General features: G+C 60.6%; 46 protein-coding genes and 1 tRNA gene. 22 read left to right on the forward strand and 25 right to left on the reverse strand.

All coding sequences use genetic code 11. The features are described 5' to 3' along the window. Positions 1–49 precede the first annotated feature (49 nt). From ACZM8Y_RS00100 to rpiB, 3 genes are all read right to left on the reverse strand, one after another. The gene (locus ACZM8Y_RS00100; RefSeq protein WP_482333122.1) at positions 50–1,504 is read right to left on the reverse strand and encodes a M48 family metallopeptidase; all 1,455 of its coding nucleotides are present in this window, start codon (positions 1,502–1,504) and stop codon (positions 50–52) included. Next, positions 1,489–2,946 carry a cysteine--tRNA ligase gene (gene cysS / locus ACZM8Y_RS00105; RefSeq protein ID WP_482333120.1) on the reverse strand — a complete coding sequence of 486 codons (1,458 nt, stop codon included), beginning with the start codon at positions 2,944–2,946 and terminating at the stop codon, positions 1,489–1,491. The genes ACZM8Y_RS00100 and cysS overlap by 16 nt, the downstream gene beginning before the upstream one ends. Before the next feature lie 284 nt (positions 2,947–3,230). Beyond that, positions 3,231–3,689: a ribose 5-phosphate isomerase B gene (gene rpiB / locus ACZM8Y_RS00110; RefSeq protein ID WP_482333118.1), complete on the reverse strand. Its 459-nt coding sequence runs from the start codon at positions 3,687–3,689 to the stop codon at positions 3,231–3,233. A gap of 147 nt (positions 3,690–3,836) precedes the next feature. Here rpiB and ACZM8Y_RS00115 point away from each other — a divergent pair, with 147 nt between their 5' ends. Then, positions 3,837–4,157 carry a hypothetical protein gene (locus ACZM8Y_RS00115; protein WP_482333115.1) on the forward strand — a complete coding sequence of 107 codons (321 nt, stop codon included), beginning with the start codon at positions 3,837–3,839 and terminating at the stop codon, positions 4,155–4,157. A gap of 107 nt (positions 4,158–4,264) precedes the next feature. On the opposite strand, the gene ACZM8Y_RS00120 is transcribed toward ACZM8Y_RS00115, so the two are convergent. The 5 genes from ACZM8Y_RS00120 to ACZM8Y_RS00140 form a co-directional block, all read right to left on the reverse strand. Then, positions 4,265–4,432, reverse strand: a complete 168-nt coding sequence (locus ACZM8Y_RS00120) for a hypothetical protein (protein WP_487480113.1) — start codon at positions 4,430–4,432, stop codon at positions 4,265–4,267. 64 nt (positions 4,433–4,496) lie between these two features. Continuing rightward, entirely contained in the window at positions 4,497–4,820 is a 324-nt protein-coding gene (locus ACZM8Y_RS00125) for a hypothetical protein (RefSeq protein WP_482333110.1), read from the reverse strand. Next, positions 4,820–5,626 (reverse strand): hypothetical protein, encoded by an 807-nt coding sequence (locus tag ACZM8Y_RS00130; protein ID WP_482333108.1) that lies wholly within the window; start codon positions 5,624–5,626, stop codon positions 4,820–4,822. Before ACZM8Y_RS00130 ends, ACZM8Y_RS00125 begins: the two co-directional genes overlap by 1 nt. Beyond that, a complete protein-coding gene (locus ACZM8Y_RS00135) occupies positions 5,623–7,392 on the reverse strand; it encodes a tetratricopeptide repeat protein (RefSeq protein WP_482333106.1) in 1,770 nt (589 codons plus the stop codon). The genes ACZM8Y_RS00130 and ACZM8Y_RS00135 overlap by 4 nt, the downstream gene beginning before the upstream one ends. 104 nt (positions 7,393–7,496) lie before the next feature. Then, complete coding sequence (locus ACZM8Y_RS00140; RefSeq protein ID WP_302552450.1) at positions 7,497–8,702, reverse strand: sigma-70 family RNA polymerase sigma factor; 1,206 nt, start codon at positions 8,700–8,702, stop codon at positions 7,497–7,499. 307 nt (positions 8,703–9,009) lie between these two features. Here ACZM8Y_RS00140 and ACZM8Y_RS00145 point away from each other — a divergent pair, with 307 nt between their 5' ends. From ACZM8Y_RS00145 to ACZM8Y_RS00170, 6 genes are all read left to right on the forward strand, one after another. After that, positions 9,010–11,427, forward strand: a complete 2,418-nt coding sequence (locus ACZM8Y_RS00145; protein WP_302552449.1) for a homocysteine S-methyltransferase family protein — start codon at positions 9,010–9,012, stop codon at positions 11,425–11,427. 15 nt (positions 11,428–11,442) lie between these two features. Continuing rightward, a complete protein-coding gene (locus ACZM8Y_RS00150) occupies positions 11,443–11,919 on the forward strand; it encodes a TlpA family protein disulfide reductase (protein ID WP_482333102.1) in 477 nt (158 codons plus the stop codon). Positions 11,920–12,021: 102 nt separating this feature from the next. Further along, positions 12,022–12,480, forward strand: coding sequence for an N-acetyltransferase (locus ACZM8Y_RS00155; RefSeq protein ID WP_302552447.1), 459 nt, complete (start codon positions 12,022–12,024; stop codon positions 12,478–12,480). Positions 12,481–12,519: 39 nt separating this feature from the next. Then, positions 12,520–13,050 carry a hypoxanthine phosphoribosyltransferase gene (gene hpt / locus ACZM8Y_RS00160; RefSeq protein ID WP_308770835.1) on the forward strand — a complete coding sequence of 177 codons (531 nt, stop codon included), beginning with the start codon at positions 12,520–12,522 and terminating at the stop codon, positions 13,048–13,050. Between the two features lie 17 nt (positions 13,051–13,067). Beyond that, positions 13,068–13,808 carry a DUF3426 domain-containing protein gene (locus ACZM8Y_RS00165; RefSeq protein WP_302552445.1) on the forward strand — a complete coding sequence of 247 codons (741 nt, stop codon included), beginning with the start codon at positions 13,068–13,070 and terminating at the stop codon, positions 13,806–13,808. A 553-nt stretch (positions 13,809–14,361) separates the two neighbouring features. Then, positions 14,362–14,691: a CGGC domain-containing protein gene (locus tag ACZM8Y_RS00170; RefSeq protein WP_479860071.1), complete on the forward strand. Its 330-nt coding sequence runs from the start codon at positions 14,362–14,364 to the stop codon at positions 14,689–14,691. A 934-nt stretch (positions 14,692–15,625) separates the two neighbouring features. Here the strand turns inward: ACZM8Y_RS00170 and ACZM8Y_RS00175 are convergent. The 4 genes from ACZM8Y_RS00175 to ACZM8Y_RS00190 all read right to left on the reverse strand — a co-directional run bounded on the left by ACZM8Y_RS00175 (position 15,626) and on the right by ACZM8Y_RS00190 (position 22,780). Then, a complete protein-coding gene (locus ACZM8Y_RS00175; protein WP_482330266.1) occupies positions 15,626–18,853 on the reverse strand; it encodes a UvrD-helicase domain-containing protein in 3,228 nt (1,075 codons plus the stop codon). Between the two features lie 9 nt (positions 18,854–18,862). Next, positions 18,863–19,654, reverse strand: coding sequence for a tRNA1(Val) (adenine(37)-N6)-methyltransferase (locus ACZM8Y_RS00180; protein WP_482330267.1), 792 nt, complete (start codon positions 19,652–19,654; stop codon positions 18,863–18,865). Positions 19,655–19,925: 271 nt separating this feature from the next. Continuing rightward, the gene (locus tag ACZM8Y_RS00185; protein ID WP_308770858.1) at positions 19,926–20,234 is read right to left on the reverse strand and encodes a Dabb family protein; all 309 of its coding nucleotides are present in this window, start codon (positions 20,232–20,234) and stop codon (positions 19,926–19,928) included. A 29-nt stretch (positions 20,235–20,263) separates the two neighbouring features. Beyond that, positions 20,264–22,780 (reverse strand): carbamoyltransferase HypF, encoded by a 2,517-nt coding sequence (locus ACZM8Y_RS00190; protein WP_482330269.1) that lies wholly within the window; start codon positions 22,778–22,780, stop codon positions 20,264–20,266. Between the two features lie 244 nt (positions 22,781–23,024). Here ACZM8Y_RS00190 and ACZM8Y_RS00195 point away from each other — a divergent pair, with 244 nt between their 5' ends. From ACZM8Y_RS00195 to ACZM8Y_RS00230, 8 genes are all read left to right on the forward strand, one after another. Beyond that, the gene (locus ACZM8Y_RS00195; RefSeq protein ID WP_482330270.1) at positions 23,025–24,698 is read left to right on the forward strand and encodes an AMP-binding protein; all 1,674 of its coding nucleotides are present in this window, start codon (positions 23,025–23,027) and stop codon (positions 24,696–24,698) included. 65 nt (positions 24,699–24,763) lie between these two features. Beyond that, positions 24,764–25,480, forward strand: a complete 717-nt coding sequence (locus ACZM8Y_RS00200; RefSeq protein WP_337431759.1) for an aspartate/glutamate racemase family protein — start codon at positions 24,764–24,766, stop codon at positions 25,478–25,480. Then, positions 25,480–26,034: a homoserine kinase gene (gene thrB, locus ACZM8Y_RS00205; RefSeq protein WP_302552437.1), complete on the forward strand. Its 555-nt coding sequence runs from the start codon at positions 25,480–25,482 to the stop codon at positions 26,032–26,034. Before ACZM8Y_RS00200 ends, thrB begins: the two co-directional genes overlap by 1 nt. Further along, a complete protein-coding gene (locus ACZM8Y_RS00210; protein WP_482330272.1) occupies positions 26,031–26,855 on the forward strand; it encodes an amino acid ABC transporter permease in 825 nt (274 codons plus the stop codon). The genes thrB and ACZM8Y_RS00210 overlap by 4 nt, the downstream gene beginning before the upstream one ends. A 144-nt stretch (positions 26,856–26,999) precedes the next feature. Continuing rightward, positions 27,000–27,146 (forward strand): hypothetical protein, encoded by a 147-nt coding sequence (locus ACZM8Y_RS00215; RefSeq protein WP_489501477.1) that lies wholly within the window; start codon positions 27,000–27,002, stop codon positions 27,144–27,146. 343 nt (positions 27,147–27,489) lie between these two features. After that, entirely contained in the window at positions 27,490–28,296 is an 807-nt protein-coding gene (locus ACZM8Y_RS00220; RefSeq protein ID WP_482330273.1) for a transporter substrate-binding domain-containing protein, read from the forward strand. Next, positions 28,293–29,231 carry an amino acid ABC transporter permease gene (locus ACZM8Y_RS00225; protein ID WP_482330274.1) on the forward strand — a complete coding sequence of 313 codons (939 nt, stop codon included), beginning with the start codon at positions 28,293–28,295 and terminating at the stop codon, positions 29,229–29,231. The genes ACZM8Y_RS00220 and ACZM8Y_RS00225 overlap by 4 nt, the downstream gene beginning before the upstream one ends. A gap of 1,621 nt (positions 29,232–30,852) precedes the next feature. Beyond that, positions 30,853–31,404 (forward strand): metal-dependent hydrolase, encoded by a 552-nt coding sequence (locus tag ACZM8Y_RS00230; RefSeq protein WP_337431755.1) that lies wholly within the window; start codon positions 30,853–30,855, stop codon positions 31,402–31,404. Between the two features lie 1,341 nt (positions 31,405–32,745). On the opposite strand, the gene ACZM8Y_RS00235 is transcribed toward ACZM8Y_RS00230, so the two are convergent. The 5 genes from ACZM8Y_RS00235 to ACZM8Y_RS00255 all read right to left on the reverse strand — a co-directional run bounded on the left by ACZM8Y_RS00235 (position 32,746) and on the right by ACZM8Y_RS00255 (position 37,753). Beyond that, the gene (locus tag ACZM8Y_RS00235) at positions 32,746–33,450 is read right to left on the reverse strand and encodes an ABC transporter ATP-binding protein (RefSeq protein ID WP_337431753.1); all 705 of its coding nucleotides are present in this window, start codon (positions 33,448–33,450) and stop codon (positions 32,746–32,748) included. Further along, entirely contained in the window at positions 33,443–34,249 is an 807-nt protein-coding gene (locus ACZM8Y_RS00240; RefSeq protein WP_308771247.1) for an ABC transporter ATP-binding protein, read from the reverse strand. The genes ACZM8Y_RS00235 and ACZM8Y_RS00240 overlap by 8 nt, the downstream gene beginning before the upstream one ends. Then, positions 34,246–35,490 carry an ABC transporter permease subunit gene (locus ACZM8Y_RS00245; RefSeq protein ID WP_337431752.1) on the reverse strand — a complete coding sequence of 415 codons (1,245 nt, stop codon included), beginning with the start codon at positions 35,488–35,490 and terminating at the stop codon, positions 34,246–34,248. The genes ACZM8Y_RS00240 and ACZM8Y_RS00245 overlap by 4 nt, the downstream gene beginning before the upstream one ends. A gap of 11 nt (positions 35,491–35,501) precedes the next feature. Continuing rightward, positions 35,502–36,410, reverse strand: a complete 909-nt coding sequence (locus tag ACZM8Y_RS00250) for an ABC transporter permease subunit (RefSeq protein ID WP_302553885.1) — start codon at positions 36,408–36,410, stop codon at positions 35,502–35,504. Between the two features lie 227 nt (positions 36,411–36,637). Further along, positions 36,638–37,753 carry a branched-chain amino acid ABC transporter substrate-binding protein gene (locus ACZM8Y_RS00255; RefSeq protein ID WP_308771248.1) on the reverse strand — a complete coding sequence of 372 codons (1,116 nt, stop codon included), beginning with the start codon at positions 37,751–37,753 and terminating at the stop codon, positions 36,638–36,640. Between the two features lie 243 nt (positions 37,754–37,996). On the opposite strand from ACZM8Y_RS00255, the gene ispE reads away from it, so the two are divergent. From ispE to pth, 5 genes are all read left to right on the forward strand, one after another. Continuing rightward, a complete protein-coding gene (gene ispE / locus ACZM8Y_RS00260) occupies positions 37,997–38,908 on the forward strand; it encodes a 4-(cytidine 5'-diphospho)-2-C-methyl-D-erythritol kinase (RefSeq protein WP_308771249.1) in 912 nt (303 codons plus the stop codon). Between the two features lie 33 nt (positions 38,909–38,941). Continuing rightward, positions 38,942–39,017: transfer RNA gene (locus ACZM8Y_RS00265), tRNA-Gln, on the forward strand. A gap of 43 nt (positions 39,018–39,060) precedes the next feature. Continuing rightward, a complete protein-coding gene (locus tag ACZM8Y_RS00270) occupies positions 39,061–39,996 on the forward strand; it encodes a ribose-phosphate diphosphokinase (protein ID WP_302553889.1) in 936 nt (311 codons plus the stop codon). Between the two features lie 240 nt (positions 39,997–40,236). Continuing rightward, positions 40,237–40,818 (forward strand): 50S ribosomal protein L25/general stress protein Ctc, encoded by a 582-nt coding sequence (locus tag ACZM8Y_RS00275; protein WP_302553890.1) that lies wholly within the window; start codon positions 40,237–40,239, stop codon positions 40,816–40,818. A gap of 215 nt (positions 40,819–41,033) precedes the next feature. Continuing rightward, positions 41,034–41,630: an aminoacyl-tRNA hydrolase gene (gene pth / locus ACZM8Y_RS00280; RefSeq protein WP_482330275.1), complete on the forward strand. Its 597-nt coding sequence runs from the start codon at positions 41,034–41,036 to the stop codon at positions 41,628–41,630. 186 nt (positions 41,631–41,816) lie between these two features. Here pth and ACZM8Y_RS00285 read toward each other — a convergent pair whose 3' ends face one another. The 7 genes from ACZM8Y_RS00285 to ACZM8Y_RS00315 all read right to left on the reverse strand — a co-directional run bounded on the left by ACZM8Y_RS00285 (position 41,817) and on the right by ACZM8Y_RS00315 (position 50,348). Then, complete coding sequence (locus ACZM8Y_RS00285; protein ID WP_487480007.1) at positions 41,817–42,020, reverse strand: hypothetical protein; 204 nt, start codon at positions 42,018–42,020, stop codon at positions 41,817–41,819. A 937-nt stretch (positions 42,021–42,957) separates the two neighbouring features. Beyond that, positions 42,958–43,968 (reverse strand): bifunctional riboflavin kinase/FAD synthetase, encoded by a 1,011-nt coding sequence (locus tag ACZM8Y_RS00290; RefSeq protein ID WP_302554670.1) that lies wholly within the window; start codon positions 43,966–43,968, stop codon positions 42,958–42,960. Between the two features lie 3 nt (positions 43,969–43,971). Continuing rightward, on the reverse strand, positions 43,972–44,856 hold the full coding sequence (locus tag ACZM8Y_RS00295) for a DsbA family protein (protein ID WP_337431902.1): 885 nt from the start codon (positions 44,854–44,856) through the stop codon (positions 43,972–43,974). Positions 44,857–45,004: 148 nt separating this feature from the next. After that, positions 45,005–46,726, reverse strand: coding sequence for an FAD-dependent oxidoreductase (locus tag ACZM8Y_RS00300; protein ID WP_479859648.1), 1,722 nt, complete (start codon positions 46,724–46,726; stop codon positions 45,005–45,007). Between the two features lie 93 nt (positions 46,727–46,819). Continuing rightward, entirely contained in the window at positions 46,820–47,158 is a 339-nt protein-coding gene (locus ACZM8Y_RS00305) for a hypothetical protein (protein WP_489501480.1), read from the reverse strand. A 152-nt stretch (positions 47,159–47,310) separates the two neighbouring features. After that, positions 47,311–48,744, reverse strand: coding sequence for a carbon starvation CstA family protein (locus tag ACZM8Y_RS00310; protein ID WP_479859022.1), 1,434 nt, complete (start codon positions 48,742–48,744; stop codon positions 47,311–47,313). 230 nt (positions 48,745–48,974) lie between these two features. Then, on the reverse strand, positions 48,975–50,348 hold the full coding sequence (locus ACZM8Y_RS00315; RefSeq protein WP_302553472.1) for a glycerate kinase type-2 family protein: 1,374 nt from the start codon (positions 50,346–50,348) through the stop codon (positions 48,975–48,977). A gap of 727 nt (positions 50,349–51,075) precedes the next feature. Between ACZM8Y_RS00315 and ACZM8Y_RS00320 the strand changes: the two genes are divergently transcribed. Continuing rightward, the gene (locus tag ACZM8Y_RS00320; RefSeq protein ID WP_482330276.1) at positions 51,076–52,071 is read left to right on the forward strand and encodes a D-2-hydroxyacid dehydrogenase; all 996 of its coding nucleotides are present in this window, start codon (positions 51,076–51,078) and stop codon (positions 52,069–52,071) included. 84 nt (positions 52,072–52,155) lie between these two features. Continuing rightward, positions 52,156–52,893 carry a class I SAM-dependent methyltransferase gene (locus ACZM8Y_RS00325; RefSeq protein WP_482330277.1) on the forward strand — a complete coding sequence of 246 codons (738 nt, stop codon included), beginning with the start codon at positions 52,156–52,158 and terminating at the stop codon, positions 52,891–52,893. A gap of 509 nt (positions 52,894–53,402) precedes the next feature. Here the strand turns inward: ACZM8Y_RS00325 and ACZM8Y_RS00330 are convergent. Then, positions 53,403–53,688, reverse strand: a 286-nt coding sequence (locus tag ACZM8Y_RS00330; protein ID WP_489501482.1) for a cupin domain-containing protein, incomplete at its 5' end; no start/stop codon positions are given.

A 53,688-nucleotide genomic window follows, 5' to 3' on the forward strand; every position in this document is an offset into this window, starting at 1 on the left:
GGGGAACCCTTCTCCAGAAGGGTTCCCCTCCCCCTCCCCAAGCATCTTACTACTTCCACACCTCTTGCCGTTCGGCATAGGCGGCTTCAAAGCGCTTGAGCTGATCCTGCTCGGCGGGCGTGCGGGCAAGGGGGCGGGCCTGCTTGAGCCAGCTCTCGGTCTTGCGCTTGTCGTTCTGATACAGGGCGCTGTAGGCGAGATGCAGGTAGGCGTCGAACACCTTCCCGGCCTCGCCGAGAGAACGCCCGTAATAATAATGCACTTCCGCGTCTTGCGGGAGCCTGCGGAGCACTTGCCGGTAATACTTGTGGGCGGAAGCCTTGTCGCCGCTGCCGTCCAGCAGCCGGGCGTAGAAGAACTGGGCCATGATGTCGTTGGGGTCCAGCCCCAGCGCCCGGAGCAGCGTTTTCCCGGCCCGCGCGTCGCCCTTGTTGTAATAGAACCGCCCGGCCTCGCGCGCTACGAGGGCGTCGTTGGGCGCGCAGGAGAGCGCCTTGGAAAAGGCCGCGTCAGCATCTTTGATCTGGTTGCGGCGCTCGGCGAGGATGCCTTGCCCCATGTAGGCGAGGCAGTCGGGCTTTTTGCTTTCAAGCTGCTTGGCAAAGAACCGGGCCGCCGCGTCGGGATCGCCGTAACGGGCCCAGATCAGCGTCTTGACGCGGTTGAAGCGCGCGTCGTCTTCCTTGCGGTTGCGCACGGCGGCGGAAAGCCCCTGGATGCGGGCGTGGATTTCGTTGATGCGGCCCCCTACGTCGGGGTGGGTGGACAGGTATTCGGGGATGTCGATGCCCGACGTCCATTGCTTGCGGCGGATTTTCTCAAACGCGCCTTTCAGCCCCTGCGGGCGGTACCCCGCCGAGGTGAGGTATTGCAGGCCGATCTGGTCGGCTTCGGTTTCGTCCATGCGGCTGTAGTTGAGCATGGCGGCCTGCCCTGCGGCTACGCTGCCCGCGAAGATGGCCCCGCTGCCTTGTCCGCCGCCGAGGAGGGCCGCCGCCAGCGCACCGACGAGGCTGCCGATGGTGACGGCCTGCGCCCGTTCCATACGGGTGGCGATGTGGCGCTGGGTGACGTGGGCCAGCTCGTGGCTGAGCACGCCCGCGAGTTCGGATTCATGGTCAAGCTGCATGATGAGCCCGGTGTGGACGAAGACGGAACCGCCCGGCACGGCGAAGGCGTTCATGCTGTTGTGCAGCAGCACGTTGGCGGTGAAGGGGAAGGGCTGCGGAGGGAAGGCCTTGGAGAGGCGGTCTACGATGGACTGGATGTAGCCCTTGATTTCAGGGTCTTCCACAAGCGGCATGCGGGAGCGGACGAGCACGTCGAACTTGCGTCCGAGCTCCTTTTCGTCCTTGACGCCGAAACTGCCGAAAAGCGCGGCCTGCGCCGGGATCGCACCCTGAAAAAACAGGGCGAATGAAAGGATCACGGCGACGAGGCCGCGCCAGAGGCGGCCGGGGGCGTTCCCGGCCGCACCGTAGCGTGCGTTCAGATGATATCCCATACAGGGCCTTCGGGGGTGTCCCGGACTTCCACGCCGAGGGCCGCGAGCTCGTCGCGGGCCGCGTCGGAACGGGCGAAGTCCTTGGCGGCGCGGGCTTCCTGCCGTTCGCGGAGGAGTTCGACCACCTTGTTCATGTCCAATCCCTTGCGGCGGGCGCGGATTTCACGCAGGGAGGCGAGGAAGTCTTCCGGCTTTTGCGCGAACAGGCCGAGCAGGGTATCCCATTTCGCGGTGGCGTCACGGAATGCCTTGAGGATGTCGCGGCCTCCCTCGTTGTTGCGGAGCTTCTTGTCTTCGAGCACGCGCCCGGCGATGCGGATCATGTTGAAGAGGTGCCCCATGGCGGCGGCGGTGTTCACGTCGTCTTCCAGCGCGTCCATGAAGGCCTGATCCTGCTGTTTCAACTCTTCCACAAGCTCGGCGGGAGCCGCGCCGGGCTTCCAGTTTTCGCGGGCCAGCGCCTTGTCCACTTCGCGCAGGCATTCGTAGACGCGCTTCTGGCTGCGTTCGCTCTCGTCCATGTTGTCGAGCGAGAAGTCGATGGGGCTGCGGTAGTGCTTCCCGGCGAGGAAGTAGCGCAGGGTTTCGGCAAGGTAGGTTTCGAGGATGTCGCGGATGGTCTTGAAGTTGCCGAGCGACTTGGACATCTTTTCGGAATCGACCTGCACGAAGCCGTTGTGCATCCAGATGTTGGCGAGGGGCTTGCCGAGCGCGGCCTCGGTCTGGGCGATTTCGTTCTCGTGGTGGGGGAAGATGAGGTCAAGCCCGCCGCCGTGGATGTCCAGCGGCAGGGGGATGTACTTCTCGCTCATGGCCGAGCATTCGATGTGCCAGCCGGGGCGTCCCTTGCCCCACGGGCTTTCCCAGTAGGGTTCTCCGGGCTTGGCGCTTTTCCAAAGGGCGAAGTCCAGCGGATCTTCCTTTTCGTCGCCGGGCACGACGCGCGCGCCGGAACGCAGGTCGTCGGGCGTGCGGCCCGACAGCTTGCCGTAGCCGGGGAAGGAGCGCACGCGGAAATACACGTCGCCGGAAGGCGTGGCGTAGGCTTTGCCGTCGGCGATGAGGCGCTCGGTGAGGCTGAGCATTTCCTGAATGTGCTCCGTGGCCTTGGGCTCGATGTCGGCGCGGATCACGTTGAGGCGGTCCATGTCTTCATGGTAGGCCTTGATGTAGGTTTCCGCGATTTCGGTGCTGGAAACGCCTTCGTCGTTGGCGCGCTTGATGATCTTGTCGTCCACGTCGGTAAAGTTGCGGACGAAGGTGACTTCATAGCCTTTATAGCGGAGCAGGCGCACGAGGATGTCGAACGCCACCGCGGAACGGGCATGCCCGATGTGCGACAGCGCGTAGGCCGTGATGCCGCAGGCGTAGACGCCCACCAGCCCCTTGCGGATGGGCGTGAAGGTTTCCTTTTTTCGGGACATGGTATTGTAGAACTGCATGGGGGCTCCTTTAGGCGCGGGGAAGGAGGAACCGGGGCGCTTTCGGCAAAAAGCACCTTTCCCGGCCCCACCCGCAAAAACTTTGGCTGATGGGGAGGCGCACGGCGGGAATCCCTTTACGCACGGACCCGGAAGCTGACGCCGTCGGCAGGCCCTTGCTTGGCCTTCGCGTGCCGTTACGTGCGGGCCCGGAAGCAAACAGAAATCCGCCGCCTGCCGTATGGGGCGGGCGTATTGGGGAGGCCGTCCGCGGCCGAGAACCGTTTTAGGGACGGGCCCGGCCCTTATCCTTCGATCTGGTTGATGCGGCGGAGGTGGCGGCCGCCTTCAAAAGCGGTGTTCAGGAACAGCTCCGCGATGTCGAGGGCCACACCCTGCCCGGTTACGCGCTCGCCGAGGCACAGCACGTTGGCGTTGTTGTGCTGGCGGGTGGCGCGGGCCTGAAATTCACAGCCGCACAGCGCCGCGCGGATGCCGGGGATGTGGTTGGCGGCCATGCTCATGCCGATGCCCGTGCCGCATACGAGGATTCCGAAGGAAGCCGGATCGTCGCCGGGCGCGGCGTTGCCCGCGTCGGCGAGGACTTTGCCGCATACGCCCTTGGCATAGACGGGATAGTCGCAGCTTTCCGCAGTGGCGGGGCCGAGGTCGTGGACGTCATGCCCTTTTTCGGAAAGGCGCTTTACCAGCGCGGCCTTGAGTTCCAGTCCGGCGTGATCGGATCCGATATAGACGGTAGCCATCGTTTTCCTGTCTTTTTTTGATGTGAAAAAAGCTCCCCCGCTGGGGACGGTTCCAGTAAAAAAGGCTGTGCCATGGTATATGGTTGTTTTATTCCTACAGCATGTTGAAAAATACAGCTTTTTTTCGTTTTTCTGCCGGTGGGCTCCATGCTTGGGGGCTTTTATGAGTTATTCATTTTGAATTTCAAGAAATCAGGCATCAGCCGCTTCCTATGGCAGAGCCACAAAAAAGGATATGCCTGTCTTTTTCATAAGCGTGCATGGCAAAGTGTCAACAGGCGTGCGGCGGGTGCTTGCCCGCCATTACCGGCTTCTCTGTATCGTTTCCCGGAAAAAAAGGAAATGCCCGCCGGAACGTCCATCCGATGGAGAAAGGCTAAGGGGTGGATGGGATCCGCGCCGGAAGGTTTGGAGGGGAACCTTTTTTCGGAAGGCTGCGCCATGGGAAACGGTCGATGCTTTTTTTGAGGCTCTGTTATGGTTTGTGCTTGTTTCATCTCCACAGTGCGGTGAAAATACGGCCTTTTTCTTCGGTTTTCCCCTTGGCGGGCTCCACTGCCAAGGCATTTTTCCGGTTATCCCTTTGGAACTTCAAGGAAAAAAGCATCAGCCATTTTTATAACACAGCCTTTTTTGAAGTTCCAAAGGAACAAACAATAAAACGCCTCAGCTCTGGTTCCGCCAATGGGAACATTGGATAAAAAGGCTGTTTTTCCTCCCCGCTGAGGAGATGAAATAACCATATGCCATGACACGGCCTTTCAAAATTCCCCCTCAGGGCGCTGGGCCCGTTGGCCGCCCATCGCCCTAAAGCAGCCAGCCGAACCGGGCGCGGAGCGGGGCGAGGTACTCGGCGCGGTGGGCTTCCCGGCCTTTTTCGAGACGGGCGATGTCGCCTTCAAGCAAGGCAAGGTCGCCCGCAAGCTGTGCGCGCCGGGGATCGGCGAGGGTCGCCATGCGCGCCAGTTCCCCCTGAATGGCCTCCTGACGGCGGCGCATGAGCGTCAGGCGGCGCTGGTAGCCGATATCCGGCCCGGCGATCCAGCGCGCTTCGGCCCACAGCACCCACAGGCCCAGATACATGATCCGAAAGAGTTCTTCGATACGGTTCAGAGACGTTTGGACGTCCATCAGTTGTCTCCCCTCTTGATGGGTTCGATGATGGTACCCGCGGGAAGCTCCAGCGCAAGCTGGTCGTCCCGGAATGCCGCATCCGGCGTCTGGCGGTTCTTGACCAGCAGGATGGCCGAATAGCCGTCGGGATGCGTCAGCTTAAACTTGTAGGGCAGGGGCGGGTTGCCGTCGTCATAGGCAATATCCATGATCCAGCCCTTTTCAGCCGACCAGCGGACGGGCAGGCCGTCGGGCCGCAGCTCCAACATCCCCGGCAGGATGCCGCCGGAGAGCGTAAAGGCGATGTCCCCGTTGGGCAGGGCGCGGGGATGGAGCCCCTCGGCCGCGCCGAAGACTTCGTGGAAACGGCCGCGCATGAGCGAGGAGAAGTCGCGCAGGGAGAAGGGCACGGGCCTGCCGAAATTGAGCTGCACCCGCTGCGGGCCCTTATGGACGATGGCCTTGTTTTCGTTGGGGGCGTAGGCCGTAAAGCTGTCCTGCGTTTCCTGGATGCGGGCCACCAGCGAGCCGATCCCGGCCATGACGTCGAGGCGTATGGGCAGGTAGCCGTTGCTCCAGAGCAGGGTTTCCACCCGGCGGGTGTCGCCCTGCGAGCCGTAGCGGAGGCTGCCGCCCAAACGGTACGGCCCGTGATCCGAGGCGCGGGCGGAAGCATAGCTTTGGTAGGCTTGCCATGCGGCGCTGGAGGCGTCCGAAGGCGCGGACGCCCCGATCTCCGGGCCGCGCGTGGCGCAGGCCTGAAGCGACAGGGCGAACAGGGCCGCGAGCATCAGGCGGAAAGGAACGGAAAGGCGGATGTTCATAGTGAATTCAGCTTATTGCGTATGGTTTCAGGGTTGGGGTGATCCAATTCGAGGGCCCGTTCCCATCCTGTGCGCGCTTCGTTTTTGAGGCCTTGTGCCTTGGCGATGTCGCCGTAGTGTTCCCATATGGTGGGATCGCCGCCGTCGGGGAGGCTTGTCGCCCGGCGGACGAGCGCCCATGCCTCGGCGTTTTCGCCCCGGCGGAAGTGCGCCCATGCGAGGGAATCCAAAATGTACGCATGATCAGGGGCCTGTTTGAGCGCCGCTTCGAGCAGCAAGACCGCGCGATCCAGATCCTTGCCTTGTTCGGCCAGCGAATAGCCCACATAATTCAGGGCCTGATAGTCCTCAGGATTGCGGGCGATGATGGATTCCATCACGGCAAAGGCCTCGTGCTTGCGGCCGAGGGAATCCAGCACGCTGCCGTAGACATAGGCGATTTCGTCGTCCGAAGGCCAGATCTGCTGCGCCGCCGTAGCCGCGGCCAAGGCTTCCTTATAGCGATCCTGCAACAGGTACAGATGGATCTCCATGAGCCGGAAATCCCGTTCCGTGGGGAACTGGCTCTGGCCCTGAAGGATGAGCTGCATGGCGTCTTCGTAACGCTGCTGATCGTGCAGCAGTTGGATGCGCAGGCGCAGCGCCCGGTCGTAAAAACGGTTTTCCGGGGGAATGGATTCAAGGTAGTTCAGGGTTTCCTGCACGTCCTTGTGGTATTCGTAGGCGATGGCGGCGAGGTAGAAATGCACCTCGTCCGGCGCGTTGGGATCGTCCTTGAGGCCGTCGAGCAGGGCTTCCGCCTCCGGGTACATCCTCGCATCCAGAAAAAGCGTCGCCGCCGTGAGCTTGTAGCCGTAGGTGGCGGGGCCGTTCAGGGCGTAGTCCAAGGCTTTCTGCCCGTTTCCGGAGCGGATCTGCCCTTCGACCATCCTGATCCAGATGTCCGGGTTGTCCGGGTCCTGCTCGATGAGGCTGTTATAGATTTCGTTCGCCTCGGAGTACTGCTTGTCCGCTTCCAGCAGGCGGGCCAGCTCGAACCATGCGTCAACGAACTCCGGGCTTTCCTGCACGGCGAGCCGGAGCTGCCGGATGGCCCTGAGCGGCTGCTTGAGGCCCACGAGGGCCTGCGCATGGGCATACCGGACGAAAGACGTCCGCAGGCGCTGCGGCAGGGCTGAGAACACCTTGTCGGCTTCCTTGAAATGCCCGGTTTTGACGTAGAGGATGCCGAGCTCCTGCTGCACGAGCTCGGAGTCCGGGCGCTGCCTGCGGTAGTCTTTCAAAACCTTGAGGGCCTGCTCGTTGTCGCCCTGCTCAAGCCACGTCTCGGCAAGCAGGAGGTGCAGGCCGAGATCGCCGGGCACGCGCCTGACGGCCTGTTCGAGCAGGCTGCGGGCCTCGCTGGTTTCCCGGTTGAGCATGAGCCAGGCCGCCGCGTCGATGAAGGGCTGCGGCCTGTTTTCCAGCGTCAGGAGGAGCTTTGCGGCCTCAAGGACGCCTTCCTTGTCGTCATTGCGGATGGACTGGTCGAGCAGGAGGGTCGCGTAGGTGCGCTGGGCCTCAGGCGAGAGATCCCATTGCACGGGCTCCTGCGGCGTGCTGCGGGCGCACCCGGTGAGCATCTGCACGGCCAGCACGGCGCAGGCCATCCCGCGCAGCAGATTGCGGACAAGCCCCGCGCCGCAGCGGGAACTTCCCCGGCGGGCGTGGGATGGCGCAGCCGCAAACGGGGCCGCGGGATGAGTGAGGCGAATGCGGAAGCTCATGAGCAGACTCTGGGGGTTGAAACACGATAACAGGGGATGACGAATACCCTAAACGGGAACGAACAACAACCGGAGATTGCGTATCCGAAACGCCGTTTCCCTTCTTAGTGCGAGATCCAGTCTTCGGAGAAGTCCTGAATATCGGCGGAGAGATGGGTCTTCAGCTTTTGGAGCAGGCGGGCCTCAAGCTGGCGCACCCGTTCGCGGGTGACGTTGTAGCGTTCCCCGATTTCCCGCAGCGTGACCGGATCGTCGGTCAGGAGGCGGTGCTCAAGGATATAGGCTTCCTTTTCGGAAAGCGAGGGCAGGATGTCGCGGATCTTGCTTTGGAGCAATTTGGCGATTTCCATACCCGCGAGGCTTTCCTCAATGCCGGGGCCGAGCGCGGGCAGGAAGTCCATGCGCGTGGCGCTGCCGGAATCGTCGCCGACGGTGGCGTCGAGGGACATGTCGGAGGCGTCCAGCCGCTGCTGCATCTCCACGATCTGATCCTCGCCCACGCCGAGGCGCTCGGCGAGAACCGCCGCGTCGGGGTCGAAGCCTTCGGCAATGAGCTTCTGGCGTTCGCGGTTCAGGTTGTAGAACAGCTTGCGCTGGGCCTGCGTCGTGCCGATCTTGACCATCCTCCAGTTGTCCATGATGAACTTGAGGATGTAGGCGCGGATCCAGAACGCCGCGTAATAGGAGAACTTGATCCCCTTGTCCGGGTCGAACTTGTTGACGGCCCGCATGAGGCCGACGTTGCCCTCCTGGATGAGGTCGAGCACGTTCTGCATCCAGCGGCGCTGGAAGTCCATGGCGATTTTGACCACCAGCCGCAGGTGCGAGGACACCAGGCGGAAGGCCGCGTCGCTGTCGCCGGTCTTCTGCACGCGGCGGGCCAGATCAAATTCCTCATCCGGCTTGAGCATGGGGAAGCGGCTCACTTCGCGCAGGTAGAGGTGCAGCGAGTCCTTGCTGGACGACAGGGAAGGCAGGTGCTGCTGCGACGGCACGGGCAGGGTATCGCCTTCGGGCAGGATGTCGGCGTCGGGGTCGAGCGCGGTCACGTCGTCTTCGGGCAGCTCGTCGCCGATGTCTTCGTCGTCCTCGGCGTCGGCTGCGTCCACGGGCTTGACGGCCTTGAGCGCGGCTGTTTTTCCGGGAACCTGTTTGGGGAGGATCTCCGGTTCGATGATTTCGGGCTCCACAGCGGTATGGTGCTCTTCAGCCGCCACTGCGGAAGGGGCCGGGGGCGCGATCGCGTCGGCGGCGGGCTCCCCGGTCGTTTGGCCGCCCTTGGCGGCCTTGGTGGAAATGCGACGGCTCATATGATTTGTACGTCCTTTTGCCATAAATCTTTATCAGAGTTGAGGGCGGTGGTCCGGGCTCCGGCGCCGGGCGGGACGCTCCGCGCGGACGCGCCTCATGGTGTTACGAAAAAAATCATGTGGAGGAGGGCCCGTACGGGGCGGCTCCTCAATCAGATGCTATAGTTTTGGTTTGTCCTTTTCAACGATTTTCAGTAGACAGAAACCCAAGGGGAGAGCCCGTGCCGTTTGGTGCGGGCTCCTGTTCACGAGCCATTCAAGACCTGCCCGCCTGTGAAAGGGGCAGGAGACCATAAAGGAGAACCGCGTGGCGGATTTTCGTAGCGCACTCGCTTCCGGGCGCACCCTGCTGCTCGACGGGGGCATGGGGACCATGTTGCAGGCAAGGGGCCTGCCCGCCGGGGAACACCCGGAACAGTTCTGCCTTGATCGGCCGGACGTGCTCCGTGGGATCCACGCCGACTACCTTGCCGCGGGTGCGGACATCATCCTGACGTGCACCTTCGGCGGTTCGCGCCTCAAGCTTCCGGCGGGCATCGACGTGACGCCGTTCAACCGCACGATGGCCCGGATCGCCCGCGCCGCCGTGGACGCCGCCGGCCGGGAAGCCTTCGTCGCCGGCGACATGGGGCCGTGCGGGCAGTTCGTGCGCCCGCTTGGGGATCTGCACCCGCTGGAGCTCTACGAAGCCCTGCGCGAACAGGCGCGCGGCCTTGTGGAAGGCGGCGTTGATCTGTTCCTCATCGAAACGCAGTTCGATCTGGCGGAAGTGCGCATCGCCGTGGCCGCCATCCGTGCCGAAAGCGACCTGCCGATCATGGTTTCCATGACCTTCGAGCAGGGGACGAGCCTTACCGGGACGACCCCGGAAATTTTCGCCGAAACCATGCAGAACCTCGGCGTGGACGCGCTCGGCCTGAACTGCGGCCTTGGGCCCGAACAGATGGCCCCGCTCATGGAGCGTTTCCTCGCCTGTTCGTCCGTGCCGGTGCTGGCCGAGCCCAACGCGGGCCTGCCCGAACTGGTGGACGGCAAGACCGTGTTCCGCCTGCCGCCCGAACCCTTTGCCGAAAAGACGGCGGCCTTCGTCGGCATGGGCGCGCGGCTCGTGGGCGGCTGCTGCGGCACGACCCCGGATCACATCGCGGCCCTGCGCCGGGCCGTCGATGCCGTCGGCCCCCGCCCCGCCCCCTCGGTGACGCCTTCCGGCATCGTGCTGACCACCCGCACCCGGCTGGTGCGCATCAGCCCCGCCGAGCCGTTCAAGATCATCGGTGAACGCATCAATCCCACGGGCAAGAAAGATCTGCAAGCGGAATTGCAGGCCGGGGAATACGGCCTCGCCATGCGGTTCGCCTCCGAGCAGGTGGCCCTCGGCGCGCCGATCCTCGACGTGAACGTGGGCGCGCCCATGGTGGACGAGGCGCTGCTCCTGCCCGAACTTGTCCAGCGCCTCACCGGAAAATACGCCGAACCGCTTTCCCTCGACTCCTCGCACGCGGAGGCCATTGCCGCGGCCCTGCCGTTCTGCCCCGGTTCCCCGCTGGTGAACTCCATCAGCGGCGAAGCCGACCGCATGGAACATCTTGGCCCGCTGTGCAGGCAGTGGGGCGCGCCGTTCATCCTGCTGCCCATTCAGGGCCGCAAGCTGCCGGTGAAGGCGGCGGATCGCATCGCCATCATTGAGGACATGCTCGACAAGGCCGCCATGCTCGGCATCCCGCGCCGCCTCGTGCTCGTGGACGTGCTGGCGCTGGCCGTGGCTTCCAAGGCGGAGGCGGCCCGCGAGGGCCTTGAGACGATCCGCTGGTGCGCCGCGCACGGCCTTGCGACCACCATCGGCCTGTCCAACATTTCCTTCGGCCTGCCCGCCCGCGAACTCGTGAACACCACCTTCCTCAGCATGGCGATGGGCGCGGGGCTCAGCTCCTGCATCGCCAACCCCTCAAGCGGCCGCCTGCGTGAAGCCAAGGCCGCCGGGGACGTGCTCATGGGCCATGACCGGGATGCCGCCGCATTCGTGAACGGCTACGCCACATGGACTCCGGGCAACGGCGGGACGGCGGACGCCGCCGCGTTCGCCCGCGCCGCGGCGCAGACCGTGGAGGAGGCCGTGATCCTCGGCGACCGCGAAAGCGTGGTCGGGCTTGTGGAAAAGGAACTGGAAGCCGGGGCCGATCCCTTTGAGCTCGTGCGCGGGCGGCTCATCCCCGCGATCACCGAAGTGGGCTCGAAATACGAGCGCCGCGAATACTTCCTGCCCCAGCTCCTGCGCTCCGCCGAAACCATGCAGACGGCTTTCGCGCGCCTGAAGCCGCTGTTGGAACGCGAAGCCGATGCCGAGGCCCAGAAAACCATCGTCGTCGCCACCGTTGAGGGCGATATCCACGACATCGGCAAGAACATCGTCAGCCTCATGCTCGGCAACCACGGCTTCAAGGTCGTGGATCTGGGCAAGGACGTGAAGGCCGAAGCCATCGTCGAGGCCGCCGTCGCGCACAAGGCCGATCTCATCGGGCTTTCCGCGCTGATGACCACCACGATGGTCCGTATGCGGGACACGGTCGATCTCGTGAAGCAGCGCGGCCTCGGTGTCGACGTGATGGTCGGGGGCGCGGTCGTGACCCCGGCATTCGCGGAAAGCATCGGGGCCAACTATTCGTCCGATGCCGTGGACGCCGTGCGGCTCGCCAAGAGCCTCATCGCGGCCCGCAAGAACCAGTAACCCAAAGGAACAGCCATGCGCCGCCTTTCCTGCCTGATCGCCCTGCTGGCCTGCCTCGTGCTGGCCCTGCCCGCGTTCGCCGACCCTCAGAAGGCCGATGCCGTCCCCGGCATTTCCGGCGAGGGGGTTCTCGATATCGTGAAAGCCAACAAGGGCAAGCTCGTCTTCATCAACTTCTTTGCCACATGGTGCCCGCCCTGCCGGGAGGAGATCCCCGAACTGCTCAGCATACGCAAAGCCTACCCTGCCGACAAGGTGGCCATCGTTGGCATTTCGCTTGACAGCGATCGCGGGAAGTTGGAATCATTCGTCGAGGCTATGGGCTTCAACTATCCGGTTTACCTCGCGGAGCCCGACGTTCCCGCCCTGTTCGGGATCTCGTCCATTCCGTTCAACCTGCTGTACGACAAGGCCGGCAAGTTGGTCGCCGGAGGCCCCGGCATGGTCGGCAAGGAAGACCTTGAGGAAGCGTTCAACGGCCTTCTCAACTGATTTGGCATGCGTCCGGGGAACCCGCCGTTTCCCGGACGCCGTTTTCCCGGCCCGCTTGGAGGGCCGGATCAACCGCGGCTGCCCCACGGGGGGAGGAAGTCGATGAACCTGAGCGTTCGCAAGGCCCGTATGGGCGATATCCGGGCCATCCACGCCCTTTTGATGACGAGTTCCGCCGACGGCCTGTTGTTGCCGCGTTCCCTGACCGATTTGTACGGCCATCTGCGCGACTTTTTCGTTGTGGAGGGCGACGGGGCCACCGTCGGCTGCGGGGCCCTGTCCATCATTTGGGAGAACATGGCCGAAGTGCGCTCGCTGGCCGTGGCCGCCCATGCGCGCCGGAAGGGATGCGGGCGGCTGATCGTGGAGGCCTGCGTCGCCGAAGCCCGCGGGCTGGACATCCATCGCCTGTTTGCCCTGACCTATCAACTGCCTTTCTTCAATGCGCTCGGCTTTTCCGTTGTGGAAAAGGAAGTGCTGCCCCAGAAGGTCTGGGTGGACTGTGTGCATTGCCCCAAATTCCCGGACTGCGACGAAACGGCTGTCCTGCTGGAAATCTAACCCGCCTTGCGGGACGTGGCCGTCCCCGAAGGAGCCTTCATGCGTATTACGAATCTCAAGCCTCTGATCAGCGAAGAAGCCATCCAGACGCGCGTCAAGGAAATGGCCGAAGAGATCAGCGCGCTTTATAAAGATGAGCCTTTGGTCGTCGTGTGCGTGCTCAAGGGTGCGTTCCTGTTTTTTTCCGATCTCGTCCGGCATCTCACCTGCAAGCCGGAAATCGATTTCGTGCGCCTCGCCAGCTACGGCAGCGCGGCGCAGCGTTCCAAGGCGATCACGTTCACCAAGGATGTGGAAATCCCGCTTGAGGGCAAGCATGTGCTCATCGTCGAGGACATCGTGGACACCGGGCACAGCATGGATTTCCTGTTCCGCCAGTTTCAGGCGCGCGGCGCGCGGAGCCTGCGGCTTGCGGTCCTGCTCGACAAGAACGAGCGGCGGGAGGTTCCCGTCACTTCTCACTTCGTCGGGTTTGCCTTGCCTAGCGGGTTCGTCGTGGGGTATGGTCTGGACTACGCTGAGGGTTATCGGGAACTCCCGGCGATCTATGAGGCTGAAATAGAAGAATGACGAATGGCGGAGTCCCTATGATTGTTACATGCCCTAATTGCAGTACCAAATTCAATCTGCCCGAAACGCAGGCCGCGCCTGGGGCCAAATTGCGCTGTTCGGTGTGCAAGCACGTGTTCCAGCTTTCCGACGGCGTGAAGCCCGCGGAAATCCGTATGGAGCCGGACTTGAGCCTTTCTTCCCCGTCCCTTTCCATGCCGCCCAAGAAGAAGGGCGGGGCATGGGGCTGGGTGCTGACGCTGCTGCTCCTCTGCGCGGTTGCCGGAGGCACGTGGTGGGCTTGGACCTACACGCCGCTCTTCGATACCGTGAAGGAGATGATCGCGCCGCCCAAGAAGCAGGACCCGGTGGAGCTGGTCAAGAACATCGCCCTGCGCGGCGTGCGGCAGTACAACATCAGCAACGAAAAGCTCGGCAACATTTCGGTGGTTGAAGGGAAGGTCGTGAACGGCTTCAACCAGCCGCGCGAGCTGATCCGCATCGAAGCGGCGCTGTACGATTCCGCGGGCAACGCGCTGGTTTCCAAACAGCAGCTTGCGGGCACGTCCCTGTCGCTGTTCCAGTTGCAGGTTCTCGGCGAGCAGGACATCGAGCAGGCCCTTGCCAACAAGATCGACATCATGGCGACCAATACCAATGTCCTCCCCGGCGGAGAGGTTCCCTTCATGGTCGTTTTTTACAGCCCGCCGGACAACGCCGCCGAGTTCGGCGTCAAGGTCATCGACGCGCGCATTCCCCCTGAGAAAGAGAAGAAGTAGGGGGATGAAGATTGGGGAGGGGAGAGGGCCCCCTTCTGGAGAAGGGGTCCCTCTCCCCTCCCCAAACCCCACCCCTCTCCCTCCTAAGACTTTTGTAATGGGGGAGTGCTGACACAGGGGAGCGGGGGAAAGACTCTATGGAGCGGGATTCTCGTCATGGATGGGAATCCCGCTCTTTTGTCGGGACGTTCACCTTTTCGATGGTTTTTGAAAAATTCATTTTAAATTTCATATAATTGGATATATGCTTCATTGGAAGCATGCATGTCTTCCTTTGTTCCCGCCGTTGTGTGGGCCGGTTAAAGCCGGTATTGTTTTTTCAGGCTGTGCCATAGAAAATGGTTGATACTTTTTTCCCTGAAGTTTCAAAGGATTAACCGACAAAATGCCTCAGCCTTGGATTCCACCAAGGGGAAAGCTGGAGAAAAAGGCTGTATTTTCACCGTGCTGTGGAGATGAAACAGCCATATGCTATGGCAGGGCCTTCCTTCATCCCCCTTTTTCGGACGGGATGGGTAGACGTGTTTCAGTAAAGAAAATGGGAGGAATCAATATGAAAAAGGTCGGCATTATTCGCTGTCAGCAAACTGAGGATTTATGCCCCGGCACGACGGATTTCGTCACGGCGGCCAAAGGCAAGGGAAGCTTCGAAGGGTTCGGGGAATGTCAGATCGTCGGCTTCGTGAGCTGCGGAGGCTGTCCCGGCAAGCGTGCCGTAGCCCGCGCCAAGATGCTGGTGGAGCGCGGGGCGGAGGCCGTTGCACTCGCCTCCTGCATCGGCAAAGGAACGCCCATCGGCTTCCCCTGTCCCAACCGTGAGCAGATGATGCAGGCTATCCGCGCGAAGATTGGCGACATCCCGCTGCTCGAATATACCCACTAAGGCGTAAAGGCACCACTCAGGAGGGGCCGCCGCCAAGCCCGGACATCCGGCTCTCCTCCAGACAAAAGGGAGAGCCTCTTGCTAGGGTGTGTCATTATTTTAGGCTGTGTTCAATTTTACGGTTGATGATTTTTTCAATGAAAAATCAATAGATAAAAGCTCGTTCCACGTCTGGTGATGTGGGTCTCTCTCATTTTTTGTTCATTACATGAAATCCAGTTTTGAAGAATTGTTGCGAGACCTCCGAATAATTTCCAAAGAACTCTTCCTTTCCAGTTGGAATCTTGTATCAACCACAAACTTAAACACAGCCTTATTTTATATATAATTATTTGAATTTATTAAAAATAATTTTTTTGTGACTTGAAAAATAGTTAAATAATTTCAATAGATTATATCTGATTGACGACATACCCTAGGGCCTGTTCACACAAACAGAGAATAAACATATTTTTTAAATGGTTATCCTCATTTTTGAGCAGTGCTGCATTTTTCTTCAACCCTCTTCAATCATGGGAAAAATTCAGCATAGCGTGAACACGCCCTAGAGCCTGTTCACATAAACAAGGAATGAACATAATCTTTTACAAATGGTTATCTCCGTTTTCGAGCGATGCCGAATGCTTCTTCCAATCTGTTCCAGTCATTGGAAAAAAATTCAGCATAGTGTGAACGCGCCCTAGCAGAAAAACTGGAGAAAAAGGCTGTATTTTCACCATGCTGTGGAGATAAAACAACCACATACTACGGCAGAGCCTTCCTATGGCAGAGCCTTCTCAAAAAAAGACGCTCCGGCAATGGAGCGTTTTTTTATCCGGCACAACTGGCGAAAGGGATTCGATAAGGTCAAAAGTCTTTGGGGAGGATGGGGGAGGTTTGGAGGGGGAAGGAGGGGCTTTCTCCAGAAAGGCCCTCCTTCCCCCTCCAATATTCCCTAAAACAGCTTCATCTGCGTGGCTTTCGTCTGCACATGGCGGACAAGCCGGGTGTGACGGAACAGTTCGGGCAGCGCGGAGAGGAAACGCGAAGGGGGCAGTTCCAGTACTTTGCCGTAGAGACGGCGCTGCGCCGCATGGCTGACGAAAACAGCATCCTGCGCACGGGTCAGGCCGACATAGAACAAGCGCCGCTCTTCCGCGAGCGCGTCCGGATCGACGGCGGCGCCGGGATCGCCGTGGAGCAGCGCATCCGCACCGGGGAAAGGCAGGATGCCCTCTTCTAAGGCGGGCAGGAATACGGCCCGGAACTCAAGGCCCTTGGCGGCGTGCAGGGTCATGATCTGCACCTGCTCCGCCTGCTCGCGCACAAGATCCAAATCCTGCCGCAGGCACACCCAGTCAAGCAGCCCTTCCCATGTCTTGCCCTGCTCGCGGAACGCCCGGAGCAGGGCGTTGTAGGCCGCAGATTCGGTGAACAGCGGGGCAAGGAGCTTGGCGGCGTCCAGATGGGAGGCCAGCGCGGACGGCCCTGCCTGCCAGAGCTGTTCGGGCAGGGACGCGCCCAACTGCGGCACATCCACGTCGAGGCTGCCGGGGCCTTCCGGCGCGGCAAAGGGGCGCTGGAAGCGCTGGCCCGCCAATTCAAGGATGAGGGCGGCGGAAGGATCGGCCCAGAAGGGGGCCGTTTCCGGTGCCGAACAGGGGACGCCCCGGCGCTCCAGAGCGGTTTTCAGGGGCGGAATGAGCGCCTTCATGCGGACAAGCACGGCCACCTCGCCGGGGCTGCACGGCGTGGCAAGCGTGGCATCGCGGCGGCGGGAATCTTCCAGCGTATGGGAGGTTCCGCCAAGAAGAAGCGCAGCCTGATCCGCGACCCATGCGGCTTCCTTGCGGGCGTCCGGGGCGCTGAACAAGTGCAGGCAGGCTTCCGCTTCACGGGTGGGGATAAGTTTTCCACAGGCTGAGGACGGCCCAAGCAGCGCCGAAGCCGAGGTCAGGATTCCGGCGGCGGAACGGTGGCTCGCGGCGAGCGTGACGCTCTCCAGCGAAGGCCACGCTTCACGCAGGGCGGACTGGACATCGGGATGCGCCCCACGGAACCCGTAAATGGCCTGATCGGGGTCTCCGATGCCGAAGAAGCCATGGCCGCCTTCGGGCATCAGCGCCCGCACAAGGGCGACCTGCAACGGCGAAAGGTCTTGTATTTCGTCGACCAGCACGTCGCTCCACTGGCGTTCCGGCTCGGCTTGCAGGCGGGCCAGCCAGTGCTCCAGCAGATCCGTATAGTCCGCAAGGTTCCGTTCGCGCTTGGCGGCATGGTAACGCTCCAGCAGGGCGGACTGCTCTGCTGTCAGGGGGCTGAGGCGTTCGCGGGCGAGGGACAGCTCATCCCATACGTGTCTGGCGTCGGCGGCGGACAGGGCGTTGGCCCTGGCGAACACGCTCCGGGCCGTTTCTTCGGGCAGTACGGCGGGCAGGGCCTCCTCTGCGGCACCCCAATGGGATAAGGCCAGGGCGTGCAGGGTATCGGCCTGAGGCAGCGGGACGCCTTCCCCAAGGGCGCGCTCAAGGCGTTCCCGGAGCTCGGCGGCGGCGCGGCGGGTAAAGGTAACAGCAAGGATGCGCTGCGCGGGGATGCCGTCTTTGAGAAGGCGCTGGACACGGCCCACGAGGGTACGGGTTTTGCCGGAGCCGGGGCCAGCAAGCACCAGCACGGGGTTTGGCCCGGCTTGGATGGCTTTCCGCTGCGCTTCGGAATAGGGGAACGCCTTCGGATCGGGCGGCGTTTGGGGCGGCGGGGGCGTCATTGCCGCGAACAGGGACGCCTGTTTCGGCGCTTCTTCCTTGGAAGGCGCGGCCTTGGGCTTCCTGCCCGGCTTTTTGGCTTCGGGCAGCGCATCCAGCAAAGAGGAAGAACGATACCTTCCCGTCACAAATTGTTTGCGCTCTTCTTCCGAGAATACTTTGACGACCCCGTATTCGCCGTCAAAGCCCGCCTCCTTGATGACGTCGCCCCGGCGCATACGGGCCACGGCCTCACCGAGCGCGTCCCAGTGCTGCCGCAAATCCGATTCGGGCACCGTGTGCAGGATGTCCATTTCCGAACCGAACAAACGAACCAGTTCGGACTGCCTTTCCTGCACTTTCCGGCTCTTGGGGCCGACGGAAAGCAGTTCGCCGAGCATTTCCGGGAGCGGGAACAGCGAGACGAACCCCGGATCGTGCTTGGGCATGACCGGGGCCTTGCGGTCGGCCAGCGCCATGACCCGGTGGAGCACGCCGACCGTGAGCGGCTTGCCGCATACCGGGCAGATGTTGCCGATTTTCATGGATTCTTCCGGCTCAAGGACAACATTGCAGGCGCGGTGCCCGTCGAGGTGGTACTTTCCTTCCTCAGGGAAGAACTCCACCGTCCCCCGGTAGGTGCAGCCTGAGCCTTCCTCGCCCCGTGCGGCCCGGCGCAGCGCGTCGAATATGCCGTCATAGGAAGGCGTGCCTTCAAAGAGATTGGCTTCGCGGCCGAGGTTCTCCCCGGAATGCGCGTCGGAGTTGGACACGAGCACATAACGGTCGAGCGCAGACCAGAGCCGGTTCATGTCAGGATCGGAGGAAAGGCCGGTTTCCAAGGCGAAAATATGTGAGGAGAGCGATCCGAAGCAGTCTTCCAGCGCGTCGAAGCCGGATTTGGAGCCAAACAGCGAAAACCACGGCGTCCAGATGTGCGCGGGAATGAGCACGCCGCGCTCGTCGGTTTCAAGCACCATTTCAAGGAGATGCTCGCAATCGAGGCCAAGGATCGGCCGCCCGTCGGAAGTGATGTTTCCGATGGCGGCGAGCTTGTTGGACAGCTTGTCCGCACTCTCCAGGCTGGGCATGATCACGACGTTGTGTACTTTGCGTACGGAACCGCCTTTCTTGTAGATGGAGCTGATTTCCGCTTGGATGAGGAATTGCGGCTCGCTGACGCCGTCCGGGCGAGAAAAGCCGGGGATTTCCGTTTCCAGCGGCGTCTTTTCGCGGACGCGGTAGAGGCCGCTGTTGTCGTCATAGACGAGGTCACGCCGCAGCTCGTCCCTCCATGCCGGATGGGTGAAGTCGCCCGTGGACATGACGGAGAGCCCTTTGATCATGCTCCATGCCGCAAGATTGCGGATATTGAGCCTGCCGCTGGTGGCGCGGGAAAAGCGCGAATGGACATGCAGATCTGCGCGAAAGTATTTCATTCCTCAAGACTAACGCAAAAAGGGGCAGAATGCCAGTGATTCCGGCGTGGAAAAACCTTCCGGGCCGTACAGGGCGATGGGCTCGGCGGCGGACGGTTTGGCGCATGGGCCCTTACGGGCTTCTATGAGCACGAACGTGGCTGGGGACGTTTTTTGTTTGTGAATGAATTGTAACAAACAGGGAGCCAGCCCCGCCCCATCCAGCGCCGCCAGCATATCCTGGAGCCTGTCCGGGCTTATGATGCAGACGAAACGCCCATCCGTTTCGAGCAATGACGAGGCTGCGGATGCGAACAGCGGAAACGTCCCCTTATCGCCGAACAGGGCCCTTCGGCGGGCCTGTGTTGCAGGCAGGCGACCTGAACCGATGAGACGCCACGGCGGGTTCGCCATGACCAGTTGGATCGGGGAGGTTTCCACACGGAGTTTTTCTAAAAAATGCGTGTCGGCAAGCTCCCCGGTATGCAGGGCAAACCGATCCGAAAAGCCGAGCTTGGCAGTATTGTTTCGGGCGGCGGCAATCGATTCGGGATTGCAGTCCATACCGAAGCCTCGGCATTTGTTTCTTTGAAGTAACAAATAGGCAAGGCCAACAACGCCGCATCCTGTTCCAAAATCTATAAACCGTATGGTAACATCGTTTGTACGGCTCACTGCAAAGGCCGCGAGCAGCAGCGCATCGACGCTGAAACGGAAACTGCCCTCAGGCTGTTCCAAGCCAGCGGGAAAGGCCCGCCGCGCTTCCGCGTGCAGTGACGGGAGCTCACCGATCGGCGCTGTTTTTCCAAATGGCTCTGGCATAGGATGTGGTTGTTTCCTCTCCACAGCTGGTGAACATACGGCCCTTTTCCCCGTTTTTCCGTTGGGGGGGCCAGGGCTGGGGCCGCTTGCCGGTCATACCCTTGGAACTTCAGGAAAGCATTGGTCCATTTCCTATGGCGCAGCCTTTCAAATGGGGCCATACGCGGTATGCGATGGGAAAGGAAGGGCGGTTGCGGCCTAGAGAAGAGGCTTGGGGAGAGGGGAAGGACAGGGCGTTTTGCCGGAAGGCCCCTTCCCCTCCTTGTGCCGTTTAGAAAAGATAGTCGATGGCCTGACGTGACTCGGTCACGAGCTTGATGAGTTCTTTGCCGACGGCGACATGCGCGGGGTGTTCGGCATAGGCCTTGAGCCCTTCGGCGTCGTCATGCGTGGTCATCAGGATCACGTTGACCGGCATGGTGCAGGTGGGGAGGAACTCATAGGACACTTCAAGGGACTTGAGGGACGGAATCTGTCCCATGAGGGCTTCAAGGCGCTGCCTGATGAGCTTGGCGTTTTCGGCGGCGGTACGGCCTTCGGCTTCGGGTTTCAGCGTCCACCAGACGATGTGACGAACCATGATGCGACTCCTATTGGGCAGAGGTTGAATCAGCGGAGAACGTGGGACGCCCACGCAGCCTGGCCATAGGACAGCCCGCCGTCTCCGGGCGGCAGTGCGTAATGCGTGAGCGGAACGAGCCCGCGCCGCGCCAGCGCTTCCGGCAGCAGCAGGGCGATAGTCCGGTTGTGGAAGACGCCGCCGGACAGGGCCACGGTACGGACGCCGCAGCGCCGCGCCCCGGAAAGCGCCAGTTCGGCAAGCCCTTCCGTCAGGCCAAGGTGGAACCGGCGGGCCAGATCGGGGACAGGGACGCCTGCCCGCCGCAGTTCCAGCAGGTGCAGAAAAAAGGCTGCCGTGTCAAGTTCCAGCAGGCCGCCCCGTTCCCTGATGGGGAAGGGGGCGGATGTTGTTACCGATAGGTCTTGTTGCGCTTCCAAGCGGATGGCGGCCTGCCCTTCGTAGGTGACGGACGGGCACAAACCGAGCAGTGCGGAAACGGCGTCGAACAGGCGGCCGCAGCTTGAGGTCATGGGCGTGGCCTCGCGGCGTACCATCTCCAAAATGGCGTCGTGTACGGCGCGCTTTCCGTCCACCCTCAAGAGTGCGTGCATGTCCTCCGCAAACCGTCCGCGCAGCCCTTCGGCCTCAGGGAGCCCCATGAAGCCGCTTGCGATGCGCCACGGTTCCCTGATGGCGGCCTCGCCTCCGGGCAGCGGGAACGGCGCAAGGCGTCCGATGCGCCCGCCATAGCGTTCTTCGCCGGCGGCTTTCGGATCGACGAAAAGGAGCTCCCCGCCCCATATGGTTCCGTCCGTGCCGTATCCGGTGCCGTCCAGAGCCAAGCCGAGCGCGGGGGCGTCATGCCCGTTTTCCGCCAATACGCCGTACACATGGGCAAAGTGGTGTTGCAGGCGCAGGACGGGCAGGCCGGAATCCAGCGCATAGCTCGTGGAAAGGTAGTCGGGGTGCAGATCGCAGACGACCGCCTCAGGCTTGACTTCCAGCAGCCCGCCGAGGTGTTCCGCCATATCTTGGAAAAACGCGAACGTCTCAAGGTTTTTCAGATCGCCCACATGCTGGCTGAGGAAAGCATCCTTGCCGCGCGTGAGGCAGAGCGTGTTCTTGAGTTCCGCGCCTGTGGCCAATACGCAGCGGCCCGCGTCGCGGGGGAGCTCCAACGGCCTCGGCACGAACCCCCTTGCCCTTCGGAAGAAGTGGAGCGGGGGGGCTTCCCGGAGGAGGCTTCCCGAAGAAACGTTCCCGGCTTCCCCTTCAACGTTTTCGGCTGAAGTGGAGGGGAGCCCCGCAGGAGCCCCGTCTGGGAGGGAGGGGGAACAGGCGGAGGGGATGCCGTTTTTTTGTGGATAACGTTGTGGATTGTTGTCTGTGGAAAAGCCGGTTTCCGGCAATGGTTCCACCCGTACCACGGAGTCGTCGGCACGGATCAGGATGTCCCGGTTATGGAGCAGGAAAAGGTCGGCGATGTGCCGCAAACGGGCCAGCGCCTCGCGGTTGCCGAGCGAGATGGGTTCGCCGCCCGCGTTGCCGGAGGTCATGACGAGCGCCGGGAGCGGAGAGAGCGCGGCGAATGCTTCGAGGAGCAGGTGGTGCAGCGGGGTATAGGGCAGCATGACGCCGATGCTGTCCACGTCCGGCGCAATGGCGGGCGGCAGGACGCCGCGCGAGGCGAGCACGACGATGGGGCGTTCGGAGGAGGTCAGGGCGGCGGCTTCCGCATCGGAAACATGGGCGACGCGCCGGGCCGTTTCAAGATCCGGCACCATGATCGCCAGCGATTTGTGCGGGCGGCGCTTGCGTTCGCGCAGCAGGGCGACGGCTTCGGCGCTGGCTGCGTCGCAGACCAGATGGAAACCTCCGAGGCCCTTGACCGCAACGATGTTTCCGGCACGCAGGGCGGCGGCTGTCCGCTCGATGGCGTGCTGCCCTTCGGCAAGCTCCGGGCCGGGGATGCGGGGATCGCCTTCGGGGGCGGCGGCCAGCCAGACCTTCGGCCCGCAGGCGGGGCAGGCGTTGGGCTGGGCGTGGAAGCGGCGGTCGAGGGGATCGTTGTATTCGGCGGCGCAGTCCGGGCACAGGGGGAAGCAGCTCATGGACGTGGTGGCCCGATCATAAGGTATGGAACGGGTGATGGTGTAGCGGGGGCCGCAGTCCGTGCAGTTCGTGAACGGGTAGCGGTAACGCCGGTTCGCCGGATCGCGCATGTCCGCGAGGCAGTTGCCGCAGGTCGCCACATCCGGGCTGACCAAGACGGCGTGGCCGTGGCGCCCTTTGCTGTGTGCGATGGCGAAGGCCGTTTCGCCGTCCGCAAGCGGCAGTTCCTCGCGGCGCAGGGACGTGATCCGCGCAAGCGGCGGCAGGCCGTGTTCGAGCGCGTGGGCAAAGGCGGCCAAAGCCTCATCGCTTCCCTGCACCTCCACCCGGACGCCGTCCGACGTGTTGCCCACATGCCCGGTGAGCCCGTGCCGGGTTGCGGCACGGTATACGAAAGGCCGGAAACCAACCCCTTGGACTTGTCCGCCGATGATATAGCCGTGTCGTCTCATGTTGCGCTCCCGTTGTGTCCGAAAAAAGAGGCGTTGTGCCCGATTTGCTGTCTGCCGCCGGAAAAGCGGGGGAAAGCCGCGGATACGCCGCCCATAAGCGTCTTCCGGCCACCATAGCCGTCCGTGGGAAGCGCGGCAACCCCCAAAGCTCTCATGACGGAGCCCTTGCGGGGCGGGTGCCTCGTTTGGTATGATCTCCGCTTCCACCTTGTGTTTTTCCAATTTGTTTTTTTGGAGTCCTCACATGAACGATTTTGTAGTGCAGGAGCTGACGCTGGGCCAGCTTCTGGAGAATACGGCGGCCCGTTTTCCCGATACCGACGCCGTGATCCACGCGGACCGCGAGCTGCGGCAGACGTGGTCGGAGTTTTCGGCGTGTGTGGACGATATGGCCAGAGGCTTGATGGCCATCGGCGTGCGGAAGGGCGAGAAGGTTGCCGTATGGGCGACCAACGTGCCGCATTGGGTGACCCTCATGTTCGCCACGGCCCGCATCGGGGCCATTCTGGTCACGGTAAACACCAATTACCGCGAAACGGAACTGCGTTACCTGCTGCAGCAGTCGGAATGCGAAAACCTTTTCATCATCGACAGCGTTCGCGACCACGATTTCATCGCTTCCACATATAAGGTGCTCCCAGAACTGCGCAGGCAGCGGCGCGGGATGCTTGAGGTCGAGGATCTCCCGTACCTGAAGCGCGTGTTTTTCCTTGGCACGGACAGGCACCGGGGCATGTACTCCCTGCCGGAAGTCTTTTCCCGCGCCGGGGATGTCTCGGATGAGGCATACGAAAGCCGCAAGGCGTCCATTTCGCCCTATGACGTGGTGAACATGCAGTACACGTCCGGGACGACGGGGTTCCCCAAGGGCGTGATGCTGACGCATGTAAATATCGTCAACAACGGCTACTGGATCGGCCGCCACCAGAAATTTTCCTCGCTTGACCGGGTATGCCTGCCCGTGCCCCTGTTCCACTGCTTCGGCTGTGTCCTTGGGGTCATGGCCTGCGTGAACCACGGGGCCACCATGGTGCTGCTCGACGCCTTCTCCCCCGTGCAGGTGATGACCGCCGTGGTGCAGGAGAAGTGTACCGCCCTGTACGGCGTGCCGACCATGTTCCAGGCCATTCTGGATCACCGCGCCTTCCCGCGTTTCGACTTTTCCTCGCTGCGCACGGGGATCATGGCGGGTTCCGTGTGCCCTGAGCCGCTCATGCGCCGGGTCATGGAGCAGATGTGCATGAGCGAAATCACCATCTGTTACGGCCTGACCGAAGGCTCTCCGGTCATGACCCAGACCCGTACCGACGATACCGTGGAGCGCCGGGTCAAGACCGTGGGGCGGAGCATGCCCGGTATTGAGGTCACCATCCGTGATCCCGAAACCAACGAGGAAGTCCCCCGCAATGCCGTGGGCGAGGTATGCTGCCGCGGCTACAACGTGATGCAGGGCTACTATAATATGCCCAAGGATACGGCCGAGGCCATCGACGGGGAGGGCTGGCTGCATTCCGGCGACCTCGGCGTCATGGACGAGGACGGGTATGTCAGCATCAGCGGGCGCATCAAGGACATGATCATCCGGGGCGGCGAAAACGTATATCCCCGCGAGGTGGAGGAATTCCTCCTCAAGATGGACGGCGTGGCCGACGTGCAGGTCGTAGCCGTGCCGAGCCGCCGCTACGGAGAAGAGGTGGGCGCGTTCCTCATCCCCAAGGAGGGCGCGAATGTCGCCCCCGAAGATGTGCGCGACTATTGCAGGGGCAAGATCGCGTGGTATAAGATCCCGCGCTATGTGGCTGTGGTGGAAGGTTTCCCCCTGACCGCCAGCGGCAAGATCCAGAAATACAAGCTCCGTGAAATGGCGGCGGAATACTTCCCTGAGGCCATGCGCGGGCGCAGCGGGCGCCCCGTTTGAGGGGGCGGCGTGATGTCTGATTTGAGGAACAGGCGGCGCTGGCGTCCGCACGGGGAGCCATGCCGATGAAGACCATCGGCCTTATCGGCGGCATGAGCTGGGAAAGCACGGCTACATACTACCGGATCATCAATCGGTTGGTGCGGGAGCGGCTCGGCGGGTTCCATTCCGCCAAGTGCGTCCTGTACAGCGTGGATTTCCACGAGGTTGAGGGCTGTCTGCGGGCGGGGGACTGGGAGCGCGGCGGCGGGCTGCTGGCGGAGGCCGCGCGCGGCCTTGAGCGCGCCGGGGCCGACTGCGTGCTCATCTGCACGAACACCATGCACAAGGTGGCGGATGCGGTGCAGGCGGCGACGTCCCTGCCGTTGCTGCACATCGCGGAACTGACCGCCGACGAGCTGGAGGCCGCCGGGGTGTCCGCGGTCGGGCTGCTCGGCACGCGCTGCACGATGGAACAGGATTTTTATACGCGCAGGCTCGTGGAACGGGGCATCGCCGTATTGATCCCCGGAGAGGATGAACGGGCGCTGGTCAACCGCGTCATCTTCGATGAGCTGTGCCTTGGGACGGTTTCCGAGGCCTCCCGGCGGGCATTCGCGGCGATCGTCGGCGGCCTGACGGACAGGGGCGCGCAGGGCGTCATCCTCGGCTGTACGGAAATAGGATTGCTGGTGCGTCCGGGGGACACGTCCGCACGGCTGTTCGATACGGCGGAAATCCACGCCCGGCGCGCGGCATTGTATGCGCTTGGCGAAGCATTCCCGCGCGACGGGGGAGAGTGATGAATACGATTTCTTCAATAAAGGTTCCCGGCCTGACCGAGGACAAGTGCGTGACCCTTATCGGCATGGCCGGGGCTGGAAAAAGCACCGGCGCCCGCGCCGTGGCCGAACGCCTCGGCTGGGCCTATGTGGATACCGACTATCTGATTGAATCCACCTATGGCGCGCGCCTTCAGGACGTGACGGACGCCTTGGACAAGGAAAGCTTCCTCGATGTGGAGGCCAAGGTCATCCTGTCCCTCCGTATGCAGCGCGCCGTGCTCGCCACGGGCGGCAGCGTGGTCTATCGGCCTGAAGCCATGCGGTATCTGGCTTCCCTCGGCCCGGTGGTCTTCCTCGATGTCCCGCTCCCCATCATTTTGGAGCGTATTGCCCGCAAGCCGGATCGCGGGCTTGCCATTGCGCCGGGGCAGACCGTGGAAGATCTTTTCCATGAGCGCGAGGCGCTGTATCGCCGGTGGGCCACCTGCCGCGTCGCGGCGGGGAACCTCAGCGTTTCCGAGACGGCGGATGCCGTTTTCGACGCCATTGCCGGGCACGGGCAGGCCCTATGAACGAACGGGCTTGCGGCGTACGGCTTCATCCCGCGGCCCGGCTGCTGCGCTGGATGGGGCGCCATGCCGTAGGTGTGGGCTTCCTTTTGATCGGCGTCTGGCTGTTCCGCGCGGTGCTTGCCGGAGCTGACGGCATCTCCTACGATTGGCAATGGTATCGCGTCTGGCGGTATCTGGGGCGCTGGACGGACGGGCATTTCATCCCCGGCCCATTGCTCGACGGGCTCGGCATGACCGTGCGCATCGCGTTTTCCGGGCTTGCCCTTGCCGTTGCCGCCGGGCTCGGCGCGGCGTTGCTGCGGCTGTCCCCGTGGCCTGTGGCGCGGGGCATGGCGCATGCCTATGTGGGGTGTTTGCGGAATACCCCGCTGCTCCTCCAACTGTTTTTTGTCTATTTTTTGTTCGCCCCCGTCATAGGCGTCGGGCCTTTCGGCGCGGCGGTGCTGGCCCTCGGCCTGTTTGAGGGGGCGTATATGGCGGAATTGTTCCGGGCGGGCCTGCTCTCCGTGCCCAGGGCGCAGTGGGAGGCGGGCATCAGCCTCGGCCTCGGCATATGGAACACGCTCCGGCTCGTTATCCTGCCGCAGGCCGTGCGCCGGATGTTGCCGCCGCTGACCAGCCAGCTTGTTTCGCTCATCAAGGACACCTCGCTCGTCAGCGCCATCGCCGTGGCGGATCTCACCATGCAGGCGCAGGTGTTGATCGCGGACACGTTCCTTGCGTTTGAGATATGGCTGATCGTCGCGGCGCTGTACCTCGCGCTTACGCTTTGCGTGGCGCTGCCCGCCCGCTGGCTGGAGCGCCGATACGCTTGGCGGTAGGCCCTTGGGTGGGAAATGGGAGCCTTTCCGGAAAAGGCTTCCGCCCCGCGTTTCCCCGCCTATCCCCTAAGGCGTTTGGCTCACGGGAAAACGGCGGAAGGTTCCGTTGCGGGAAGGAAAGGTTTTGTCAGGGGATGTGGCGATATGTTGATAGAACACGGCGAATATGCAGTATTCATGGCTTTCAGTAAATTCCATGGTTGGCCTTTCGTCGGTTATCCGTGGGGCTTTCAAGGGATGAAATGCCAACCGGTTGCCGCAGTACAGCCAAAAGAAAAGGCTTTGTCATAGAAAACGGTTGGGGCTTTATTTCGTGAAATGCCAAAGAAATAGCCAGTAAAATTTCCCAATCATGGAGCCGTAAGCGGAAAAAGGCTGTGTCCTAGAAAATGGTTGATGCTTTTTTCCTTGAAGTTTCAAAGGAATAACCAGCAAAATGCCTTAGCCATAGGTTTCGCCAAGGGGAAAACAGGAGAAATAGGCTGTATTTTCACTGCACTGTGGGATGAAACAACCGCATACTATGACAGAGCCCGGAAAAATTGGAGAAAAAGTATATACTTTTCAGTATATTGATGAGATAAAACAACCATATGCCATGACAGAGCCAAAGAAAAAGCTCATAGGAGACGTTATGAAAAAAATTTTTGCAGTGTTGATGTTGATGGCGGCTTTGATCCTGCCCGGCTTGGCACAGGCGAAGGGTGCGCAGACGCCCATGATTGACGATGTGGTCAAGCGCGGCGTGCTGCGCGTCGGTTTTTCCTCGTTCGTGCCGTGGGCCATGCAGGACAAGAACGGTGAATTTGTGGGCTTCGAGATCGACGTGGCGAAACGTCTTGCCAAGGATCTGGGCGTGGAGCTCCAGCTTGTGCCCACGAAATGGGCCGGGATCATCCCTGCGCTGATGGCCGGGAAATTCGACGTCATCATCGGCAGCATGAGCGTCACCCCTGAGCGCAATTTGAAGGCCAACTTCACGGTTCCCTATGATTACGCCACCATCGAAGTCATGGCGAACAAGGAAAAGACCAAGGGCATGAAGTTCCCCGAAGACTTCAACAAGCCTGAAGTGGTCGTTGCCCTGCGCACGGGCAGCACGCCCGTTCCCGTCGCCAAGAAAGTGCTCCCCAAGGCCACCTTCCGCCTGTTCGACGATGAAGCCCCGGCCGTGCAGGATGTGCTCTCAGGCCGTGCCGACGTGATGTTCTCGTCCGCGCCGCTTCCGGCCTTTGAGGTGCTCCGCAACCCCGGCAAGCTCTATCAGCCCTCCACGGACGCCTTTTACCGCCAGCCCGTGGGCATGGCCATCCGCAAGGGCGACCCCGACAGCCTGAACGTGCTCGACAACTGGATCCGCACGGTCGAAGCGGAAGGCTGGCTCTCCGAGCGCCGTCATTTCTGGTTCAAGACGACCGACTGGGAAGCGCAGGTTCAATGAGATCCGGCGGCTCCCGGAAAGCGCCCCGGCGCGAATGGTCGCCCTATGCCGAGTATAATCGGCAGGGGCGGCTTTTTCCCACGTTCGGGCGGGTGGACGCCGTTCTGGCCGTCCTGCTGTTTCTGGGAGCCTGCTTTTTCCTGTGGCGCTCGGAAACCATAGCCGCCTACCGCTGGAGCTGGCCGGAACTGGCGGATTTCCTTATCCGCCGTACGCCCGGCGGTTACGAGCCCGGCCTCCTGATACGGGGGCTCATCGTCACCCTTCGGCTCGGAATCTGGTCGATGGCGCTGGCCCTGCTCATCGGCGGCGTGTTGGGAACCCTTTCCGCCGGGAAACGCGGCATCGCGGCGTTGCCCATTCAGTTTTTCGTCAATTCCGTCCGCAATACCCCTCCTTTGGTGCTGTTGTTTCTCCTGTACTTTTTCGCGGGCAACCTGCTTCCCGTTTCCGACATGGAACAGGCCCTGCGCTCCATGCCTCCTTTCGTCAGGGATGCGGTGGCGTGGGGATTCGCCCCAGAAGGCCAGCTTGACCGCATGGTTGTGGCGGTGCTGACGCTTGGGGTGTACGAAGGGGCCTATGTTACGGAGATTGTCCGCGGGGGCATTGAGGGCGTTCCGCATGGGCAATGGGAAGCTTCGGCGGCGCTCGGTTTTTCCAGCTCGCAGCAGCTCCGTCTGGTCATTTTTCCGCAGGCCGTGCGCGCGATCCTGCCCCCCCTCGTGGGGCAGGTCATCACCACGTTCAAGGATTCCGCGCTGGCTTCGCTTATTTCTTTGCCCGACCTGACCTTTCAGGCCCTTGAAGTTATGGCGATCAGCCGCATGACCTTTGAAGTCTGGATCAGCGCCGGGGTCATCTATTTGCTTCTTGGCGTCCTCTGTGCCCGCTACGGTCGCTGGCTCGAAATGCGGGGGACGTGGAAGGCGTAGAGGAGAGTAAGGGGAGGGGAAGGGGAGAATCGGGGGAAGGGAGGGGAATCCTTTCTGAAGAAAGGTTTCCCCTCCCTTCCCCCGAACCCCCATCCCTCCCCTTCCCAAGACTTTCGACTGGTGGGGAGGCTGCGCGGCGGGAGTTCCTGCCGTATGGAGGGAGTCCGACCATGCGGGGGCTCCCGTGTTCGGCATTATGGGGCCTCTGGCTTATAGAGGGAGGTTTAGGTGATTCCCACGTTCCTTTGCTCTTTGGAGAGGCGTTTTTCTTTGGCTCTGTTATAGTTTATGGTTGTTTCATCTCCACAGTGCGGTGAAAATACAGCCTTTTTCTCCGGTTTTCCCCTTGGCGGGATCCAAGGCCAAGGCATTTTGCCGGTTATCCCTTTGGAGCTTCAAGGAAAAAAGCATCAACCATTTTCTATAACACAGTCTTTTCTTAAGGTTTTTGACTGGCAGGAGGCTGTGCGGCGGGAGTTCCTGCCGTATGGAGGGAAGCTGATCATGCGGGGGCTCCCGTGTTCGGCATCATGGTGGGCTCTGGCTTATGGAGTGAGGGGTTGGTGATTCCCACGTTCCTTTGCTCTTTGGGGAGGCGTTTTTCTTTGGCTCTGTTCTAGTTTATGGTTGTTTCATCTCCACGGTGCGGTGAAAATACAGCCTTTTTCTCCTGTTTTCCCCTTGGCGGGAGCCACGGCCAAGGCATTTTGCCGGTTATCCCTTTGGAGTTTCAAGGAAAAAAGTATCAACCATTTTCTATAACACAGCCTTTTCTTTTCTCAAGGTTTTTGACTGGCAGGAGGCTGTGCGGTGGGAGTTTTTGCCGTATGAAGGGAGGCCGACCATGCGGGGGCTCCCGTGTTCGGCATCATGGCGGGCTCTGGCTTATGGAGTGAGGGGGTGGTGATTCCCACGTTCCTTTGCTCTTTGGAGAGGCGTTTTTCTTTGGCTCTATTATAGTTTATGGTTGTTTCATCTCCACAGTGCGATGAAACTTTTTCTCCGGTTTTCCCTTTGGGGGGATCCACGGCTAAGGCATTTTGCCGGTTATCCCTTTGGAGCTTCAAGGAAAAAAGCATCAACCATTTTCTATAACACAGCCTTTTCTTTTCTCAAGGTTTTTGACTGGCAGGAGGCTGTGCGGCGGGAGTTCCTGCCGTATGAAGGGAGGCCGACCATGCGGGGACTCCCGTGTTCGGCATCATGGGGGGCTCTGGCTTATGGAGTGAGGGCTTGGGTGATTCCCATGCTCCTTTGTTCTTTGGAGAGGCGTTTTTCTTTTCTCAATGTTTTTTGGCTGGGGTAGAGGCTGCGCGGGGAGTCCTGCCGTAGGAGGGCAATGTTTGGAGATTCCTCATGTCTCTTTTGTGCCGGAGGCGGTTTCTTTTTATGTGAGACGCCTTATCACGCCGCAAAAGGGGAATGATAGAGAGTTCAGTGTGTTGCATTTGCATCTACAGCCTCTCGAACCTGATTGCAGGGGAGATTGGGACAGGAAAGGAGAGCTGTTTGAGTGCGGCGGCGCAGCCTCATACTTTGCTGGACGTGCCGTAGGGAGCTTGACCTTTGTGGGGATGAAACCGTACTGTGCCGTTTTTCCTTTCTATCATATGGATGAAGCATGAAGTGGTTTACGCACAAGGCAGTGGCTGTAGCGGGGGCGCTCGCGGCAGGCGCGCATCCGGCGGCGTTGTTCGCCGTAATGGTCGGGAGTGTGCTGCCCGATATGGTGGATACGGCAATGGCGCGGGGCGACAAGAAAGTATGGAGACGCATCCATCGGCAGACGTCGCATTGGTTCGGTTGGTATCTCATCATCATTGTACTGGGGTTTCTTATCCCGACACAGCGGATAGTGCTTGATCTGCTGCGGGCGACGCACATCACATTCCCCGGCGTGTCTCCGGCGGCGCTGGCGCAAGTCAGCGGCATCGGCAACGATCTGCTTGTCTGGGTCGGCATCGGCGGTTTGATCCACGTCCTGCTGGATGCACTCACACCTATGCGCGTTCCCCTCTATCCTTTCGGAGGCAGCAAGCGTTTCGGCATCAACCTCGTCAGCACGGGGACATGGCGCGAAACCATATTCCTGTTCGCAGCCCTTGGAGCCATAGCCCTCCAATTCGATCAGGCCCGTGCTGTCTTTGAAGAGGCCGTCAGGACTGTTTTGTGAGGCTGTGCCATATAGCCGGTTGGTCTTTCGCTTCTTGAAATTCCATACGGCTCTGTCACAGGATGCGGCTGTTCCATCTCCACTGTATGGTGAAAATACGGCCTGTTTCTCCATTTTTTCCTTTGGCTGGCTCCATGTCTGAGGCATTTAATTGCTTATCCCCTTGAAACTTCAAGAAAGAAAGCCTCATTCCTTTTCTATGGGACAGCTTTCCATGTAAAGAAGAGCCCCTCAGACAAGAGAGCAACAGAAACACTATAAAAGCACCGTATATCCACTGTGTTATGTGAATGTGTCAACCATAAGCCAGAACGCGGCCTTAGAGCAGATTAACTTTAATAAATTACAATGTTAAAGTTTAAGACACAAAAGTTTAAGACACGCTCGTTTCGGCATTGAACAGCATAAATACATTGTGCTTATATCTTTGGCTCTGTCATAGTAGGTGGTTTTTTCATCTCCACAGCACGATGAAAATACAGCCTTTTCTCCAGTTTTCCCCTTGGCGGACTTTATAGCTGAGACATTTTACTGGTTATTCCCTTGGAACGTCATAGAAAAAGGCATCAACCTTTTTCTATGACACAGTCATATCTTCCAATGACGGTCTGTTTCCCATAGTCGGAAGCGTATTTTCAACGTAAAAACGCTCTGGGCCGTGTCGTCATTTTACACATGTAATTATTTAGGCTGTGTCATAGAAAATGGTTGATGCTTTTTCCTTGAAGCTCCAAAGGAATAATCAACAAAATGCCTTAGCTAGTGATTCCGCAAGGGGAAAGCTGGATAAAAGGCTGTATTTTTCAGTGTGTTGTTGAAATAAAAGGCTCTGTCATGGTACATGGCTGTTTGGTTTCATTAATATACTGAAAATATATGTTTTTTCCTCAAAATTTTCCGCTGATGGGCTCTGTGATTGGGGGATTTTATTGGTTATTTCTTTGGAATTTCAAAGAAAAAGCATCAACCGTTTTCTAGGACACAGCCAAATAAAACAATCACATACTGTGACAGAGCCATTATTTAAAACTATTAAAAATAATTTTTTGCGGCTCAAAAAATAGTTAAAAATTTCAATATATTATATATGATTGACGACATGGCCTAATAAAAAACCATAAATAAGGAAACGGAGCGGAAAAAATGAACCCCGTTCCGCCGATTCCCATAAAAAACGCCCGAACGGTCTTCCGTCCGGGCGTTTTCCGTTCACAGGCAAATCCGTGAATAGGGATTCGATAAGGCCAAAAGTCTTTGGAAAGGGAGGGATGGGGTTTGGGGAAGGGAGGGAAAAGCTTTTCTTCAGAAAAGTTTTCCCTCCCTTTCCCAATAACATTCCCGCTACATCCCCAAATACGCTTTCTGTACGGCGGGATCCGTGAGGAGCTTGTCGGCGGAGTCTTCCATGACGATGCGGCCGTTTTCCATGACATAGGCGCGGTTGGCGATGCGGAGCGCTTGGTTGGCGTTCTGCTCGACGAGGAAAACGGTGGTGCCGTCGGCATTGATCTTCTCAATGATGGAGAAAATCTGCTGGATGATGATCGGCGCGAGGCCGAGGGAAGGCTCATCAAGCAGGAGCAGCGTCGGACGGGCCATGATCGCGCGGGAAATCGCCAGCATCTGCTGTTCGCCGCCGGACAGCGTGCCGCCCGTCTGGTTGCGGCGCTGGGCGAGGATGGGGAACAGATCAAAGATGTAGTCGAGATCCTTCTTGATGTTGTCCTTGTCGTTGCGGAGGAAGGCGCCGAGATCCAGATTCTCCTGCACGGTGAGATCGGGGAAGATCAGGCGGCCTTCCGGCACCTGGCTGATGCCGAGCGCCACGATCTTGTTGGGCTTGAGCGTGTGGATGGGCTGCCCCCGGAAGAGGACTTCGCCGCTGCGCGGAGGCGTACCGCCGCAGATGGTCATCAGCGTGGTGCTCTTGCCCGCGCCGTTGGCCCCGATGAGCGTGACGATTTCCCCTTCGTTGATGCGGATGTTCACGTCCCGAAGGGCCTGAATGTTGCCGTAGAAGGTGTTGACGTTGCGAAGCTCAAGCATGGTCGGATTCTCCAAGGTACGCCTTGATGACGCGGGGGTTCTCGCGCACTTCCTGCGGCGTGCCCATGGCGATTCGGGAGCCGTATTCCATGACGTAGATGCGATCCGAAAGGGACATGACCATGCCCATGTCGTGCTCGATGAGCAGGATGGACAGGTCGAACTCCTTCCGAATGTGCAGGATGAGCGACTTGAGTTCGAGGGTTTCCTGCGGGTTCATGCCCGCGGCGGGTTCGTCGAGCAGCAACACGGCGGGATCGGTCGCGAGAGCGCGGGCGATCTCCAGACGGCGCTGTGCACCGTAGGGCAGGTTCCGGGCCTCGTCCTGATAATGCATGTTCAGGCCCACCTCGCGCAGCAGTTCATAGCTGCGGTCGATGGTGGCCTGTTCTTCGGCCCTGGTGCGCGAGTCCTGAAAGACAGCGCCGACGATGCCCGCCGACGTGCGGCAGTGGCGTCCGATCATGACGTTTTCGAGCACGGTCATGGTCGGGAACAGGCGGATGTTCTGGAACGTGCGGGCCATGCCGAGCGACGTGATCTCGTTGGGCTTCATGCCGTTGAGGGTCGTGGAGCTGGCGGGCTTGCCGTTGCGTTCGGGCAGGTGAAGCTGGACGGTGCCTTCGGTGGGCAGGTAGATGCCGGTGATGCAGTTGAAGAACGTCGTCTTCCCCGCCCCGTTGGGGCCGATGAGCGCGACGATCTCCTGCCGGTTGATCGTGAGATCCACCTCGTTGAGCGCGCGCAGGCCGCCGAAGTTCTTGGACAGGTTGGTTACTTCGAGCACAGGGGTGTTCATGCCTGGCCTCCCGTGGCAGGAACGTCGAAAGCCGACTTGGAGCTGTCGATCTTGTCCTTGTTCGTGATCTTGTACGTGCGTTTTTCGCCGGAGATGAGCCCCTGCGGGCGGTAAATCATCATGATGACCATGACGGCGCCGAACAGGAGCATACGGTATTCGGAGAACGCGCGCAGGTATTCGGGCGCGAGCACCAGAATGGCCGCCGCGATGGTGACGCCGAGCACGGAGCCCATGCCGCCGAGCACCACCATGGACAGGATCATGGCCGATTCCATGAAGGTGAAGCTGGCGGGGTTGATGAACGTGGTCTTGGCCGCGAAGATGACTCCGGCGAACCCGGCCCAGCAGGAGCCGAGCGCGAAGGCCGAGAGCTTCACCTTGGTCAGGTCGATGCCCATTGCTTCACAGGCGATTTCGTCTTCACGCAGGGCTTGGAGGGCAAGGCCGATGCGCGAGTTCTTGAGGCGTCCCACGACGATGATGGTGACGACCACGGCGGCGAGGACGATGTAATAAATGTAGTTGGTCGCTTCGGTCACGCCCATTTCCATGCCGAACAGGGATGGGCGGCTGATGTTGGACAGGCCGAAGGAGCCCTTGGTGACGCTTGTCCAGTTTTCCAGCACGAGGCGGATGATTTCGCCGAAGCCGAGGGTCACGATGGCCAGATAGTCGCCCTTGAGCCGCAGGACGGGGAAGCCGAGCATGAGGCCGAACAGGGCCGCCATGACGCCGCCCACGGGCAGCACGGCCCAGAAGCCGAGGCCGAAATAGGTGTTCAGCAGGCCGTACGTGTAGGCGCCCACGGCGTAGAACGCCGCGTAGCCGAGCACGAGCTGCCCGGCGAGGCCGACCACGATGTTCAGGCCGAGGCCGAGCATGATGTAGATCAGCGCCGAGATCATGATGTTGATCTGGTACATGGAGCTGATGTACGGCATGGCGATCATCAGGGCCGCGACGAGGCCGAGGCAGGTGTAGCGGGGCTTGGGCCGCCGGACGGCCTCAAGCGCGCGGGAGAAGGCCGAAGGGCCGCTGGAAACCGTCCCGCGGGCTTTGCGTTCCATGCTCCAGCGCCAGAAAATGGCGAGCACGAACGCGCCCACGCCGATGGAAGCCATGTTTTCCCAGCGGAACAGGATCGTGTTGTTGAGGGCGTCCACCTTGAGGACGACAAGCGGGAAGGTGAGCGCCATGAACCATACGCTGACCATGAGCGCCTTTAAAATCATGTTCATGTCGGCCTCCCTTAGACCTTTTGAACCTTGGGCTTTCCGAGGATGCCCGCCGGACGGAAGATGAGGATGAGCACCAGCAGGGCGAAGGCGAGGGCGTCTTCGTAGGCGCTGGAGATATAGCCGGTGGCGAAGCTTTCGCACAGGCCGAGCACAAGGCCGCCGACCATGGCGCCGGGGATGGAGCCGATGCCGCCGAGCACGGCGGCGGTAAAGGCCTTGATGCCCGCGATGAAGCCGATGAAGAAGTTCACCTGCCCCACGTGGTTGGCGATGAGCACGCCGCCGATGGCGGCCAGCGACGAACCGATGATGAACGTCAGAGAGATGATGCGGTCGGCGTCGATGCCGAGCAGCATGGCCATCTTGCGGTTCTGCGCTGTGGCGCGCATGGCCTTGCCCATCTTCGTGTACTGGATGAACAGCGTAAGCGCGATCATCGTGATGAGGCTGGTGACGATGATCAGGAAATCGCTGGTGCCGATGATGTGGGAGATGGGATCCAGAAACTCAAAGTCGGTGATGAGCTGCGGAAAGGCCACAAAGTCGGACGTCTGAGCCAGGCTCACATAGTTCTGGAGGAAGATCGACACGCCGATGGCGGAGATGAGGGGCGAAAGCCGGGGAGCGCCGCGCAGGGGGCGATAAGCGATCTTCTCGATGGTGTAGCCATAGGCCGCGCACCAGATCACCGCGGCCAGGGCGGCGATGACGATGATGCCCGCCGCCGGGAACCCCATGATGCCGAGCGCGCTCGCCACGATGAGCGCGGTGAACGCGCCGATCATGTAGATTTCCCCGTGAGCGAAGTTGATGAGCTCGATGATCCCGTACACCATCGTGTAGCCCAGCGCGATGAGCGCGTAGATGCTGCCTCTGGTGAGTCCGCCACAAAAGAGTTCGACGAAATATTGTAAATCCATTGGCCCTGCTCGCTGGTTTCTCCGGTGAACCTCCGGCTCCGGGGGGTGCCCCCGTCCCGCCCGCCTCAGCGTCCGCGGGAAGCCCGGAAAAATCGTTTAGTAAGAAAGACAGCCGCCCGTCAGGATGCCGCCCCGCAACGTGCGGTTCACCCTGCACCCTCCGGACGCGTCGCGGAGGATGCAGGGTGAACATTGGCGTCATACCCGGAAAAGGGAATGACGTATCGTTACTTTAGCTCGACGAACTCGCCGTTCTTCACTTCGTAGATGGAGAAGCCGATGCCTTCGGCGTCGCCCTTGTCGTCAAACTTGATGGTGCCGAGGGGGGTATCCACCTTGTTCGTGCGGAGGGCCTCCATGATCTTCTGGGACTCGGTGCTGCCGGAAACCTTGATGGCTTCGAGCAAGGCGATCGTCGCGGAATAGGCGTTGTCATAGAAGGCGCCCGGCTCGGTGCCGTACTTCTTCTTATGGTTTTCGTGCGCCTGAATGTTCATGGGCAGCTTGGACACGTCGGTGGGGCCGGTGGCGTAGACGCCTTCGGCGTTCTTGCCGGCGACCTTGATGAACTGTTCGTCCTTCACCCCGTCGGGGCCGATGAAGGGGATCTTGATCTTCTTTTTGGCAAGCTGCTGGACGAGCTTGGACGCTTCGGGATGGTAGCCGCCGAAGATGATGCCGTCGGCGCCGGACTTGCGGATCTTCTGGATCACCGCGCCGTAGTCCACGGCGCCGGGGGTGATGCCTTCTTCGAGGACGATCTTGACGCCGCCCTTCTCAAGCATTTCGCGGGCGTAGTTCACGAAGCCGCGGCCATAGTCGCCCTTGTCGTGCAGGAGGGCGACCTTCTTCAGGCCGAGCTTGTCCTTGGCGAAGGAACCGGCGAGGTGGCCGGATACGTCGTCGGAGGCGATGGTGCGGAAGAAATAGGGGTAGTCGCCCTTCTGGGTCAGCTCAGGCGTGGTGGCCGACGGGGAAATGGACACGATCTTTGCGTCGTTGTAGATCGGCAGGGCGGCTTTGGTCGCGCCGGAACAGATAGAACCCATAACGGCCACGGCGCCTTCGGAAAGAACCTTGGTGGCGGCGTTGGTGCCGAGTTCGGGCTTGCACTGGTCGTCTTCGGCGACGATTTCGATCTGCTTGCCGAGAATGCCGCCCTTGGCGTTGTATTCTTCGGCGACGATGCGGGCCGCGTTAAGGCTCGGCATGCCGTAGGAAACGAGGTCGCCGGAGTGTGCTCCGGGAACGCCGATTTTGATCGTATCGGCAGCATGCACCGGGGCGGTCATAGCCATGACGGCCATGCCCGCAAGAGCCGCTTTCATCCATGCGCGTGCCATAAGAAACCTCCCCCTCATTCATAGGGATAGTTGGAGTTATCGGACAGGCGAGCCGGTCCGAAGCCGTCCATGCCGAAAAGGGAGTGTGGGGCGAAGCAATGCCGAGCCTCCGTTTTTTTCGGATGAACCTCTGTTAGACATCGTTTTTAGTGCCATGACTGTACAGGGCTTGTCAAACGTTCGCAGGCGAAAGATGATAAAAGAAAATCGGAAGATATAAATTGATCAGACAAACAGCGCGACATGCGCCGGGAGGAAGCCGGGGTGGATGACGGAACGATGGAATGGGCGGTGCTGCGGATCGGGTGCAAGGTGAACCTGACCCTGCGGATTACGGGGGTGCGCCCCAACGGATGGCATGAGCTGGATACGGTATTCCTGCCGCTGGATGAGCCTTCCGACACGCTCAGGCTTGCCCTGAGGCCGGAAGGAGGGCTGAAGCTCCGCTGTGAGGAACCGGGCATTGATTTGGAAAACAACACGCTGACCAAGGCTTACCGCCTGTTCGCCGAGGCTTCGGGCTTCCATCCGGGCGTGGAGGCCGTGCTGGAAAAAGGCATCCCGCACGGGGCCGGGCTCGGAGGGGGGAGCGCGGACGCGGCGGCGCTGCTCGGATGGCTGAACGCCCGCGCGCCCGAACCCCTGCCCCTGCCGGAGCTTGTCGGGCTGGCCGCCCGCATCGGGGCGGATGTGCCGTTTTTCCTGTACAATGTCCCCTGCCGGGCTTCGGGCATCGGCGAGCGGCTCGCCCCATGCCCTGAGTGGCTGGATGCGGCGGGCGTCGCCGGGGCGGGGCTCGTCCTGTTGTGCCCCGGGGAGCATGTGTCCACGCCGTGGGCCTATGCCGCATGGGACGAATGGAACAGGCCCTTGACAGAAGTACGCAATGGCGCTATAAACCGGGGCTCTCAGAAACCTCTCGGTGGGGCTTCCTCCATCCAGTGGCTTGAAAACAGTTTTGAGCCGCCGGTTTTCGAGGCCTTCCCCCGCCTTCGCCGACTCAGGGAGCAGCTCCTGCGGCAGGGGGCCTTCGCCGCCGTCATGAGCGGCAGCGGTTCTTCCCTCTTCGGGCTCTTCCGGGATGCAGGGATCGCCTTCCGGGTGGCGGAGGGGTTCCGGGAAAAAGACGTGGCTGCCTATAGCCACGCATTGTAAGGTTTCCGCTTCCAAAGGAAACCTTTGTCACGCTGGGGTGTCGCCAAGCAGGTAAGGCAACGGGTTTTGGTCCCGTCATTCGAGGGTTCAAGTCCTTCCGCCCCAGCCATTTTTTTGCGCTTTAGAGGTTTCTTAACCGGAAGGCCTCCCCTATGTACGGTGATCTCAAGATTCTGACCGGCACCTCGAACGCTCCTTTGGCCCAGGCCATTTGCGAGCATCTCGGCTGCCAGTTGACCCCCGCCCTGTGTGAGAAGTTCAGCGACGGCGAAAGCCGCATCGAAATCAGCAGCAGCGTCCGCGGCGACGACGTGTTCGTCATCCAGCCGACCTGTGCGCCCGTGAACTTCAACCTGATGCAGCTCTGCCTCATGCTCGACGCGCTCAAGCGCGCCAGTGCGGGCCGCATCACCGCCGTCATCCCTTACTACGGCTATGCCCGTCAGGACCGCAAGGTCAGCCCGCGTGCGCCCATCAGCGCCAAGCTCGTGGCCGACTTCCTGTCGACCGCCGGTGCGAACCGCGTGGTGACCGTGGATCTGCATGCCGGACAGATTCAGGGGTTCTTCAACTGCCCTGTGGACAACCTGTTCGCGTCTCAGGTGCTGCTCGAACCCTTCATGTCCATGAAGGGCGAGATCGTTGTGGTTTCCCCCGACGCCGGCGGCGTGGAACGTGCCCGTTCCTTCGCCAAGCGCATTGAAGCTCCCCTCGCCATCATCGACAAGCGCCGCGACCGCCCCAATCAGGCGACCGCCACGCACGTCATCGGCGATGTGGCGGGCAAGATCGCGGTGCTCGTGGATGACATCATCGATACGGCAGGGACGATCTGCGCCGGAGCCGAAGTCCTGCTCCGCGAAGGCGCCCGCGAAGTCTACGCCTGCGCTACGCACGGCGTGCTTTCCGGCCCCGCCCTTGAGCGGCTCAACAACTCGGTGTTCACCAAGGTCGTTATTACCGACACGATCCCGTCGGGCGATCGTTTGGACGTGTGCTCGAAGCTGCAGGTCGTTTCCGTGGCCAGCCTTCTCGCCAAGAGCATCCACAACATCCACACCGGGTCGTCCGTAAGCGTGCTGTTCTAAAGCAGGCCGCCTTTGAAATGCTGTACATTTCAGAGGCGCCGCTTTGTCTGAAGGCATCGTTTCCGGCAGAAGCGGCACCGCGTTGCGGTGCGCCGAACCAGCGTTCGGTTGGAGCGTTTCATTTTGGGAATGTTCCGGGCGAACGGCAAGGAACCTCTCCGGCGCCCTCCGGGGCACCGGCTTATCACAGCGAATCTACCACCACGGCGTTTTTCCCGTGGAAGGGTAAGGAGAACATCCATGTCCGATCTTAAAGTGCTCAGCGTGCAGAAGCGCGCCGGTCTCGGCAAGGGCGCCAACCGCCGCGCCCGTCAGGAAGAACTCATCCCCGGCGTGTTCTACACCGCCAAGGGCGCCAACCTGCCCGTGCAGATGTCCACCCGCGCCTTTGTAAAGCTCTTCTCTCAGGTTGGCCGCACCACCGTGTTCAACCTTGAAATTGAAGGCGAAGGCACGCATCCCGTGCTGATCTGGGCCACGCAGCGCGATCCGATCAGCAGCCGTTTCACCCACATCGACTTCTACGGCGTTGAGCTCGACAAGCCCGTGAAGATCACCGTTCCGGTCGAATTCTCCGGCGTTGCCCGCGGCACCAAGGTGGGCGGCAAGCTCGAAACCTACCGCGAACAGATCCAGCTCATGGCGAAGCCTCTCGATATGCCTTCCAAGGTTACCATCGACATCTCCGGCATGGATGTGGGTACCACCATTCAGGTTGCCGACGTGAAGCTTCCCGAAGGCGTCAAGGCCGCCTATGACAACAACTACGCCATCGTGTCCGTGCTGATGCCCGGTGGCGGCGATGACGCTGCCGCTGAATAAGCGCATTGTTCTGGAGTGGGGAGGAGTGCCCTTCTTGGGGCATTCCTTCCCATTCCGTTGCCTCTTTTCCCCGGCGGGATGCCGGGCATCCGTTGATGCCGAGGGAAAGGGGCCGTCCCCTGCATGGTTGGGGGAGGGAATTGGCGAGGAATCCGGTGGATTCCTTTTTTTGTGGCCTGCGTCCGTCAGGCCGGAAGTTTTCCGAGAGGTTTGATATGGCTGTCGCCGGGCTTATCGTGGGTTTGGGCAATCCGGGCAAGCAATACGAATCGACCCGTCACAACATGGGTTTTTTGTTTGTGGATGAACTGTTGCGCGAGGCGAGGAATGTTTCTTCCATGTCCGGGGACAAGTTCCGCTGCGAGCTGTGGAAGGCGTCCCTTCCGGGCAGCCCGGATCAGTGGCTCATCGCCAAGCCGCAGACCTTCATGAACCTTTCCGGCGAATGTGTGCAGCCGCTCGCGGCGTGGCACCGTCTTTTGCCTGAGAACATTCTCATTGTTCACGATGAATTGGACATCGCGCCGGGCCGGATGAAGTTCAAGAAGGGCGGGGGGAATGCCGGGCACAACGGTTTGAAGTCGATCACGCAGCGTCTGGGCACGCCGGATTTCTACCGTCTCCGTCTTGGCATTGGTCGCTCCCCGCATGGCAGTGAGGACACTGTGAACTGGGTTCTTGGGCGGCTCACCTCCGAAGCGCAGGAAGCCTTTCGCAAGCAGCTTCCCGCCGCCTTTGAGGTTGTCCGCCTTTTTGCCGAAGGGAACATTCCCGCCGCCACGCACGCGGCGAACGCGTTTGTGATTGAGTGAAATTGGAGGGGGGAAGGGGAAACTTTCTGGAGAAAGTTTCCCCTTCCCCCCTCCAAGCCTCCCCCTTTCCCCTTCAAAGACTTTTGTAAATGGGGCGGGTTACGGTTGTGGCGTCTTGGCAGCCTGTGCGTTGGCGTAAGTTCCCCGGTGATGCCTCTCAGGGGCTCGGCGTTTTATAAGGTGGTGTTACAGCAAACGATTGCTGATTGATTTCTTGAGGTTCGCGATAAATAACCAATAAAATAGGCTGTGTCCTAGAAAATGGTTGATGCTTTTTTCCTTGAAATTCCAAAGGAATAACCAGAAAAACGCTTCAGCTATGGATTCAGCCAAAGGGAAAACTGGAAAAAAAGCTGTCTTTTCACCATGCTGTGGAGATGAAACAACCACACACTATGACAGAGTCTTTTTAAGTTTTGGGCTGTGTTGTAGGAAACGGCTGATGCTTTATTTCTGGAAATTCCAAAGGAATTAAAGAATAAAATCCCCCAATCACGAACCCGTCAGCGGAAAATTGGATAAAAAGCCTCTGTTTTCAGCATACTGCGGGAATAAAATAACCAGATACGAGGTCGTGCCGTCATTTGTATATAATTATTTGAAATTATTTAAAATAGTCTTTTTATGATTTAAAATAATTAAATAGTTTCAATGTATTATATATAATTGACGACACGGCCTAGGCAGGGCCAAGTTTTTCTATGGTTCTGTTTAAGTTTACGGTTGATAAAGAGAAAGGCTCTGTTATCGTTTATGGTTGTTTTATCTCCATGGTGCGGTGAAAATACAGCCTTTTTATCCGGTTTTCCCCTTGGCGGGAGCTACGGCTAAGGCATTTTTCCGGTTATCCCTTTGGAACTTCAAGAAAGCATCAACCATTTCCTACGGCCCGGACTAAGAAATAAAACATCAGTCGTTTGTTCTGGTACAGCTTATATAAAAGGTTCCGTTATAGTATATGGTTGTTTCGTCTCCACAACGCGGTGAAAATACGGCCTTTTTATCTTGCTTTACCCTTGGCGGAATCTATGGCTAAGGTCTTTTTCGGTTATTCCTGTGGTACTTCAAGGAAAAAAACATCAACCATTTTTCAAGGCACAGCCATATAAAAGTTACTGCTTTTTATGTAGGGCTTGTTTCTTATGCAGATGCTTGTTTGAGAAGGGAAGCATCCGGCATCGACAGGACGCCCGCAGCAGAAACGGTTCCGAAGCCAGCGCAAGCTGGATGCGGAACCGTTTCTGCTGCGGGCGTTGTGCCGGGGTCCGGGGGGCGGCTCGCCCCCCGGACAGGGTCAAGGGGCGGTAGCCCCTTGCCGCCGGAGGCCTCAGCCTCTCTGTTCCCCTGCAACCGTTTCCAATATTTTCCGTGCTTGATCAGCGTCTTTTTTGATCTGGGCGACGAGGGAGTCTGGGCCGGTAAAGGTGACTTCGCCGCGCAAGCGTTCGACAAAGGCGACTTCGAGATGCTTGCCGTACAGATCGGCGTCGAAATCGAGCAGGTGCGTCTCGACCGTGAGCGCGCCCGGCCCGAAAGTCGGGTTGTAGCCGATGTTCGTCACTGCCGGATACGTGTCCGGCGTGGGGTGCGCGGGGTCGAGGACAAAGGGGAGCCCGCTTCCTGCGGATTCGGACGGCGTGGCAAGCGTCACGTACACGCCGGGCTTGGGGAGCATGGTCGGCGTGGGGGCGAGGTTCGCCGTGGGGAACCCCAGCAGGCGCCCACCCCGGTTTTTGCCGTGGATGACTTCGCCCTGCACGCTGTACAGGCGTCCGAGCAGGCTGCTTGCTTCCCATACCTGCCCCTGATGCAGCAGCTCCCGTATGCGCGTGGAGCTGACCACTTCGCCGTGCACGGAGAGCGCGTCCATCCGATCTACGCGGAACCCTTCGGCTTTGCCGAGCTGGGTGAGGACTTCGGGCGTCCCGGCGCGGCCTTTGCCGAGGGTGAAGTCATAGCCGAGGAACAGTTCGCGCATGTTCAGCGTGCCGAGAAGGATGCGGCGCACGAAGGTTTCCGGCGGCATGGCTGCGAATTCGGGCGTAAAGGCCACGAGCATTACAAGCGCCATGCCGGAGGCTTCCAGCAGCGCCAGCCGTGCCTGCGGGGTCGTGAGGCGCGGAGGCGCGTGCGGCGTCAGCACTTCAAGGGGATGCGGGTTGAACGTCATGGCGACGGGGATTGTTCCCGTTTGGGCCGCGCGTTCACAGGTCATGGCGAGGAGCGCCTGATGCCCCAAGTGGACGCCGTCGAAATTGCCCACCGTTACCGAGGTTCCCTGAGAGAGATCCAACGGCAGCGGCAGATCAAGCGCATCGGGATTGCGGGTGATGATCATGCGTTACTTCTGCCCGGAGGGAGTGGCCTGCAAGGCCATGTTGATGGCTTCCTTGAACAGCTCGGAAGACAGCGCGCCGCGGGCCACAAGGTTGTTGATGAGGAAATACGGAGTCCCCTGCACGCCTACGCGCTGGCCTTCGGCGATGTCGGCGTCCACCTCGGCGCGCACGTCCTTACGCTTCACGTCGGCGGCGAGCTTCTTCATGTTCAGCCCGGCATCCTTGGCGGCGCTCACAATGGCGGGTTCGCCGTTCTTGAGCACATCGGCGCGGCGGGCGAAGAGCAGGTCATAAAACTTCCACGCCAGTTCAGGATCCTGCCGGGCGGCGGCAACGTGGTATTCGGCGGCGAGGCGGGCGACGCCGGTGGTTTCCAGCGGGAAGTGCTTGAAGACGTATTTGATCTTGCCCTGATTTTCCTTGAGGACTTTTTCCATCGTCCCCGCGGCCTGCTGGCAGTAGGGGCAGGTGAAATCAGAATAGGCCACGATGGTCACGGGCGCGTCGGCGGCCCCGCGAACCGGGCGGTTTTTGATATCCACTTCCTTGGGCTGGTTCAGCTCCGCCTTCCACTGGGCGATCAGGTTTTTGTGGCGGCGCTGGTTGGAGCCTTCCTGAGCGATGTCGAGCACGGCCTCGCTGTTTTCGCGCAGGACGCTGAGCAGCAGGTCAGGGTTCTTCTGGAGGGTTTCGCGCAGCAGTTCCGCAAAATTGTCAGTGGTGACGGCGCTTGAGGCCGCGTAGGACGGCGTGGCGGCGGACGCCCATTTATTGGAGAGGAACAGCAGATAGGCCGTTAGGATGAGCCAGATGGCGAGAAGGGCCCAGAGTATTTTGCGTTTCATCGAGGTTTCCTTGATGGCTGGATTCGAGGAGAGGGCGTTCATACAAACTTCCTTGTTTTGGCGGGTAGTTTACCGGGACAGGGGGGCTGTGGCAAGGGCACGGCAGCGGCAAAAAAAGACGGGGAAAAGCGGAAACGGAACGCTTTTCCCCGTCTTGCGCCGTCTGGAGGGGAGGCCCCCAGACTGGTTTTTACATATTGTCGCCGCGTTTGATGAGCGCCTGCATGCCGCCGAGGGCGTTCACCACGTCGGTCACTCCGTGGTTGTGCAGGTACAGCATCACCTCATAGGCGCGCAGGCCGGTATTGCACACGAGGGCCACCGGGCGATCCTTGGGGATGGAATCAAACTTCGCTTCAATGTCTTCCAGCGCGATGGCGTGCCATTCGCCGGGATACTTGGCGGCGGTGGCGTTGCCGGAAGCGGCGGGGCGGGCATCGGCGAAGAAGACGTTGTTGTTGGCGCGATCCTTCCAGAGTTCGCCGAATTCCTTGGAAGAGATGGCCTTGAGCTGACCGGAGAGGATATTGTCCGCTACGTTGGCCACGGCGTTTACGGCGTCCATCGCGGAGGCGAAGGGCGGCGCATAAGCGATTTCGGCGTTGGCGAGGTCGTCGATGGTGGGCTTGCCGAACTGGAGCATGGTCGCCACGGCGTCGATGCGGGCCTTGAGGGCGTCGCCGTCTTCGCACACGCCCTGAATGCCGAGTACGCGGCGGGTTCCGCGTTCGACCACGAGTTCGAGGGTCATCATGTGCTTTTCAGGATAGAAATGGGCGCGGTCGAGCTGTTCGAGGCTGGCGGAAACGGCGTCGAATCCGAAGGCTTTGGCGCGCTCGATGGTCAGGCCGGTGCCGCATGCGGACATCTTGAAGAGCTTCACGCACCACGTGCCCACGGCGCCGTGGAAGGTGGCCGCCTTGCCGCTGTCGCTGGCGGCGTTGGTGCCGATGACGCGGCCCTGCCGGTTGGCGAGGGAGCCGAGCGCCAGCACGAAGGGCTTGCCGGTGACGAGGTTCGGGATAGCTACGCAGTCGCCGCCCGCATAGATGTCGGGATCGGAGGTCTGCATGTATTCGTTGACGAGGATCGCGCCGGTGCGTTCCTCAAGATCGAGCCCGGCGGCGCGGGCCAGCGCGGTGTTGGGCGCGAAGCCGGTAGCGAAGATGACCAGATCGGCGTCGAGGGTGCGCTTGTCGGTCACGACGCGGGCCACAGTCCCGTTTTCACCTTCAAGGCGCTGCACTTTTTCGCCGGTGTAGACGTCGACGTTGTGTTCTTCGAGGTCATGCCTGACCATGTCGGACAGGCTGGCGGACATGACGCCGGGCATGGCCTGCGGCATGAATTCCACCACGCTGGTCTTGATGTCCCACATGTCGGCGAGGGCCACGGCGATTTCCATGCCGATGAACCCGGCGCCGATGACCACGGCGTTCTGCACGCTGCCGGATGCGCAGGCCTTGCGGAGCGCGTCGGCGTCTTCAAGGTTGTTCGCGCCGCCCACGTTTTTGAGGTCGCGGCCTTCGACGGGGGGCACCTTGGGCGTGCTGCCGGTGGCGATGATCAGGCGGTCGTAGGGAAGCGTCTTTTCTTCGCCCGTGACCAGGTTCTTGGCCGTCACGGTCTTGGCGGCGCGGTCGATGGCGGTCACGCGGGTCTGGTTCAGGGTATGCACGCCCTTATGCTCGAAATATTCGGGGGTGCGCACGGTTCCGTAGGTCGTGGAGCGCAGCGCGTCCAGCGAATTGATTTCGCCGGAAACATAGTAGGGGATGCCGCAGCCGCCGAACGAAATATTGATGTTTTCGTCGATCATGGTCACGTTGGCTGTGGGATCAAGCCGCTTCAGACGGCTGGCCGCCTTGGGGCCGAGGGCCACGCCACCGATGACGATAATATTTTTGGACATATTTCCTCCCTTCCTGAAAACAGGGGTAAAGGTACAAGAAAGTCGGTTTCTGGCATACACGGTTCCCCGCGAATGCGCAAGGAGGGGATAGAATTACATGGGCTCCATTACGGGCCGAGGCAAGAAATCCCGCTTCCGGCATAGCGCAACGGCGCTTTTCCCATATGATAGCAGTAAGCCCCGCCCGAATTTTCCGGCAGAGGCTTTTTCTCCCCTCTCTTTTCCATTCCCCCTGCCTTTCCATTCCCTTTGCCGATAAAAAAGGAGCCGAAGCTCCTTTTCCTGAAGGCCGTGCCATAGAAAACGGCTGATGCCTTTTTTCTTGAAGCCCCAAAGGATTAACCGACAAAATGCCTTAGCCATATGTTCCACCAAGGGGAAACTGGAGAAAAAGGCCGTATTTTCACCGCACTGTGAAGACGAACCAACCATATGCTATGACACAGCCTCCCGAAAAACAGGGAAATCCGTGAACAGGGATTCGATAAGCGCGAAAGTCTTGGGAGAGGATGGGGTGGGGTGTGGGGAGGGGAAGGGGAACCTTTCTCCAGAAAGGTTCCCCTTCCCCTCCCCACATACATCCCTTAGCAGCCCACCTCGTTCCCGGTTTCAGGCATGCGCTTGCCGCGGGAAAGGAACAGCACCAGCGAAGCGGCGGCGGAGGCGATACCGATGAGCGTGGACGCCTCGACGGACATGCCGAACCCGATCTTCGCGTAGCAGAGATAGGAGACGCACACCACGGTCATGAAGGCCGCCGGAAGGGTCGCTATCCAGTGGAAGCGCCCGCGGCGGGCAAGGTAGACGGCGATGGCCCACAGGGTCACACAGGACATGGTCTGGTTGGCCCAGCCGAAGTAGCGCCAGATGACCGCGAAATCCACGCAGGTCAGGGCGATGCCCGCGATGAACAGCGGGATGGCGATCATCAGGCGCTTGGCGACGGGGCCCTGATCGATGCGCAGCGTGTCGGCCACCAGCAGGCGGGCGCTGCGGAAGGCCGTGTCGCCCGTGGAAATGGGCAGCACCACCACGCCGAGGATGGCAAGTATGCCCCCGATGGGGCCGAGCAGGGCCATAGAGATTTCCTGAACCACCAGCGTGGGCGTCCCGGCCTTGATGACCTCGCCGAGGGCTTGGGGCGATTCGTAGAAAGACAGGCCGAGCGTCACCCAGATCAGCCCAAGGACGCCTTCGGCGATCATGGGGCCGTAAAAGAGCATCCGGCCGTGCTTTTCGCTTTCCATGCACCGGGTCATGAGAGGCGACTGGGTGGCGTGGAAGCCGCTGATCGCGCCGCAGGCGATGGTGATGAACAGGAGCGGCCAGATGGGAAGGCCGGTCGGATCGGTGTTCACGAAAAAGTCGGTGTTGGGCAGGACGGGGCGGCCGCTGAGCATAAGCGAGCCGACAAGCCCGAAGGCCATCACCAGCAAGAGAATTGAGAAGAAGGGATAGATGCGCCCGATGATGGCGTCAATGGGCATGATTGTGGCAAGGAAGTAGTAGGCGAAGATAACCGTGCCCCAGAAGGGCAGGCTGAAGCTCGTCAGGTTGGCGAGCAGGGCGGCGGGGCCGAGCACGAACACGGCGCCGACCATGATCATGAACGCGATGGTGAACACTTCCATAAAACGGCGGACGCCGGTGCCGAGGTTGCGCCCGATGATCTCAGGGTAGGAAGCCCCGCCGTAACGCAGGGACATCATGGCCGAACAGTAGTCATGCACCGCGCCGCCGAAAATGCAGCCGAAGACGACCCAGAGCAGGGCGGAAGGCCCGTACAGCGCCCCAAGGATGGGGCCAATCACGGGGCCGAGCCCGGCGATGTTCAGAAGCTGGATGAGAAAAATCTTGTAGCGGGGCAGTTCGATATAGTCCACGCCGTCGCGCCGGGTTTTGACCGGCGTGGGGCGCCCGAAATCGGCTCCGAACACTTTTTCCACGAATGCGCCGTACACGAAGTACCCGCCGAGCAGCAGCGCGAGGCTGCCCCAAAAATACCATAAACCAGACATGATCTCCTCCCATATCTGTGAAACCCGTGGGGCCGTTTCCGCCACGGCGACCGGAAGGACGGCATGCCGTTCCTGTGCGTTTCGCTCCTCGCTTGTCCGCATCCAGCGCTTTTCCGGGACGCCCCGCCCCGGAGCCCGTCCTGACCCGCCGGTCGTGAACGAGAACGATTACCCTCCTTTTCCCCGCTTGTACATAGCCGAAAACACCTCAAAATATTTTTATGCCCCTGTTATTTCGGCCTGACCAATATGATGGACACATCCATGACGTTGGTGCGCGTGGGGCCTGTACGCAGGAGGGTTCCGGCCTTGAGCAGCAGGGGGTAGCTGTCGTTGGCGCCGAGGCTTTCTTCCGGGTGCAGCCCGATGGCGCGCAGGCGGGCCAGATCGCCGCTGAAGGCGTAGCCGCCCGCCGCGTCCGTGGGGCCGTCCGTGCCGTCCGTCCCTACGCAAATGAGGTCGATGCCGCGGTCGTCCGCCAGTTCCAACGTGGCGGCGAGCGCCATTTCCTGATTGCGCCCTCCCTTGCCGCTGCCCCGGATGGTCACCGTGGTTTCGCCCCCGGCGAGCAGGCAGAGCGGCGCATCGCCGGGGCGCAGGCCCGCTTGGGCGCGGCGGGCTTCGGCGACGAGCCGCGCCGCCGTCAGCCGGGCCTCGCCGCTCATCTCCGTCGTGAGGATGCGGGGCACGAAGCCGCACCGCGCGGCCTCGTCCGCCGCCGCTTCCAGCGCCTGTTTCACCGAGGCCACGAGCACGTTGCGGACGCGCCCGAAAGCCGGTTCATCCGCCTTCGGCGTTTCCGGGATGCGGCCTTGAAGCCCCGCCTCAATGCGGGCCCAGATCGACTGCGGCATTTTCCAGCGCAAGCCGTAATGCTCCACCACGCGCAGGCAGTCCGCGAAGGTGCTCGTATCCGGCACGGTGGGGCCTGAGGCGATGACGTCAAGATCGTCGCCCACCACGTCGGAGACGATGAGCCCAAGCACGGTGGCGGGGAAGGCCGCCCGCACGAGGTTGCCGCCGCTGAAGCGGGAGAGGTGTTTGCGCAGCGTGTTGATCTCGTGGATTGTGGCCCCGCATTCCAGCAGCATGGAGGTGAGCCGCTGCATGTCGGCCAGCGGGATTTCCGGGTGCAGGGCCGGGGTAAGCGCGCTGGCCCCGCCCGTGAACGTACACAGGATGAGGTCGTCCTCGCGGCTGTCTAAGGCCATGTCCACGATTTCGCCCGCAGCCGCCGCGCCCGCCTCATCGGGGACGGGGTGTCCGCCTTCCTTGATCCTGATGCGTCTGGTTCGCTGGCCTTCCGGCAAATCGTGCCCGTATTTGACGATCACAAGCCCGTCGCTGATGCGGCCGCCGAGCAGGTTTTCCAGCGCCGCCGCCATCGGAGCCGCGCCTTTGCCCGCGCCGAGCACGCGGATACGGCGGTAGGCGTCGAGGTCGCCCGACCACGCGGGGGCTCCCGCTTCATCGATCAGGGTCAGCCTGTTGCCGTCAAGGCGAAGGTGGCGCAGCACGGCCACGTCGGGCGCTACGGCGTTCAGGGCCGCATCCGTGAGGCGGCGCAGTTCGGAGGCTGCTGGGGAGGAAGGCAGATCGGTCATGGTGCGGCTCCTGTTGTGTCGGTTGGGGAGGTCGAAAAGCTTTTGTGCCGGCTCAGCCATAGCAAGGGATTGGTGCCTGTTTCATACGGTTCAAGAGATATGCTGGGGAATACTCTTCCGTCATTGGGATCGCCGGTAATTGCCTTTAAAAATTCAATGAAACCAGTCAGTCAAACCTTGCATCGGCCCAATGCCGTGACAGGCTTTTACGGTTATGGAACCTCTGCCCAGACTTCTCCGGCGGGGCTGCCGGAAGGGCGGCGGGCATTGGGAAAAGCAAGTAAAGGTACCTGCGAGGAAAGGCTTTTCCTCGGTTATGTCGTTAATTAGATATAATCTATTGAAATTATTAAGCACTTCTCAAGTCGCAAGGTTGTTCCAATAAGTTGAAATAGTTATGTTTTAGGCTGTGTTATAGAAAATGGTTGATGCTTTTTCCTTGAAGTTCCAAAGGGATAACCGGCAAAATGCCTTGGCCGTGGATCCCGCCAAGGGGAAAACCGGATAAAAAGGCCGTATTTTTCACCGCACTGTGGAGATGAAATAACCACAAACTATAACAGAGCCATGTTTTAAATGACGGCACAATCTGGGGCCCGGACAAGGGCATATCCGGGATGCGCCCGGAAGCGTGAGCTTTTCTTTTGGCTCAGGCCGGGGCTCTTGTCAAAGGGTGAACGTATCCGGTATTTTCTTTGTTCCTTTGAACATCAACCGGAGCGGTGCCATGAAAATCGTTGTTCTTGACGGCTATACCCTGAATCCCGGCGACAATCCGTGGGACCCGCTGGCGGCGCTCGGCGATCTGACGGTGTATGACCGCACCAATCCCGAAGATGTGCTGGAGCGGAGCCGGGGGGCGGAGATCCTGATCACCAACAAGACCCGCTTGAATGAGGACACGTTGGCGGCCTTGCCGGGCCTGCGCTGCATCGGGGTCATCGCCACGGGGTACGACGTGGTGGACATCGCGGCGGCGGGCAGACGGGGCATCCCGGTGATGAACGTGGTGAACTACGGCACGGAGGCCGTGGCGCAACATGCTTTCGCGCTGCTGCTGGAACTGTGCCGCCGCACGGCCCTGCACGACGCGGGCATCCGTTCCGGGCGCTGGGCCGCCGGGCCGGACTGGTGTTTCTGGGATACGCCGCAGGTGGAGCTTTCGGGCAAGGTCATGGGCATCCTTGGTTTCGGGACCATCGGGCGCCGCGTCGCCGAACTGGCGCACGCGTTCGGCATGAAGGTGATCGCCGCTTCCGCCCGCAAATCCGCCGCCGAACTTTCGGCCTCTTCCGCTCCCGTATCTTTCCCTGTGGAATTTGTGGAACTGGACGAGCTGTTCCGCACTTCGGACGTGCTTTCCCTGCATTGCCCGCTGACGGATCAGACCCGCGCCATCGTCAATGCCGCCGCCATCGCCGCCATGAAGGACGGGGCCATCCTCCTGAACCTTGCGCGCGGCCCACTGCTTGATGAAGCCGCCGTCGCCGAGGCCCTCGCATCCGGAAAACTCGGCGGCCTCGGCGCGGACGTGGTGTCCGTGGAGCCCATCACGCAGGACAATCCGCTGCTGACCAGCCCCAACACCCTGCTGACCCCCCATATCGCTTGGGCTACCCGTACCGCCCGGCAGAACATCACCCGGATCATCGCCGAGAACATCGCCGGATGGATGGCGGGCCAGCCCAAAAGCGTGGTGAACAAGGCCTATCTGAACGGATAAATGACGGAGGGAGCCGAAGGGCTCCCTTTTTTAACCCCGCGCTTCCCCTTTGGGCGAGGATGCGCTGACCAGCCGGAAGACACGATGAAAGAGAATAAATACGACGATCCGATATTTTTCGACAAATACAGCCGGATGCCGCGCTCAAAGGAAGGGCTTGACGCCGCCGGGGAGTGGCATGTGCTGCGGAGGATGCTTCCTCCGTTCGAGGGCAAGCGGGTGCTTGATCTGGGGTGCGGCTTCGGCTGGCATTGCCGGTATGCCGCCGAACAGGGGGCTACCTCCGTGGTGGGCGTCGACCTGTCCGAAAGGATGTTGGCCGAGGCCCGTGCCATGACGGATTCTTCCTCCATCCAGTACCTGCGTATGCCGATTGAAGCTATCGATTTCCCGGCGGGCTCGTTCGATGTGGCGATAAGTTCCCTCGCCTTCCACTATGTCGAGTCGTTCGGCGGCCTGTGCGCGAAGGTGAACCGTTGCCTCTTCGCCGGAGGGCGCTTCGTCTTTTCCGTGGAGCATCCGGTATTCACAGCGCAGGGAGCGCAGGAATGGCATTGCGACGCGCAGGGGAATCATCTTCACTGGCCCGTGGACAGCTATTTTTCCGAGGGCGTCCGCAAGGCCGTTTTCCTCGGCGAAGAGGTCATGAAGTACCACAAAACCCTGACTACCTACGTCAACGGCCTTCTCCAGAACGGATTTGAATTGCTGGAACTTGTGGAGCCGCAGCCGGAACCCGGCCTATTGGAAGCCTACCCGGAAATCATGCGGGATGAACTCCGCCGTCCCATGATGCTGATCGTGTCGGCCCGGAAGCGCTGACCCCACCTTCCGGTTCAAGAGCGTCCGTGTTGCGCCTGTTTTTCGGCCGTGTCGCTAATTAGATAGAATCTATTGAAATTATTGGACTGATTTTTCGAGCTGTAAAAGGTTATTTTTATAATTTCAAATCGTTATATGTAAAATGACGACACGGTCTAGGCTGATGCGGGCGGGCTGTTTCGCCCCATAAAGGAGAGGCGATCCCAAGGGATCGCCTCCTGTTTTCCCTGCAAAGGGGCAGGGGACGCCCCTCCCCTTCTTTGGGACTCTATCATGTATCTGATTGTTTTATCTCCACAATATGGTGAAAAAACAGGCTGTTTCTCCGGTTTTCCGTCGATGGGCCCCATACTTGGGGGCTTATTGGTTATTCCTTTGGAATTTTAAGACATAAAGCCTCAGCCCTTTCCTATGGCACGGCCTTATTTCCAACTCCCAAGGCTTTGGGCTGCATCGAAGGCCGTATTGCGGCGTTGTAACGGTGCGGCCTTGGCCCGGTTTGGGACGGTTTACAACCAGCTCGGCTTGCTGCCTGATTCCGTCAACACAGCGTCGCTCATGGTGAAACCTTCAAGGCTGCCCGCTTTGGCCTGAATACAGATGAAACGCATGGCGCTGTCGTCCGCCGCATGCAGGCAACGCTCACCCCGCGGATCGATGCGGAAGCAATCCCCTTCCTTCAGCGGCAATTCTTCCCCATCGATGTACAGCAGCCCCTTGCCCTCAAGGATGAGGTAGATTTCCTCATTCTGGGTATGGTGGTGTACAAAAGGCACGCTGGCCCCGGCAGGCAGG

It is taken from the genome of Bilophila sp., assembly GCF_057864385.1.

Coding starts and splice junctions, on each gene's coding strand:
- ACZM8Y_RS00100 (WP_482333122.1), bottom strand. CDS start 1,504: ATGGGATATCATCTGAACGCACGCTACGGTGCGGCCGGGAACGCCCCC.
- cysS (WP_482333120.1), bottom strand. CDS start 2,946: ATGCAGTTCTACAATACCATGTCCCGAAAAAAGGAAACCTTCACGCCC.
- rpiB (WP_482333118.1), bottom strand. CDS start 3,689: ATGGCTACCGTCTATATCGGATCCGATCACGCCGGACTGGAACTCAAG.
- ACZM8Y_RS00115 (WP_482333115.1), top strand. CDS start 3,837: ATGCTTGGGGGCTTTTATGAGTTATTCATTTTGAATTTCAAGAAATCA.
- ACZM8Y_RS00120 (WP_487480113.1), bottom strand. CDS start 4,432: ATGGTTATTTCATCTCCTCAGCGGGGAGGAAAAACAGCCTTTTTATCC.
- ACZM8Y_RS00125 (WP_482333110.1), bottom strand. CDS start 4,820: ATGGACGTCCAAACGTCTCTGAACCGTATCGAAGAACTCTTTCGGATC.
- ACZM8Y_RS00130 (WP_482333108.1), bottom strand. CDS start 5,626: ATGAACATCCGCCTTTCCGTTCCTTTCCGCCTGATGCTCGCGGCCCTG.
- ACZM8Y_RS00135 (WP_482333106.1), bottom strand. CDS start 7,392: ATGAGCTTCCGCATTCGCCTCACTCATCCCGCGGCCCCGTTTGCGGCT.
- ACZM8Y_RS00140 (WP_302552450.1), bottom strand. CDS start 8,702: ATGAGCCGTCGCATTTCCACCAAGGCCGCCAAGGGCGGCCAAACGACC.
- ACZM8Y_RS00150 (WP_482333102.1), top strand. CDS start 11,443: ATGCGCCGCCTTTCCTGCCTGATCGCCCTGCTGGCCTGCCTCGTGCTG.
- ACZM8Y_RS00155 (WP_302552447.1), top strand. CDS start 12,022: ATGAACCTGAGCGTTCGCAAGGCCCGTATGGGCGATATCCGGGCCATC.
- hpt (WP_308770835.1), top strand. CDS start 12,520: ATGCGTATTACGAATCTCAAGCCTCTGATCAGCGAAGAAGCCATCCAG.
- ACZM8Y_RS00165 (WP_302552445.1), top strand. CDS start 13,068: ATGATTGTTACATGCCCTAATTGCAGTACCAAATTCAATCTGCCCGAA.
- ACZM8Y_RS00170 (WP_479860071.1), top strand. CDS start 14,362: ATGAAAAAGGTCGGCATTATTCGCTGTCAGCAAACTGAGGATTTATGC.
- ACZM8Y_RS00175 (WP_482330266.1), bottom strand. CDS start 18,853: ATGAAATACTTTCGCGCAGATCTGCATGTCCATTCGCGCTTTTCCCGC.
- ACZM8Y_RS00180 (WP_482330267.1), bottom strand. CDS start 19,654: ATGCCAGAGCCATTTGGAAAAACAGCGCCGATCGGTGAGCTCCCGTCA.
- ACZM8Y_RS00185 (WP_308770858.1), bottom strand. CDS start 20,234: ATGGTTCGTCACATCGTCTGGTGGACGCTGAAACCCGAAGCCGAAGGC.
- ACZM8Y_RS00190 (WP_482330269.1), bottom strand. CDS start 22,780: ATGAGACGACACGGCTATATCATCGGCGGACAAGTCCAAGGGGTTGGT.
- ACZM8Y_RS00195 (WP_482330270.1), top strand. CDS start 23,025: ATGAACGATTTTGTAGTGCAGGAGCTGACGCTGGGCCAGCTTCTGGAG.
- ACZM8Y_RS00200 (WP_337431759.1), top strand. CDS start 24,764: ATGAAGACCATCGGCCTTATCGGCGGCATGAGCTGGGAAAGCACGGCT.
- thrB (WP_302552437.1), top strand. CDS start 25,480: ATGAATACGATTTCTTCAATAAAGGTTCCCGGCCTGACCGAGGACAAG.
- ACZM8Y_RS00210 (WP_482330272.1), top strand. CDS start 26,031: ATGAACGAACGGGCTTGCGGCGTACGGCTTCATCCCGCGGCCCGGCTG.
- ACZM8Y_RS00215 (WP_489501477.1), top strand. CDS start 27,000: ATGTTGATAGAACACGGCGAATATGCAGTATTCATGGCTTTCAGTAAA.
- ACZM8Y_RS00220 (WP_482330273.1), top strand. CDS start 27,490: ATGAAAAAAATTTTTGCAGTGTTGATGTTGATGGCGGCTTTGATCCTG.
- ACZM8Y_RS00225 (WP_482330274.1), top strand. CDS start 28,293: ATGAGATCCGGCGGCTCCCGGAAAGCGCCCCGGCGCGAATGGTCGCCC.
- ACZM8Y_RS00230 (WP_337431755.1), top strand. CDS start 30,853: ATGAAGTGGTTTACGCACAAGGCAGTGGCTGTAGCGGGGGCGCTCGCG.
- ACZM8Y_RS00235 (WP_337431753.1), bottom strand. CDS start 33,450: ATGCTTGAGCTTCGCAACGTCAACACCTTCTACGGCAACATTCAGGCC.
- ACZM8Y_RS00240 (WP_308771247.1), bottom strand. CDS start 34,249: ATGAACACCCCTGTGCTCGAAGTAACCAACCTGTCCAAGAACTTCGGC.
- ACZM8Y_RS00245 (WP_337431752.1), bottom strand. CDS start 35,490: ATGAACATGATTTTAAAGGCGCTCATGGTCAGCGTATGGTTCATGGCG.
- ACZM8Y_RS00250 (WP_302553885.1), bottom strand. CDS start 36,410: ATGGATTTACAATATTTCGTCGAACTCTTTTGTGGCGGACTCACCAGA.
- ACZM8Y_RS00255 (WP_308771248.1), bottom strand. CDS start 37,753: ATGGCACGCGCATGGATGAAAGCGGCTCTTGCGGGCATGGCCGTCATG.
- ispE (WP_308771249.1), top strand. CDS start 37,997: ATGCGCCGGGAGGAAGCCGGGGTGGATGACGGAACGATGGAATGGGCG.
- ACZM8Y_RS00270 (WP_302553889.1), top strand. CDS start 39,061: ATGTACGGTGATCTCAAGATTCTGACCGGCACCTCGAACGCTCCTTTG.
- ACZM8Y_RS00275 (WP_302553890.1), top strand. CDS start 40,237: ATGTCCGATCTTAAAGTGCTCAGCGTGCAGAAGCGCGCCGGTCTCGGC.
- pth (WP_482330275.1), top strand. CDS start 41,034: ATGGCTGTCGCCGGGCTTATCGTGGGTTTGGGCAATCCGGGCAAGCAA.
- ACZM8Y_RS00290 (WP_302554670.1), bottom strand. CDS start 43,968: ATGATCATCACCCGCAATCCCGATGCGCTTGATCTGCCGCTGCCGTTG.
- ACZM8Y_RS00295 (WP_337431902.1), bottom strand. CDS start 44,856: ATGAACGCCCTCTCCTCGAATCCAGCCATCAAGGAAACCTCGATGAAA.
- ACZM8Y_RS00300 (WP_479859648.1), bottom strand. CDS start 46,726: ATGTCCAAAAATATTATCGTCATCGGTGGCGTGGCCCTCGGCCCCAAG.
- ACZM8Y_RS00305 (WP_489501480.1), bottom strand. CDS start 47,158: ATGGTTGGTTCGTCTTCACAGTGCGGTGAAAATACGGCCTTTTTCTCC.
- ACZM8Y_RS00310 (WP_479859022.1), bottom strand. CDS start 48,744: ATGTCTGGTTTATGGTATTTTTGGGGCAGCCTCGCGCTGCTGCTCGGC.
- ACZM8Y_RS00315 (WP_302553472.1), bottom strand. CDS start 50,348: ATGACCGATCTGCCTTCCTCCCCAGCAGCCTCCGAACTGCGCCGCCTC.
- ACZM8Y_RS00320 (WP_482330276.1), top strand. CDS start 51,076: ATGAAAATCGTTGTTCTTGACGGCTATACCCTGAATCCCGGCGACAAT.
- ACZM8Y_RS00325 (WP_482330277.1), top strand. CDS start 52,156: ATGAAAGAGAATAAATACGACGATCCGATATTTTTCGACAAATACAGC.